The 55,363-nt window shown below is 44.6% G+C and carries 65 protein-coding genes and 1 pseudogene (1 of these 66 cut by a window edge); 49 read left to right on the top strand and 17 right to left on the bottom strand.

Translation table 11 applies throughout. The annotated features are described in order from the left end of the window. The 27 genes from rplC to rplQ all read left to right on the top strand — a co-directional run. A protein-coding gene (rplC, locus tag L4D05_RS23240) for a 50S ribosomal protein L3 (RefSeq protein WP_265677357.1) crosses the window boundary here: on the top strand, positions 1 to 601 show its 3' portion. 29 nt of this gene lie to the left of the window's left edge; 601 of the gene's 630 nt are visible here — the last part of the coding sequence; the start codon falls outside the window, past its left edge; the stop codon is at positions 599 to 601. Positions 602 to 617: 16 nt separating this feature from the next. After that, positions 618 to 1,220, top strand: a complete 603-nt coding sequence (gene rplD, locus L4D05_RS23235; RefSeq protein ID WP_265677358.1) for a 50S ribosomal protein L4 — start codon at positions 618 to 620, stop codon at positions 1,218 to 1,220. Further along, positions 1,217 to 1,519: a 50S ribosomal protein L23 gene (gene rplW / locus L4D05_RS23230; protein ID WP_031495626.1), complete on the top strand. Its 303-nt coding sequence runs from the start codon at positions 1,217 to 1,219 to the stop codon at positions 1,517 to 1,519. The genes rplD and rplW overlap by 4 nt, the downstream gene beginning before the upstream one ends. Positions 1,520 to 1,534: 15 nt before the next feature. Further along, a complete protein-coding gene (rplB, locus tag L4D05_RS23225; RefSeq protein ID WP_102471341.1) occupies positions 1,535 to 2,359 on the top strand; it encodes a 50S ribosomal protein L2 in 825 nt (274 codons plus the stop codon). Between the two features lie 19 nt (positions 2,360 to 2,378). Further along, on the top strand, positions 2,379 to 2,657 hold the full coding sequence (gene rpsS, locus L4D05_RS23220; RefSeq protein WP_102471340.1) for a 30S ribosomal protein S19: 279 nt from the start codon (positions 2,379 to 2,381) through the stop codon (positions 2,655 to 2,657). A 9-nt stretch (positions 2,658 to 2,666) separates the two neighbouring features. After that, entirely contained in the window at positions 2,667 to 2,999 is a 333-nt protein-coding gene (gene rplV / locus L4D05_RS23215; RefSeq protein ID WP_102471339.1) for a 50S ribosomal protein L22, read from the top strand. A gap of 17 nt (positions 3,000 to 3,016) precedes the next feature. Then, complete coding sequence (rpsC, locus tag L4D05_RS23210; protein WP_265677359.1) at positions 3,017 to 3,715, top strand: 30S ribosomal protein S3; 699 nt, start codon at positions 3,017 to 3,019, stop codon at positions 3,713 to 3,715. A gap of 11 nt (positions 3,716 to 3,726) precedes the next feature. After that, positions 3,727 to 4,137 (top strand): 50S ribosomal protein L16, encoded by a 411-nt coding sequence (gene rplP / locus L4D05_RS23205; RefSeq protein ID WP_265677360.1) that lies wholly within the window; start codon positions 3,727 to 3,729, stop codon positions 4,135 to 4,137. After that, entirely contained in the window at positions 4,137 to 4,328 is a 192-nt protein-coding gene (gene rpmC, locus L4D05_RS23200) for a 50S ribosomal protein L29 (RefSeq protein WP_102471336.1), read from the top strand. Before rplP ends, rpmC begins: the two co-directional genes overlap by 1 nt. Further along, entirely contained in the window at positions 4,328 to 4,582 is a 255-nt protein-coding gene (gene rpsQ / locus L4D05_RS23195) for a 30S ribosomal protein S17 (RefSeq protein ID WP_265677362.1), read from the top strand. Before rpmC ends, rpsQ begins: the two co-directional genes overlap by 1 nt. A 160-nt stretch (positions 4,583 to 4,742) precedes the next feature. Then, on the top strand, positions 4,743 to 5,114 hold the full coding sequence (gene rplN / locus L4D05_RS23190) for a 50S ribosomal protein L14 (protein WP_017036074.1): 372 nt from the start codon (positions 4,743 to 4,745) through the stop codon (positions 5,112 to 5,114). Positions 5,115 to 5,125: 11 nt separating this feature from the next. Next, on the top strand, positions 5,126 to 5,443 hold the full coding sequence (gene rplX, locus L4D05_RS23185; RefSeq protein ID WP_006075571.1) for a 50S ribosomal protein L24: 318 nt from the start codon (positions 5,126 to 5,128) through the stop codon (positions 5,441 to 5,443). 24 nt (positions 5,444 to 5,467) lie between these two features. Further along, complete coding sequence (gene rplE / locus L4D05_RS23180; RefSeq protein ID WP_250619391.1) at positions 5,468 to 6,007, top strand: 50S ribosomal protein L5; 540 nt, start codon at positions 5,468 to 5,470, stop codon at positions 6,005 to 6,007. A 17-nt stretch (positions 6,008 to 6,024) separates the two neighbouring features. After that, positions 6,025 to 6,330, top strand: a complete 306-nt coding sequence (rpsN, locus tag L4D05_RS23175) for a 30S ribosomal protein S14 (protein WP_265677363.1) — start codon at positions 6,025 to 6,027, stop codon at positions 6,328 to 6,330. A 29-nt stretch (positions 6,331 to 6,359) separates the two neighbouring features. Continuing rightward, a complete protein-coding gene (rpsH, locus tag L4D05_RS23170) occupies positions 6,360 to 6,752 on the top strand; it encodes a 30S ribosomal protein S8 (RefSeq protein ID WP_265677364.1) in 393 nt (130 codons plus the stop codon). Positions 6,753 to 6,764: 12 nt separating this feature from the next. After that, the gene (gene rplF, locus L4D05_RS23165) at positions 6,765 to 7,298 is read left to right on the top strand and encodes a 50S ribosomal protein L6 (RefSeq protein WP_265677365.1); all 534 of its coding nucleotides are present in this window, start codon (positions 6,765 to 6,767) and stop codon (positions 7,296 to 7,298) included. A gap of 9 nt (positions 7,299 to 7,307) precedes the next feature. Beyond that, complete coding sequence (gene rplR, locus L4D05_RS23160) at positions 7,308 to 7,661, top strand: 50S ribosomal protein L18 (protein WP_250619389.1); 354 nt, start codon at positions 7,308 to 7,310, stop codon at positions 7,659 to 7,661. A gap of 14 nt (positions 7,662 to 7,675) precedes the next feature. Then, a complete protein-coding gene (gene rpsE, locus L4D05_RS23155) occupies positions 7,676 to 8,176 on the top strand; it encodes a 30S ribosomal protein S5 (protein WP_265677366.1) in 501 nt (166 codons plus the stop codon). 5 nt (positions 8,177 to 8,181) lie between these two features. Beyond that, a complete protein-coding gene (gene rpmD, locus L4D05_RS23150) occupies positions 8,182 to 8,361 on the top strand; it encodes a 50S ribosomal protein L30 (protein WP_102471327.1) in 180 nt (59 codons plus the stop codon). 5 nt (positions 8,362 to 8,366) lie between these two features. Continuing rightward, positions 8,367 to 8,801 carry a 50S ribosomal protein L15 gene (gene rplO, locus L4D05_RS23145; RefSeq protein ID WP_102471326.1) on the top strand — a complete coding sequence of 145 codons (435 nt, stop codon included), beginning with the start codon at positions 8,367 to 8,369 and terminating at the stop codon, positions 8,799 to 8,801. A gap of 20 nt (positions 8,802 to 8,821) precedes the next feature. Then, complete coding sequence (secY, locus tag L4D05_RS23140) at positions 8,822 to 10,156, top strand: preprotein translocase subunit SecY (RefSeq protein WP_250619388.1); 1,335 nt, start codon at positions 8,822 to 8,824, stop codon at positions 10,154 to 10,156. A 27-nt stretch (positions 10,157 to 10,183) separates the two neighbouring features. Continuing rightward, positions 10,184 to 10,297 (top strand): 50S ribosomal protein L36, encoded by a 114-nt coding sequence (gene rpmJ, locus L4D05_RS23135; RefSeq protein ID WP_000868186.1) that lies wholly within the window; start codon positions 10,184 to 10,186, stop codon positions 10,295 to 10,297. Between the two features lie 148 nt (positions 10,298 to 10,445). After that, positions 10,446 to 10,802, top strand: coding sequence for a 30S ribosomal protein S13 (gene rpsM / locus L4D05_RS23130; RefSeq protein WP_102471324.1), 357 nt, complete (start codon positions 10,446 to 10,448; stop codon positions 10,800 to 10,802). An 18-nt stretch (positions 10,803 to 10,820) separates the two neighbouring features. Beyond that, a complete protein-coding gene (rpsK, locus tag L4D05_RS23125; protein ID WP_001118870.1) occupies positions 10,821 to 11,210 on the top strand; it encodes a 30S ribosomal protein S11 in 390 nt (129 codons plus the stop codon). 35 nt (positions 11,211 to 11,245) lie between these two features. Further along, positions 11,246 to 11,866, top strand: a complete 621-nt coding sequence (gene rpsD / locus L4D05_RS23120) for a 30S ribosomal protein S4 (RefSeq protein WP_265677369.1) — start codon at positions 11,246 to 11,248, stop codon at positions 11,864 to 11,866. Between the two features lie 24 nt (positions 11,867 to 11,890). Beyond that, entirely contained in the window at positions 11,891 to 12,883 is a 993-nt protein-coding gene (locus tag L4D05_RS23115; protein ID WP_102471322.1) for a DNA-directed RNA polymerase subunit alpha, read from the top strand. Positions 12,884 to 12,909: 26 nt separating this feature from the next. After that, the gene (gene rplQ / locus L4D05_RS23110) at positions 12,910 to 13,296 is read left to right on the top strand and encodes a 50S ribosomal protein L17 (protein WP_031493230.1); all 387 of its coding nucleotides are present in this window, start codon (positions 12,910 to 12,912) and stop codon (positions 13,294 to 13,296) included. Between the two features lie 123 nt (positions 13,297 to 13,419). Here rplQ and L4D05_RS23105 read toward each other — a convergent pair whose 3' ends face one another. Further along, positions 13,420 to 13,890 (bottom strand): DUF2780 domain-containing protein, encoded by a 471-nt coding sequence (locus L4D05_RS23105; protein WP_428795398.1) that lies wholly within the window; start codon positions 13,888 to 13,890, stop codon positions 13,420 to 13,422. A 90-nt stretch (positions 13,891 to 13,980) separates the two neighbouring features. Beyond that, a complete protein-coding gene (gene bamJ, locus L4D05_RS23100; protein ID WP_428754802.1) occupies positions 13,981 to 14,604 on the bottom strand; it encodes a BamJ family beta-barrel-assembly machinery protein in 624 nt (207 codons plus the stop codon). A gap of 212 nt (positions 14,605 to 14,816) precedes the next feature. Here bamJ and L4D05_RS23095 point away from each other — a divergent pair, with 212 nt between their 5' ends. Further along, positions 14,817 to 15,413 (top strand): OapA family protein, encoded by a 597-nt coding sequence (locus L4D05_RS23095; protein ID WP_428795397.1) that lies wholly within the window; start codon positions 14,817 to 14,819, stop codon positions 15,411 to 15,413. 16 nt (positions 15,414 to 15,429) lie between these two features. Here the strand turns inward: L4D05_RS23095 and L4D05_RS23090 are convergent, their stop codons facing one another. Next, positions 15,430 to 15,882: a GNAT family N-acetyltransferase gene (locus L4D05_RS23090; protein ID WP_428795396.1), complete on the bottom strand. Its 453-nt coding sequence runs from the start codon at positions 15,880 to 15,882 to the stop codon at positions 15,430 to 15,432. A 95-nt stretch (positions 15,883 to 15,977) separates the two neighbouring features. Continuing rightward, positions 15,978 to 17,939 (bottom strand): 2',3'-cyclic-nucleotide 2'-phosphodiesterase, encoded by a 1,962-nt coding sequence (gene cpdB, locus L4D05_RS23085; protein WP_428795395.1) that lies wholly within the window; start codon positions 17,937 to 17,939, stop codon positions 15,978 to 15,980. A 313-nt stretch (positions 17,940 to 18,252) separates the two neighbouring features. Here cpdB and cobA point away from each other — a divergent pair, with 313 nt between their 5' ends. The 5 genes and pseudogenes from cobA (at position 18,253) to cysC (ending at position 23,983) form a co-directional block, all read left to right on the top strand. Beyond that, entirely contained in the window at positions 18,253 to 19,113 is an 861-nt protein-coding gene (cobA, locus tag L4D05_RS23080) for a uroporphyrinogen-III C-methyltransferase (RefSeq protein WP_428754798.1), read from the top strand. A gap of 39 nt (positions 19,114 to 19,152) precedes the next feature. Beyond that, a pseudogene (gene cysD, locus L4D05_RS23075) lies at positions 19,153 to 20,079 on the top strand (sulfate adenylyltransferase subunit CysD); the annotation flags it as partial. Positions 20,080 to 20,097: 18 nt separating this feature from the next. Beyond that, the gene (gene cysN, locus L4D05_RS23070; protein ID WP_428754797.1) at positions 20,098 to 21,510 is read left to right on the top strand and encodes a sulfate adenylyltransferase subunit CysN; all 1,413 of its coding nucleotides are present in this window, start codon (positions 20,098 to 20,100) and stop codon (positions 21,508 to 21,510) included. Between the two features lie 100 nt (positions 21,511 to 21,610). Continuing rightward, entirely contained in the window at positions 21,611 to 23,335 is a 1,725-nt protein-coding gene (locus tag L4D05_RS23065; RefSeq protein ID WP_428795394.1) for an SLC13 family permease, read from the top strand. Positions 23,336 to 23,365: 30 nt separating this feature from the next. Beyond that, positions 23,366 to 23,983 (top strand): adenylyl-sulfate kinase, encoded by a 618-nt coding sequence (cysC, locus tag L4D05_RS23060; protein ID WP_428754795.1) that lies wholly within the window; start codon positions 23,366 to 23,368, stop codon positions 23,981 to 23,983. Between the two features lie 145 nt (positions 23,984 to 24,128). On the opposite strand, the gene L4D05_RS23055 is transcribed toward cysC, so the two are convergent. The 7 genes from L4D05_RS23055 to L4D05_RS23025 form a co-directional block, all read right to left on the bottom strand. Next, positions 24,129 to 25,034 (bottom strand): TIGR03899 family protein, encoded by a 906-nt coding sequence (locus tag L4D05_RS23055; protein WP_428754794.1) that lies wholly within the window; start codon positions 25,032 to 25,034, stop codon positions 24,129 to 24,131. A 362-nt stretch (positions 25,035 to 25,396) separates the two neighbouring features. Continuing rightward, positions 25,397 to 25,918 (bottom strand): DUF3299 domain-containing protein, encoded by a 522-nt coding sequence (locus L4D05_RS23050; protein ID WP_428754793.1) that lies wholly within the window; start codon positions 25,916 to 25,918, stop codon positions 25,397 to 25,399. A 10-nt stretch (positions 25,919 to 25,928) separates the two neighbouring features. Continuing rightward, entirely contained in the window at positions 25,929 to 27,188 is a 1,260-nt protein-coding gene (locus tag L4D05_RS23045) for an ABC transporter permease (RefSeq protein WP_428754792.1), read from the bottom strand. Continuing rightward, entirely contained in the window at positions 27,185 to 27,874 is a 690-nt protein-coding gene (locus L4D05_RS23040) for an ABC transporter ATP-binding protein (RefSeq protein WP_428795393.1), read from the bottom strand. The genes L4D05_RS23045 and L4D05_RS23040 overlap by 4 nt, the downstream gene beginning before the upstream one ends. A 63-nt stretch (positions 27,875 to 27,937) precedes the next feature. Next, the gene (gene zrgA / locus L4D05_RS23035) at positions 27,938 to 28,624 is read right to left on the bottom strand and encodes a zinc uptake protein ZrgA (RefSeq protein WP_428795392.1); all 687 of its coding nucleotides are present in this window, start codon (positions 28,622 to 28,624) and stop codon (positions 27,938 to 27,940) included. A gap of 48 nt (positions 28,625 to 28,672) precedes the next feature. After that, positions 28,673 to 28,966: a DUF2607 family protein gene (locus L4D05_RS23030; RefSeq protein ID WP_428754789.1), complete on the bottom strand. Its 294-nt coding sequence runs from the start codon at positions 28,964 to 28,966 to the stop codon at positions 28,673 to 28,675. Positions 28,967 to 29,108: 142 nt separating this feature from the next. Next, entirely contained in the window at positions 29,109 to 29,660 is a 552-nt protein-coding gene (locus tag L4D05_RS23025) for a YtfJ family protein (protein ID WP_428795391.1), read from the bottom strand. 279 nt (positions 29,661 to 29,939) lie between these two features. Here L4D05_RS23025 and L4D05_RS23020 point away from each other — a divergent pair, with 279 nt between their 5' ends. Then, positions 29,940 to 30,140: a DUF1107 family protein gene (locus L4D05_RS23020; RefSeq protein WP_250619368.1), complete on the top strand. Its 201-nt coding sequence runs from the start codon at positions 29,940 to 29,942 to the stop codon at positions 30,138 to 30,140. An 81-nt stretch (positions 30,141 to 30,221) separates the two neighbouring features. Here L4D05_RS23020 and msrA read toward each other — a convergent pair whose 3' ends face one another. Next, complete coding sequence (msrA, locus tag L4D05_RS23015; RefSeq protein ID WP_428754787.1) at positions 30,222 to 30,842, bottom strand: peptide-methionine (S)-S-oxide reductase MsrA; 621 nt, start codon at positions 30,840 to 30,842, stop codon at positions 30,222 to 30,224. Between the two features lie 167 nt (positions 30,843 to 31,009). Here msrA and tamA point away from each other — a divergent pair, with 167 nt between their 5' ends. The 3 genes from tamA (at position 31,010) to L4D05_RS23000 (ending at position 36,978) form a co-directional block, all read left to right on the top strand. After that, positions 31,010 to 32,725: an autotransporter assembly complex protein TamA gene (gene tamA, locus L4D05_RS23010; protein ID WP_428795390.1), complete on the top strand. Its 1,716-nt coding sequence runs from the start codon at positions 31,010 to 31,012 to the stop codon at positions 32,723 to 32,725. After that, positions 32,725 to 36,543 (top strand): autotransporter assembly complex protein TamB, encoded by a 3,819-nt coding sequence (gene tamB, locus L4D05_RS23005; RefSeq protein WP_428795403.1) that lies wholly within the window; start codon positions 32,725 to 32,727, stop codon positions 36,541 to 36,543. Before tamA ends, tamB begins: the two co-directional genes overlap by 1 nt. An 84-nt stretch (positions 36,544 to 36,627) precedes the next feature. Beyond that, positions 36,628 to 36,978, top strand: a complete 351-nt coding sequence (locus tag L4D05_RS23000; RefSeq protein ID WP_428795389.1) for a DUF2799 domain-containing protein — start codon at positions 36,628 to 36,630, stop codon at positions 36,976 to 36,978. A gap of 66 nt (positions 36,979 to 37,044) precedes the next feature. Here the strand turns inward: L4D05_RS23000 and ppa are convergent, their stop codons facing one another. Further along, positions 37,045 to 37,575: an inorganic diphosphatase gene (ppa, locus tag L4D05_RS22995; RefSeq protein WP_428795388.1), complete on the bottom strand. Its 531-nt coding sequence runs from the start codon at positions 37,573 to 37,575 to the stop codon at positions 37,045 to 37,047. A gap of 149 nt (positions 37,576 to 37,724) precedes the next feature. Then, positions 37,725 to 38,738, bottom strand: a complete 1,014-nt coding sequence (fbp, locus tag L4D05_RS22990; protein WP_265677661.1) for a class 1 fructose-bisphosphatase — start codon at positions 38,736 to 38,738, stop codon at positions 37,725 to 37,727. A 257-nt stretch (positions 38,739 to 38,995) separates the two neighbouring features. Between fbp and mpl the strand changes: the two genes are divergently transcribed. The 5 genes from mpl (at position 38,996) to thiQ (ending at position 44,513) form a co-directional block, all read left to right on the top strand. Further along, positions 38,996 to 40,345, top strand: coding sequence for a UDP-N-acetylmuramate:L-alanyl-gamma-D-glutamyl-meso-diaminopimelate ligase (gene mpl, locus L4D05_RS22985; RefSeq protein WP_428795402.1), 1,350 nt, complete (start codon positions 38,996 to 38,998; stop codon positions 40,343 to 40,345). Beyond that, a complete protein-coding gene (locus L4D05_RS22980; protein ID WP_428795387.1) occupies positions 40,345 to 40,965 on the top strand; it encodes a flavin prenyltransferase UbiX in 621 nt (206 codons plus the stop codon). Before mpl ends, L4D05_RS22980 begins: the two co-directional genes overlap by 1 nt. A gap of 174 nt (positions 40,966 to 41,139) precedes the next feature. Further along, complete coding sequence (gene thiB, locus L4D05_RS22975; RefSeq protein ID WP_428795401.1) at positions 41,140 to 42,108, top strand: thiamine ABC transporter substrate binding subunit; 969 nt, start codon at positions 41,140 to 41,142, stop codon at positions 42,106 to 42,108. A 96-nt stretch (positions 42,109 to 42,204) separates the two neighbouring features. After that, positions 42,205 to 43,800, top strand: a complete 1,596-nt coding sequence (thiP, locus tag L4D05_RS22970) for a thiamine/thiamine pyrophosphate ABC transporter permease (protein ID WP_428795386.1) — start codon at positions 42,205 to 42,207, stop codon at positions 43,798 to 43,800. Between the two features lie 5 nt (positions 43,801 to 43,805). After that, positions 43,806 to 44,513, top strand: a complete 708-nt coding sequence (thiQ, locus tag L4D05_RS22965; protein WP_428795400.1) for a thiamine ABC transporter ATP-binding protein — start codon at positions 43,806 to 43,808, stop codon at positions 44,511 to 44,513. Positions 44,514 to 44,591: 78 nt separating this feature from the next. Here thiQ and yjgA read toward each other — a convergent pair whose 3' ends face one another. Then, positions 44,592 to 45,152 carry a ribosome biogenesis factor YjgA gene (gene yjgA, locus L4D05_RS22960; protein ID WP_265677656.1) on the bottom strand — a complete coding sequence of 187 codons (561 nt, stop codon included), beginning with the start codon at positions 45,150 to 45,152 and terminating at the stop codon, positions 44,592 to 44,594. 118 nt (positions 45,153 to 45,270) lie between these two features. On the opposite strand from yjgA, the gene pmbA reads away from it, so the two are divergent. Beyond that, positions 45,271 to 46,614, top strand: a complete 1,344-nt coding sequence (pmbA, locus tag L4D05_RS22955; RefSeq protein ID WP_428754805.1) for a metalloprotease PmbA — start codon at positions 45,271 to 45,273, stop codon at positions 46,612 to 46,614. Between the two features lie 140 nt (positions 46,615 to 46,754). On the opposite strand, the gene L4D05_RS22950 is transcribed toward pmbA, so the two are convergent. Continuing rightward, positions 46,755 to 47,216, bottom strand: a complete 462-nt coding sequence (locus tag L4D05_RS22950) for a chemotaxis protein CheX (RefSeq protein WP_250619358.1) — start codon at positions 47,214 to 47,216, stop codon at positions 46,755 to 46,757. A 12-nt stretch (positions 47,217 to 47,228) separates the two neighbouring features. After that, positions 47,229 to 47,678: a zinc uptake transcriptional repressor Zur gene (zur, locus tag L4D05_RS22945; protein ID WP_428754783.1), complete on the bottom strand. Its 450-nt coding sequence runs from the start codon at positions 47,676 to 47,678 to the stop codon at positions 47,229 to 47,231. Between the two features lie 910 nt (positions 47,679 to 48,588). Between zur and dusA the strand changes: the two genes are divergently transcribed. From dusA to L4D05_RS22915, 6 genes are all read left to right on the top strand, one after another. Continuing rightward, positions 48,589 to 49,590: a tRNA dihydrouridine(20/20a) synthase DusA gene (gene dusA / locus L4D05_RS22940; RefSeq protein ID WP_428795399.1), complete on the top strand. Its 1,002-nt coding sequence runs from the start codon at positions 48,589 to 48,591 to the stop codon at positions 49,588 to 49,590. Between the two features lie 176 nt (positions 49,591 to 49,766). Next, positions 49,767 to 49,976: an envelope stress response protein PspG gene (locus tag L4D05_RS22935; protein WP_428754782.1), complete on the top strand. Its 210-nt coding sequence runs from the start codon at positions 49,767 to 49,769 to the stop codon at positions 49,974 to 49,976. Between the two features lie 99 nt (positions 49,977 to 50,075). Beyond that, positions 50,076 to 50,306, top strand: coding sequence for a thymidylate kinase (locus L4D05_RS22930; protein ID WP_428754781.1), 231 nt, complete (start codon positions 50,076 to 50,078; stop codon positions 50,304 to 50,306). A 97-nt stretch (positions 50,307 to 50,403) separates the two neighbouring features. After that, positions 50,404 to 52,257, top strand: coding sequence for an assimilatory sulfite reductase (NADPH) flavoprotein subunit (locus L4D05_RS22925; protein ID WP_428795385.1), 1,854 nt, complete (start codon positions 50,404 to 50,406; stop codon positions 52,255 to 52,257). Further along, on the top strand, positions 52,257 to 53,972 hold the full coding sequence (gene cysI / locus L4D05_RS22920; RefSeq protein ID WP_428795384.1) for an assimilatory sulfite reductase (NADPH) hemoprotein subunit: 1,716 nt from the start codon (positions 52,257 to 52,259) through the stop codon (positions 53,970 to 53,972). The genes L4D05_RS22925 and cysI overlap by 1 nt, the downstream gene beginning before the upstream one ends. Beyond that, complete coding sequence (locus L4D05_RS22915) at positions 53,965 to 54,738, top strand: phosphoadenylyl-sulfate reductase (RefSeq protein WP_428795383.1); 774 nt, start codon at positions 53,965 to 53,967, stop codon at positions 54,736 to 54,738. The genes cysI and L4D05_RS22915 overlap by 8 nt, the downstream gene beginning before the upstream one ends. The last annotated feature ends 625 nt before the right edge of the window (positions 54,739 to 55,363 follow it).

Here is a 55,363-nt window from a genome sequence, read left to right as displayed (position 1 = left end):
TATGACCCGCGTATTTACCGAAGAAGGCGTTTCTATCCCTGTAACAGTTGTTGAGGTTGAAGCGAACCGTGTAACTCAAGTTAAATCACTTGAGACTGACGGTTATGCAGCAATCCAAATCACTGCAGGTGAGAAGAAAGCTAGCCGTGTTTCTAAGCCAGAAGCTGGCCACTTTGCGAAAGCAGGTGTTGAAGCAGGTCGCGGTCTTTGGGAATTCCGTTTGGAAAACGGCGAAGAGTTTGAACTTGGCGCTGAGCTAAATGTAGAACTATTCAACGACGTTAAAAAAGTAGACGTTACTGGTACATCTAAAGGTAAAGGCTTCCAAGGCGCTGTTAAGCGTTGGAACTTCTCTACTCAAGATATGACTCACGGTAACTCCTTGTCTCACCGTGCACCGGGTTCAATTGGTCAATGCCAAACTCCAGGTCGCGTATTTAAAGGCAAGAAAATGGCAGGTCACATGGGTGCTGAGCGTGTAACGACTCAAAACCTAGAGATCGTACGTGTTGACGCTGAGCGCGGTTTGCTCCTTATTAAAGGTGCAGTACCAGGCTCAACAGGCGGCAACGTGATCGTTAAACCAGCTATTAAAGCATAACGTCTAGGAGTAAGTAATGGAATTGATGGTTAAAGGTGCTGATGCACTAACTGTTTCCGAGACTACTTTCGGACGTGACTTCAACGAAGCTCTTGTACACCAAGTAGTTGTTGCTTATGCAGCAGGTGCTCGTCAAGGTACTCGTGCTCAAAAGACTCGTTCTGAAGTATCTGGCGGTGGCGCTAAGCCATGGCGTCAAAAAGGTACTGGCCGCGCGCGTGCTGGTACAATTCGTAGCCCAATCTGGCGTACAGGTGGTGTTACTTTTGCTGCGAAACCACAAGATCACAGCCAAAAAGTAAACAAAAAAATGTACCGCGGTGCTATGAAAAGCATTCTTTCTGAGCTTGTTCGTCAAGAGCGTCTAGTTGTTGTAGACAACTTCTCAGTTGAAGCACCAAAAACAAAAGAGCTAATTGCTAAGCTTAATGAACTTGAGCTTTCGGACGTTCTTATTGTGACTAGCGAAGTAGATGAGAATCTATTCTTAGCTGCTCGTAACCTTTACAAAGTTGATGCTCGTGACGTTGCTGCGATTGATCCAGTAAGTCTAATCGGCTTCAACAAGGTTCTAATGACTGCTGACGCAGTTAAGCAAGTTGAGGAGATGCTAGCATGATCACTGAAGAGCGTATCCTAAAAGTTCTACGTGCTCCGCACATTTCTGAGAAAGCAACTATGGCTGCAGAGAAAGCGAACACTATCGTTTTCAAAGTAGCAAAAGATGCAACGAAGAAAGAGATCAAAGCAGCTGTTGAAAAGCTATTTGAAGTTGAAGTTAAGTCTGTAAATACTCTTATTCTTAAGGGTAAGACTAAACGCCAAGGTCTACGCCAAGGTCGCCGCAGCGACGTTAAGAAAGCGTATGTTACTTTGGCTGAAGGTCAAGACCTTGACTTTGTTGGCGGCGCGGAATAACAGGAGTAGTTAAGAATGGCTATTGTTAAATGTAAGCCGACTTCCCCTGGTCGTCGTCACGTTGTTAAAGTTGTTAACACTGACCTGCACAAGGGTAAGCCATACGCACCACTTCTAGAGAAAAACTCTAAGAACGGTGGTCGTAACAACAACGGTCGTATCACAGTACGTCACATCGGTGGTGGTCACAAACATCACTACCGTTTGATTGACTTCAAACGTACTAAAGATGGCATCCCAGCGAAAGTTGAGCGCCTAGAATACGATCCAAACCGTAGCGCAAACATTGCTCTAGTTCTGTACGCAGACGGTGAGCGCCGCTACATTATCGCACCAAAGGGCATCCAAGCGGGTGACTCTATCCAGTCAGGTGTTGATGCGCCAATCAAAGCAGGTAACACTCTGCCGATGCGTAACATCCCTGTAGGTTCTACAGTTCACTGTGTTGAGCTGAAGCCTGGTAAAGGTGCACAAATTGCTCGTTCTGCAGGTGCATACGCACAACTTATCGCTCGCGATGGTGCATATGTAACTCTACGCCTACGTTCAGGTGAAATGCGCAAAGTATTATCAGAAGGCCGTGCTACGCTCGGTGAAGTTGGTAATGCAGAGCACATGCTACGTGAACTAGGTAAAGCTGGTGCTAGCCGCTGGCGCGGTGTTCGTCCAACCGTTCGCGGTGTGGTAATGAACCCGGTAGACCACCCACACGGTGGTGGTGAAGGTCGTACTTCTGGTGGCCGTCATCCAGTATCTCCTTGGGGTCAGCCTACTAAAGGCTTTAAGACTCGTAAGAACAAGCGCACTGACAAGTACATCGTACGTCGTCGTAATAAATAATCTATAAAGAGGAATCGCCATGCCACGTTCTCTCAAGAAAGGTCCTTTTATTGACCTACACTTGCTGAAGAAGGTAGAGAAAGCGGTGGAAAGCGGAGACAAAAAGCCTGTTAAGACTTGGTCCCGTCGCTCAATGATCATACCTACTATGATCGGTTTGACCATCGCTGTCCATAATGGTCGTCAGCACGTACCAGTTTTCGTTACCGAAGAAATGATCGGTCACAAACTGGGTGAATTTGCACCAACTCGCACTTATCGCGGCCATGCTGCAGATAAGAAAGCTAAGAAGAAATAGGAGTAGATGATGGAAGCTATCGCTAAACATAACTTTGCTCGTATTTCTCCACAGAAAGCTCGCTTAGTTGCAGACCAAATCCGCGGTAAAAACGTGGATCAAGCGCTAGAACTACTTACTTTCAGCAACAAAAAAGCTGCTGAATTGATCAAGAAAGTTCTAGAATCAGCAATCGCGAATGCGGAACATAACGAAGGTGCAGATATCGACGATCTTAATGTCGCTAAAATCTTCGTAGATGAAGGCCCTATCATGAAGCGTATTATGCCTCGTGCTAAAGGCCGTGCCGACCGTATCTTGAAGCGTTCAAGCCACATCACTGTTGTTGTAGCAGATCGCTAAAAGCTAGGAGATAAGCAATGGGTCAGAAAGTACATCCAAATGGTATTCGTCTTGGCATCGTTAAGCCTTGGAATGCTACATGGTTTGCTAATACCAAAGATTTCGCTGACAACCTAGACGGCGACTTCAAGGTACGTCAGTTTCTTACTAAGGAACTAGCAAAAGCGTCTCTATCACGCATCGTTATCGAGCGTCCAGCGAAGAGCATCCGTGTGACTATTCACACTGCTCGTCCTGGTGTTGTTATCGGTAAGAAAGGTGAAGACGTTGAGAAGCTACGCACAGCTGTAGCTAAAATCGCAGGTGTACCAGCGCAAATTAACATCGCTGAAGTACGTAAGCCTGAGCTAGACGGCAAGTTAGTTGCTGATAGCATCGCGTCTCAACTAGAGCGTCGTGTTATGTTCCGTCGTGCTATGAAGCGCGCGGTTCAGAATGCTATGCGTCTAGGCGCTAAAGGTATCAAAGTGGAAGTAAGCGGTCGTCTAGGCGGCGCTGAAATTGCACGTTCTGAGTGGTATCGTGAAGGTCGTGTACCTCTACATACTCTACGTGCTGACATTGATTACGCAACTTCTTCGGCTCACACCCAATACGGTGTGATCGGCATTAAAGTTTGGATCTTCAAAGGTGAGATTCTAGGCGGAATGCCAGCTGCTAACGCAGTAGAGCCGAAAGGCGATAAGCCTAAGAAGCAGCGTAAAGGCCGTAAGTAAGGAGTCGACAGATGCTACAACCTAAACGTACTAAGTTCCGTAAGGTTCAGACTGGTCGTAACCGTGGTCTAGCTAAAGGTACTGATGTAAGCTTCGGCGAATTCGGTCTTAAAGCTGTTGGCCGTGGTCGTTTGACTGCTCGTCAAATCGAAGCGGCACGTCGTGCGATGACACGTCACGTGAAGCGTCAAGGTCAAATCTGGATCCGTGTGTTCCCAGATAAGCCAATCACAGAAAAACCACTTGAAGTTCGTCAAGGTAAGGGTAAAGGTAACGTTGAGTACTGGGTAGCCCAAATCCAACCTGGAAAGGTTATGTACGAAATGGACGGTGTACCTGAAGAGTTGGCACGTGAAGCGTTCCGCCTAGCGGCTCGCAAACTGCCGTTCAAAACTACATTTGTAACTAAGCAGGTGATGTGATGAAAGCACAAGATCTACGCGAAAAAAGCGTTGAAGAGCTTAACGCCGAGCTATTGAATTTGCTACGTGAACAGTTTAACTTGCGCATGCAAGGTGCAACTGGTCAACTTCAGCAAACTCATACTCTTAAAGCTGTACGCCGTGATATCGCACGTGTGAAAACTGTTTTGACTGAGAAGGCAGGCGCATAATGAGCGACAAAATTCGTACCCAACTAGGTCGTGTAATTAGCAACAAGGCTGATAAGTCTATTGTTGTTGCAATCGAACGCATGGTTAAACACCCAATTTACGGTAAATTCGTAAAGCGTACGACTAAACTACACGCACATGACGAAAACAACGAGTGTGGCATTGGCGACACTGTTGAAGTTCGTGAATGTCGTCCACTGTCTAAGATGAAGTCTTGGACATTGGTAAACATCGTAGAAAAAGCGAAATCTTAATTAAGAATTCTGCTTAAAAATCAAGCGGCTCCGATTTAATTTGGGGGCCGCTTATTTTTTGTCTACCCAATCTCAAAAAAGGGTGGTATAGTTCGCATCCCTTTAAAGAGGCAGCCCGACCCGAGAGGGTCTAGTTTTTAATATTTAGCGGAGCACTAACATGATCCAAATGCAAAGTACACTCGACGCTGCGGATAACTCCGGCGCTCGTAGAGTAATGTGTATTAAGGTTCTGGGTGGCTCTCACCGCCGTTATGCACACATCGGTGATGTCATCAAGGTTACTGTGAAAGAAGCAATTCCTCGCGGTAAAGTAAAAAAAGGTGATGTCCTGAAGGCGGTGGTAGTTCGCACCCGTAAAGGCGTACGTCGTCCAGATGGCTCTGTCATTCGCTTCGACCGCAACGCTTGTGTATTGTTGAACGACACTACTGAGCAACCAGTCGGCACACGTATCTTTGGTCCAGTGACTCGTGAACTTCGTAATGCGAAATTCATGAAGATTGTTTCACTAGCACCAGAAGTTCTGTAAGGAGCGGCAACATGGCAGCTAAAATCCGTCGTAACGACGAAGTAATCGTTCTTGCTGGTAAAGATAAAGGCAAGAAAGGTAAAGTAACTAAGGTTCTAGCGACCGGTAAAGTTATCGTTGAAGGCATTAACCTTGTTAAGAAGCACCAAAAGCCGGTTCCGGCTCTAGGTCAACAAGGTGGCATCGTTGAACAAGAAGCAGCTATTGATGCTTCTAACGTTGCAGTTTTCAACGCGGCTACTGGTAAAGCAGACCGCATCGGTTTCCGTATCGAAGATGGCAAGAAAGTTCGTTTCTTCAAATCTAACGGCGAAACTGTTTCTAACTAATTAGAAGTAATTTGGAGTTCTACTATGGCGAAACTGCATGATTACTACAAGTCGTCTGTAGTTGCTGAACTGACCAAAGAGTTCAGCTACTCAAGCGTCATGCAAGTCCCTAGGATTGAGAAAATCACCCTAAACATGGGCGTTGGTGAAGCAATCAACGATAAGAAACTGCTAGAAAACGCAGCAGCTGATATGGCAACGATCTCTGGTCAAAAGCCACTTATCACTAAAGCGCGTAAATCTGTTGCAGGTTTCAAAATTCGTGAAGGCTACCCAATTGGTTGTAAAGTAACCTTGCGTGGCGAACGTATGTGGGAATTTTTAGAGCGTTTAATCTCTATCGCACTTCCACGTGTACGTGACTTCCGTGGCGTTAGCGCTAAGTCTTTTGACGGACGCGGTAACTACAGCATGGGCGTTCGCGAGCAAATCATCTTCCCGGAAATCGACTACGATAAAGTAGACCGTGTTCGTGGCCTAGACATCACTATTACGACGTCTGCTGCAAACGATGAGGAAGGCCGAGCTCTGCTGGCTGCCTTTAACTTCCCATTCCGTAAGTAAGGTGAAGGGTTACTGTTATGGCTAAACAATCAATGAAAGCGCGCGAAGTAAAACGCGCGAAGCTAGTAGCTAAGTTCGCAGAAAAGCGTTCTGCGCTAAAAGCTATCATTAGCGATGTTAACGCATCAGAAGAAGATCGTTGGAATGCGGTTCTTAAACTGCAATCTCTTCCACGTGATTCAAGTGCATCACGTCAGCGCAACCGTTGCAACCAAACTGGTCGTCCACACGGTTTCCTACGTAAGTTCGGTCTCAGCCGTATTAAAGTTCGCGAAGCTTGCATGAAAGGCGAGATTCCTGGACTTCGTAAGGCTAGCTGGTAATTGCCACTTAATCATTTGGAGTAAATCATATGAGCATGCAAGATCCGATTTCGGATATGCTGACCCGTATTCGTAACGGTCAGGCAGCAAATAAAGTTGCTGTTAAAATGCCTTCTTCAAAGCTTAAAGTTGCAATTGCTGCTTTGCTAAAAGCTGAAGGTTATATTACAGATTTCGCTGTTGAAGGCGAAACAAAACCTGAGCTAGAAGTTACACTTAAGTACTTCCAAGCTAAACCTGTAATCGAGCAAATCAAACGTGTATCTCGTCCTGGTCTTCGTGTTTACAAGAAGAACAACGAGCTACCATCTGTAATGGGTGGTTTGGGTATTGCTGTCGTATCTACTTCCAAGGGTCTGATGTCAGACCGTGCTGCTCGTAAAGCATGCCTTGGCGGTGAAATCATCTGTTACGTAGCTTAATAGGAGTAGACTATGTCTCGTGTTGCTAAAGCACCTGTCGCTATTCCAGCTGGCGTAGAGGTGAAACTAAACGGCCAAGAAGTTACTGTAAAAGGTAGCAAAGGTGAACTTACTCGCGTTCTTAACAGCGCAGTAGTTGTTGCACAGGAAGAGAACAACCTAACTTTCGGACCGAAAGAAGGTGTTGCTAACGCTTGGGCACAAGCAGGTACTGCTCGTGCACTAGTTAACAACATGGTTGTTGGTGTTACCGAAGGCTTTACTAAGAAACTTACTCTTAAGGGTGTTGGTTACCGTGCTGCTATTAAAGGCAACGCTGTAGGCCTAACTCTAGGTTTCTCTCACCCAGTTGAGCACGAGTTGCCAGCGGGTATTAAAGCCGAGTGTCCTAGCCAAACTGAGATCATCATTACTGGTTGCGATAAGCAATTAGTAGGTCAAGTTGCAGCTGACATTCGTTCTTACCGTGAGCCTGAGCCTTATAAAGGTAAAGGTGTTCGTTACGCAGATGAAAATGTGCGTACCAAAGAAGCTAAGAAAAAGTAAGGTAACACTATGGATAAGAAAGCATCTCGCATCCGTCGTGCTACACGTGCGCGTCGTAAGATTGCAGAACTGGGTGCAACTCGCCTAGTTGTACACCGTACTCCACGTCATGTGTACGCTCAGGTTATCGCATCAAACGGCTCTGAGGTCATCGCTTCCGCTTCTACTGTAGAAAAAGCGATCCGTGAGCAAGTTAAGAACACTGGTAACATCGAAGCAGCTCAAGCAATTGGTAAAGCAATTGCAGAACGCGCTCTTGAAAAAGGCGTTTCTACAGTTGCATTCGATCGCTCTGGTTTCCAATACCACGGTCGAGTAGCGGCGCTAGCAGAATCTGCTCGCGAAGCTGGTCTGAAATTCTAAGGTAGGGTTGGACGATGGCAAAAGAACAACAACAAGCTAGTGATTTGCAAGAAAAGCTAATCGCTGTTAACCGTGTTTCTAAGACGGTTAAGGGTGGTCGAATCATGAGCTTCACTGCACTAACAGTAGTTGGTGACGGTAACGGTCGTGTAGGTTTCGGTTACGGTAAAGCCCGTGAAGTACCTGCTGCGATTCAAAAAGCAATGGAAAAAGCACGTCGTAACATGGTTACGATTTCGCTTAACGAAGGCACTCTTCACCACGCGGTGAAAGGTCGTCATTCGGGCTCTAAGATCTACATGCAGCCAGCTGCAGAAGGTACTGGTATCATCGCCGGCGGTGCGATGCGTGCAGTACTTGAAGTTGTAGGTGTTCACAACGTATTAGCGAAAGCTTACGGTTCAACTAACCCAATCAACGTTGTTCGCGCAACGATTGCTGGTCTAGTAGACGTTAAGTCACCAGAAATGGTAGCTGCTAAGCGTGGTCTAACTGTTGAATCGATTTCGGAGTAAGAACCATGGCTAATACTATTAAAGTGACTCAAACTAAGAGTTCAATCGGTCGTCTACCTAAGCACAAAGCGTGTCTTAAAGGTTTAGGCCTTCGTAAAATCAACCATACAGTAGAACTTGAAGATACTCCGTGTGTACGCGGTATGATCAACAAGGTTTACTACATGGTTAAAGTTGAGGAGTAATCAGAATGCGTTTGAATACTCTATCACCGGCTGCGGGTTCTAAGCCTTCTAAGAAGCGCGTAGGCCGTGGTATCGGTTCTGGCCTTGGTAAAACAGCAGGTCGTGGTCATAAAGGCCAAAAATCACGCTCTGGCGGCAGTGTTCGTCCAGGCTTTGAAGGCGGTCAAATGCCTTTGAAACAGCGTCTACCTAAATTCGGTTTCACTTCTCGTAAGAGCCTAGTGTCTGCTGAAGTTCGTCTAGCTGAGCTAGCGAAAGTAACAGGTGACGTTGTTGATCTAAACAGTCTTAAAGCGGCTAACGTTATCACTAAGAACATCGAATTTGTAAAAGTTGTTCTTTCAGGTGAACTAACGAAAGCTGTGACTGTTAAAGGTCTACGCGTGACTAAAGGTGCTAAAGCTGCAATCGAAGCTGCAGGCGGTAAAATCGAGGAATAATCTCGAGGGATGAGGTACAGATGGCTAAGAAACCAGGACAAGATTTTAACAGTGCAAAAAGTGGCTTAAACGAGCTCAAGTCGCGCCTTTTATTCGTACTTGGTGCGTTACTCGTGTTTCGTGCTGGCTCTTTTGTGCCGATTCCTGGTATTGACGCGGCTGTACTTGCCGATTTGTTCGAACAGCAAAAAGGTACCATCGTAGAAATGTTTAACATGTTCTCCGGTGGTGCTCTAGAGCGTGCATCTATTTTAGCACTGGGCATCATGCCGTATATTTCGGCATCTATTGTTGTCCAGTTGCTAACTGTAGTTCATCCAGCGTTAGCCGAACTCAAAAAAGAGGGTGAGGCAGGGCGTCGTAAGATTAGCCAATATACGCGTTATGGTACGCTTGTACTTGCAACTTTCCAGGCAATAGGTATTGCAACTGGCCTTCCAAACATGGTCAATAATCTGGTTGTTATCAACCAAACCATGTTTACGCTAATTGCGACCGTAAGTTTAGTAACCGGTACCATGTTCTTAATGTGGTTAGGTGAACAAATTACAGAGCGTGGAATCGGGAATGGTATTTCTATTCTCATCTTTGCAGGTATTGTTGCTGGGTTGCCTTCGGCAATCGGTCAAACAATCGAGCAAGCGCGTCAAGGTGAACTGCACGTTCTTCTTTTGTTGTTTATTGCTGTATTAGCTTTTGCAGTTATTTACTTTGTAGTGTTCATGGAGCGTGGTCAACGTCGAATCGTCGTTAACTATGCGAAAAGACAGCAAGGCCGTAAGGTATTTGCAGCTCAAAGTACTCACTTGCCGTTGAAAATCAACATGGCAGGTGTAATTCCGGCAATCTTTGCATCAAGTATTATCCTGTTCCCTGGAACATTGGCTCAGTGGTTTGGTCAAAATGGTGAGAGCAGCGCATTCGGTTGGTTAACTGATGTGTCTTTGGCTCTTAGCCCTGGTCAACCATTGTATGTAATGCTTTATGCTGCAGCGATAATTTTCTTCTGTTTCTTCTATACGGCGTTGGTTTTCAACCCAAGAGAAACAGCAGATAATTTGAAGAAGTCTGGTGCATTCGTACCCGGTATCCGCCCAGGAGAGCAGACAGCGAAGTATATCGATAAAGTAATGACTAGATTAACCCTAGCGGGTGCGCTATACATTACCTTTATATGTCTGATTCCCGAGTTCATGATGGTCGCTTGGAACGTACGTTTCTATTTTGGCGGCACATCACTACTAATCGTAGTGGTAGTTATCATGGATTTCATGGCACAGGTACAGACTCATCTGATGTCTCAACAGTATGATTCTGTGTTGAAAAAAGCAAATCTGAAGGGCTCCGGCCGTTAATTCAGATTTCATTTACGGAGTTTAGCAATGAAAGTTCGTGCTTCCGTTAAAAAAATCTGCCGTAACTGTAAAGTCATTAAGCGCAACGGTGTTGTGCGAGTGATCTGCAGTGAGCCAAAGCACAAACAGCGCCAAGGCTAATTAAGCAGAAGTTTTTACTTGAAATATGAGGTATGGTCGAGTATATTCCTCGACCTACCTTTTGCGTGCAAAAGAAGTAGTATCCCGCAACGTATCCTAGACGGGCTTTGTTGCGGATAATTCTTTTCGATACACTATGGAGTGAATAATGGCCCGTATAGCAGGCATTAACATTCCTGATCAAAAGCATGCTGTAATCGCATTAACTGCGATTTATGGCATCGGTAAGACTCGCTCTCAAGCTATTCTAGCTGAAGTGGGTATTGCTGAAGATGTTAAGATCAGTGAACTAAATGAAGAACAGATCGATCAACTGCGTGATGGTGTTGCAAAATACACTGTAGAAGGTGATCTACGTCGTGAAGTATCAATGAACATCAAGCGTCTTATGGACCTTGGCTGTTACCGTGGTCTTCGTCATCGTCGCAGTCTACCACTACGTGGACAGCGTACTAAAACCAACGCTCGCACCCGCAAGGGTCCGCGTAAGCCGATCAAGAAATAGTCGGGAAGGTAGAGTACAATGGCTAAACAACCAACACGCGCTCGTAAGCGCGTACGCAAGCAAGTTGCTGATGGCGTAGCGCACATTCATGCTTCTTTCAATAATACAATCGTAACCATTACTGACCGTCAAGGTAACGCTCTTGCTTGGGCTACTGCAGGTGGTTCAGGTTTCCGTGGCTCTCGTAAATCCACTCCGTTTGCTGCACAGGTTGCTGCTGAACGTTGTGCTGAAATGGCGAAAGAATACGGTCTAAAGAACTTGGAAGTTATGGTTAAGGGTCCAGGTCCAGGTCGCGAATCTACTGTTCGTGCACTGAACGCTGCTGGTTTCCGCATCACAAACATTGTTGATGCTACACCAATCCCTCATAACGGTTGTCGTCCACCTAAGAAACGTCGCGTATAAACGTATAACGTTTCTGGGATAATTGGAGAAGAATCATGGCAAGATATTTGGGTCCTAAGCTGAAGCTTAGCCGTCGCGAAGGTACTGACTTATTCCTTAAGTCTGGTGTACGTGCGATCGATACCAAGTGTAAAATTGATAACGCACCAGGTGTACACGGCGCTCGTCGCGGTCGTCTATCTGAATATGGCGTTCAGCTTCGTGAGAAGCAAAAAGTTCGTCGTATCTACGGCGTTCTAGAAAAACAATTCCGTAACTATTACAAAGAAGCTGCTCGCCTTAAGGGCAACACGGGTGAAAACCTACTTCAGCTTCTTGAAGGTCGTCTTGACAACGTAGTTTACCGCATGGGCTTTGGCGCAACTCGCGCAGAAGCACGTCAACTAGTTAGCCACAAAGCTATCGTAGTTAACGGTAAAGTTGTAAACGTTCCTTCTTTCAAAGTTTCGGCTAACGACGTTGTTACTATCCGCGAGAAAGCTAAACAGCAAGCTCGTATTAAGGCTGCTCTAGAAGTTGCTGAACAACGTGAAAAACCAACTTGGATTGAAGTAGATGCTGGTAAGATGGAAGGTACATTCAAGCGTATGCCTGAGCGTTCTGACCTATCTGCTGACATTAACGAACACTTGATCGTCGAGCTTTACTCTAAGTAAGGTTTAAACAAAAGAGAGGACACAATGCAGGGTTCTGTAACAGAATTTCTTAAGCCACGTCTTGTTGATATTGAACAGATCAGCACGACACACGCAAAAGTAACTCTTGAGCCATTAGAGCGTGGTTTCGGTCACACTCTAGGTAATGCACTTCGTCGCATTCTATTATCTTCTATGCCAGGTTGTGCTGTAACAGAAGTTGAAATAGAAGGCGTTCTGCACGAGTACAGCACTAAAGAAGGCGTTCAAGAAGATATCCTTGAGATATTGCTTAACTTGAAAGGTCTAGCTGTTCGCGTTGCCGAAGGCAAAGATGAAGTATTCATTACGCTGAATAAATCAGGCTCAGGCCCTGTTGTTGCAGGTGACATCACCCATGATGGTGATGTAGAGATCGCTAACCCAGAACACGTTATTTGTCACCTAACGGATGACAACGCTGAGATCGCTATGCGTATCAAAGTTGAACGTGGTCGTGGTTACGTTCCAGCTTCAGCTCGTATCCATACTGAAGAAGATGAGCGTCCAATCGGTCGTCTACTTGTAGATGCTACATATAGCCCAGTCGATAAAATCGCCTATGCTGTTGAAGCAGCTCGTGTAGAACAACGTACTGACTTAGACAAGCTTGTCATCGACATGGAAACGAACGGTACTCTTGAACCTGAGGAAGCTATCCGTCGCGCAGCTACTATTTTAGCTGAGCAATTGGATGCATTCGTAGATCTTCGCGATGTACGTGTTCCTGAGGAGAAAGAAGAGAAGCCGGAGTTCGATCCTATTCTACTGCGTCCTGTAGACGATCTTGAACTAACAGTTCGCTCTGCTAACTGTCTGAAAGCAGAAGCGATTCACTACATCGGTGATCTTGTACAGCGTACTGAGGTTGAGCTACTTAAAACGCCTAACCTTGGTAAAAAATCTCTTACTGAGATTAAAGACGTACTTGCATCACGTGGTCTTTCTCTGGGCATGCGCCTAGAAAACTGGCCACCAGCGTCTATCGCTGAAGATTAATCGATACTAGTTAGAAGGATTAGGTCATGCGCCATCGTAAGAGTGGTCGTCAACTCAACCGCAACAGCAGTCATCGCAAAGCGATGTTCAGCAATATGGCTAGCTCTCTTGTACGTCATGAAGTAATCAAGACTACATTGCCTAAAGCAAAAGAGCTACGTCGCGTAGTTGAGCCTTTGATTACACTAGCTAAGACTGACAGTGTTGCTAACCGTCGTCTAGCATTTGCACGTACTCGTGATAACGAAGTAGTTGCGAAACTATTCAACGAACTAGGTCCACGTTTTGCTGCCCGTCAAGGCGGTTATACACGTATCCTAAAAGCTGGCTTCCGTGCTGGTGATAAAGCTCCAATGGCTTACATTGAGCTTGTAGATCGCCCAGAAGCATCTGAAGAAGCTGCTGCTGAGTAATCAGTAGGTTCGTAAGAACTGAAAAGCCGAGCATTTATGCTCGGCTTTTTTGTATCTGCATTTTAGTGAACTAAGATATTGGAAACTCAGTTCTTAGAGGCGACGTTAGCTTATCGCTATCAATTATTGCCAAAGGCTCGTTAGCGAACTGAGCAGTTCGGAACTCGCGCCCTGTTTTCCTAAGTATTCCAATACGACAGGCGCAAATTGCGAAATCATACTTGGGTCGAGCCCAACGGATGAGAAGGCACTTTTAACACCCTCCATACTTTCCACCGATTTTAGTAATCCACTACTATCCAAAGATGACAGACCCGGAATGAGTGAGTGGAGCTCGGTTACGCCACTAGTTCCCAGTTGACTCTGAGCTAAAGAGAGTAGCGCTCCTGCGCCAGCAGAGGCTTGCTCGGGGGACACTGATAAATTATTTGTTAGGTCATTGATCATCGCGGAGTCTTTAAATTGGCTCAATGAATTAGCACTACTCAGCAGACTATTCGCTGAGTCTGAGTCAATCTTGGGTAAATCGAATTCGGCCATTACTGGTAAGGTCAAAAGAGAAAATGATAATGCGAAGGGAAGAGTGTTGTTCATAATACGATCCATTTAAATGTGCTCGATCGTAAGTGTAGACAAAAAAAAAGCAGTGACGAATCACTGCTTGGTATATTTTTTCTTTGAAGATTAGCCTAGGATTTCTAGAAGCTCTACTTCAAATACAAGTGCTGCAAATGGTGGGATTGCTGCGCCAGCGCCGCGCTCACCGTATGCAAGATCTTGCGGGATACAAAGTTTCCACTTAGAACCAACAGGCATTAGTTGAAGTGCTTCAACCCAACCTTTAATTACGCCAGTTACTGGGAACTCAGCTGGCTGGCCACGTGATACAGAGCTGTCAAAAACAGTACCGTCAGTTAGCTCGCCGTGATAGTGAACACGTACAGTGTTGTCTGAAGTTGGAATTTCACCAGTACCTTCAGTGATGATTTCGTATTGTAGACCAGATTCAAGAACAGTCACTTCTGGACGAAGTGCGTTGTCTGCTAGGAATACTTCACCGTCTGCTGCAGCTGCTTTAGCCGCTTCTTGACGCGCAGATTCCGCACGTGTGTGCAGATCTTGTAATGCGTTGTTGATCTCATCAATTTCGATTTCTGGCATATCACCAGTAAGCGCTGTTGCAATACCTTTAGCGATCGCATCAACGTTAAGACCTTCTAGGCCGCTTCCAGCAAGTTGTTGGCCCATTTGTAGACCAATACCGTAGCTTGCTTTTTGTTCTACAGTTTCTAATTTCACGTCAGACATGACGGTCTCTCTTTACTTATCGAATGAAGCCGAAAGGATACCAGTTCTGAAATAAAACCGGAATGGTCTTAAGAAGTTTTACTATTTAATTTGAGGAAGTTGTAAAACTTGTGACATTAGACTGCTATAAATAGGTTTTCCTACGATTTTTCTATACTCTGATCGTGGGTTTTCTTAAACTGGAGCCGTTGTGTAGCAGGAGACGGATAGGAATGAATCGTCGTCAAAGGAAAAAGCAGAAAAGCGATCCCTTACAATCGTTTAAGACCTTATGGGCAAACATCGACTTTTCAAAGATAAAAATGACCATTCAATCAGAAGGGTTAAGAGCTAAGGAAAAGTCCCGTACGTTTTGGCTGGGCTTACCTCGGTTGCATCGTCGTTTATTGAGTGTCATCGCCCCTGTCGTAATTGTATTATTGCTTTGGCCTTCAAGTGAGGGCGATGTGTCACAACCAAGTCCAACTAATCAACGTGTGACGGTGAGCGTTAATACTCAATCATTGAGTGAACAAAGCGGTGTTGTCCAAGCTGAAGAGGCGGTTGAGACGCAATGGCATGAATATACGGTAAAGAAAGGCGATACGTTGGCGCAAGTTTTTCGCAAGAATCAACTGCCGATGGCTGATCTGAATTCGCTGGCTCGTGTTGAAGGCAGTGACAAACCGTTAAGCCGAATTAAACAGGGGCAGCTTATTCGCTTCAAGTACAGCCCAGAGGGGCAGCTCGATATCTTGCAGATCGAAAAAGGCGAGCAATCTGTTATGTTTTTCCGTCTATCAGACGGCGGTTTTGGACGTAGTAAGTAGCGTAATCAGGCTGACGCTATCGCGTCAGTCTCATGTCTATATGTGGGATATCGTCTTCGAGATATTGCTCTGAACAAGCACAAAATCCATGCTTTCCATAATAGGCTTGAAGATGATACTGAGCACCAATTGTGATATTTTCATTTGGCCATAGTCGGTCACATTCTTTGATTGCCTGATCAATGAGATCATGTCCTAGCCCATTTCCTCGATGGTTTTCTTTAGTCGCAACACGCCCAATGCTAACCTCATTGTAGCTGGCCCCCTTAGGTAACAGTCTCGCGCAGGCGATAAGTTCATCCCCATGATAGCCAAGTAGTTGGTGTACGCCTTCTTGGTGATCTTTATCATCGAGCTCTGGATAGGGGCAAGTTTGCTCAACAACGAACACATCAACTCGCAATTTTAGTAGTCGATACAACTCTAGTGTACTTAATTCATTAAATGTCTTTGTTTTCCAAGTTAGCATTCACTTATCACCTATAGTTGTTCAGCGTTTAGAGTAAACCGGATGAATTAAAAAAGCCACGCGTCAGCGTGGCTTAATACTCATGAGCAGGCGAATTATTTTTGTAGGTCTATACGATAGACAGCAAAGCCAACGTCATCCGTCGCGACTTTCTCCATTGGATATTGACCTTTGTCTTTAATAAATTGTGCCGCCTTGTCAGAAGGTGATGTCTCAAAACGAACATCAACTTTTACTTTTGATGTAATCGGCGCAAACGTCCAGTTGTTATCAGCGCTAGGTGTCACTTCCCCTTTTTCTTTACTGATCTTAGAGATGTAATTTGCCACGATAGTGCGGTTTTCATCTGGAGAATCAAAGGCGATAAACTCACTGCCTGTTCCCGGGAACTTGTTACTGTATGCGCGATAGTTGTTGGTCGCGACAATGAAGGTTTGATCCATATCGATAGGTTTACCTTGGTAGGTCAGACCGACAATACGCTCACTGTCTTCATTCAGTGGCTTGCAGTTGCCATCGTAACGAGCTGGTTGGGTTACGTCGATTTGATAGTTTACCCCATCCATAACATCAAAGTTATATGTACGGAAGCCATCCCAATCAATGAGAGACTGTGGTTGGTCAGTGGTAATATCAATTTGTTTAAATTGCCCAGCAGAACACTCTAGCCATTCTTTTACTTCTTTACCTGACATTTTTAATGCCACAAGCGTGTTTGGATAGAGATACAGGTCGGCAGCATTTCGGAAAGTCAGTTGGCCTGACTCAACTTCAGTAAAGTTAGCTGGGTCATTTTTTCGACCGCCCGCTTTAAATGGCGCTGCAGCAGAAAGGACTGGGAGACCATCCAAGTCAGGGTCGCCTTGGATCATGGTTTCTACATAGTCTTTTTGTGCCAAGTTAACGATTTGTACGGTAGGGTCATCTTGTACTAATGCCAGGAAGCTGTACATGACATCATTTGCTTTACCAATTGGCTGGTTGACGAAGTCACGGGTAGCATCATGGTCATCTTTGATCGCCGCTACTATCCCTTTATCGGCGTCAACCATGGCTTTCTTATTGTTCGCATCATAGATAGGACGAGCTTCAGTTTGTGCATTAGTGACTTTCCAGCTGTCGCCCTCCTTCTCTAACATTAAGTCCATGACACCGACATGGCTGCCCCAGCGGCCTGGCATGACGGCAGCGACGCCATTGATAGTGCCTTTTTGGTTATCGACACCTTGAATGTTGTCAAAGCCCTTACCTGGAAATACCGAATGAGAGTGCCCAAATGCAATCGCGTCGATACCTTCAACTTCAGAGAGGTAATACGTTGAGTTTTCTGCGCCAGTTTTGTAAGGATCGCTGGATACACCAGAGTGAGGGATGGCAATAACAATATCGGCGCCCTCTTTCTTCATTTGAGGTACTAACTCTTCAGCGGTCGCTTTAATATCTTTTGCAAACACTTTACCTTCGAGATTTTTCTTATCCCACACCATGATTTGCGGTGGAACAAACCCGATATACCCTATCTTAACTTCTTGAGCTTTTCCGTCACTGTCTTTGAAGGTATGGGTTTTGATGAGGTAAGGCTTGAAGTAGTGTTCCCCTGTCTTTTTATCAAACACATTAGCGCTGACGTAAGGGAAGTTAGCTCCCTTTAGCGTTGCCGCTAGAAAGTCGAGTCCGTAGTTAAACTCATGGTTACCAATATTACCCACATCATAATTAAGCTGGTTCATAGCCTTATAGACAGGGTGAACATCGCCGTCCTTGACCCCTTTAGCAGCCATGTAATCACCCATTGGACTCCCTTGGATAAGGTCGCCATTATCAACTAAAACGCTGTTGGTGACTTCTTTACGTGCTTCTTTAACCAAAGTGGCAGTTCGAGCTAAGCCGATCTTTTGTGAAGGCTTGTCTTTGTAGTAGTCATAATCCATCACATTCGTATGAATGTCGGTTGTCTCGATTATTCTAAGCTTAATTTCATCAGCCATGACTGGGCCTGCTATTGCAAGCATACCGCTAAGAACGGCGATCGAAATCGGTTTCACTGCCACTTTCATCTTCATATCCTTTTTATGGAAATTTGTTTCAAAACATGCAGATTGTATCAATTTGATGTGAAATTTATTTTTCATACATAGGTAAAGTGTGATCTGAATTGATTGTTATTGTGATATTTGGCTTGTAAGTCTCATATGCACATTGTGCTGTTAACAATAGCTGCTGTTAGCTAGCCTTGCGTTGTTCCGTGTAACAAAAGTCTGCAAATAAATCCTATAGTGGTTTTTGGAATAAAAAATGAAATTTTAGAATTTCCGGTAATATAGCCAGTTGGTCATAATGCCATCATCAGAGACGCGATGGACGGCCACAATGGAACAGCCTTTTAACCCAATAACGGAATTGAAAACGACACCTCAGTTGGTGACGAGTTCGGTAAAGCCTAAGTTACCGACGTCGATACTTCAGTCTGGTGAAGTTGCGTTGGTCGGTGCTGGCCCTGGCGACCCTGAGTTATTGACGCTCAAGGCTCTTAATTATTTGCAGCAGGCAGATGTCGTTTTATATGACTATCTCGTGTCTGACGAAATAATGGCATTGGTGCCAGAAAGCACGGTGTTGGTGTGCGTTGGTAAACGAGCCGGCCACCACAGCGTACCTCAGGAAAAGACTAACCAGCTACTTCTCGAGTTTGCTCAAAGCGGTCACAAAGTGGTTCGAATTAAAGGAGGTGACTCTTTTATGTTTGGACGAGGGGGCGAAGAACTTCAAGTGTTGGCGCAAGCGGGTATTTCGTTTCAAGTTATTCCGGGTATCACCGCAGCTGCTGGTGCAACGGCGTATGCCGGCATTCCTCTTACCCACCGCGATTACGCTCAATCTGCTTTGTTTGTTACTGGGCACTTAAAGCCAAACAGTGATGATATGGATTGGTCGACACTCGCACGTCCTAAACAAACACTTGTGATTTATATGGGATTGATGAAATCCGACTATATTCAGCAGCAATTGGTTCTCCATGGAAGAAGCCCGAACGTACCCATTGCCATCATTGAACGTGGTACTCAACAGACGCAAAAAGTGTTTGTGGGTCAACTGAAGGATCTTACGGATCTGGCGAGAGATGCTCAAGCTCCATCATTGATCGTAGTAGGCGAGGTCGTTGAATTAGCGAAAGATCTTGCTTGGTTTGGTGAGGCATCGACTCAAGTACTCAAAGTTAAGAGTGCATAGGAATTCAGTCTGGTAGAGGTTTAATGGCCTTTACTCGAAAAAAAGGAAGCACAACAAATGGATCAAGAAAGACTCACTCACCTCAAACAACTCGAAGCGGAGAGTATTCACATTATTCGTGAAGTCGCTGCCGAATTCGATAATCCGGTCATGATGTATTCGATCGGTAAAGACTCTTCAGTCATGTTGCATCTGGCTAGAAAAGCATTTTACCCAGGGAAAATACCTTTTCCTTTATTGCATGTCGATACCGATTGGAAATTCAAAGAGATGATTGAATTTCGTGATCGTACGGCGAAAAACTATGGCTTTGAGCTTTTGGTACATAAGAACCCTGAAGGCCTTGCGATGGGGATAAATCCATTTGTGCATGGTTCCTCAAAACACACGGATATCATGAAAACTCAAGGGCTCAAACAAGCGCTGAATCACTATGGCTTTGATGCGGCTTTTGGTGGGGCGCGTCGTGATGAAGAAAAATCCAGAGCCAAAGAGCGCGTTTACTCTTTCCGCGACAAAAATCACACCTGGGATCCAAAGAACCAACGCCCTGAATTATGGAAAACCTATAACGGGCAAATCAACAAGGGTGAGAGTATCCGAGTATTCCCTCTCTCAAATTGGACAGAACTGGATATCTGGCAATACATCTATTTAGAAGGCATTGATATTGTACCGCTTTACTTGGCCGCTGAGCGACCAGTCGTGGAGCGCGATGGCATGTTAATCATGGTTGATGATGATCGAATGGACATTCAACCAGACGAAAAAGTAGAGAATAAAAGCGTACGTTTTAGAACACTTGGTTGCTACCCACTCACTGGTGCAGTGGAATCAGAGGCGGCGACGCTGACGGAAATTATTGAAGAAATGCTGGTTGCGACATCCAGTGAAAGACAAGGCCGTGCGATCGACCATGATCAGTCTGGATCAATGGAGCTTAAAAAACGTCAGGGATATTTCTAAGGATCGAAGGGACACATTATGAATAGCGCAGTAGAAGCACAACTTGCCGAGCTAGGCATTGAGGGATACCTCAATCAGCATCAACACAAATCCTTACTTCGATTTCTGACCTGTGGTTCAGTTGATGATGGTAAGAGTACGTTAATTGGGCGCTTGCTCCATGATTCTAAGCAAATTTATGAAGATCAACTAGCTGCGGTTCACTCAGATAGCCAACGCGTAGGGACGACAGGGGATAAGCCTGATCTTGCGCTGTTAGTTGACGGTCTGCAAGCTGAGCGCGAACAAGGTATTACCATCGATGTAGCTTATCGTTATTTTTCAACTCAAAAGCGAAAGTTCATCATTGCCGATACTCCAGGGCATGAACAATATACTCGTAACATGGCTACTGGCGCATCGACCTGTGATTTAGCGGTGATTTTGGTGGATGCACGTAAAGGCATGTTAGATCAAACTCGACGCCATTCCTTTATCGCCAGTCTACTGGGTTTAAAGCACTTTGTGGTTGCTGTAAACAAAATGGACTTAGTTGACTTTTCCCAGCAACGATTTGAATCCATTCGTGATGATTATTTGGCATTTTCAGAGAAGCTAGGTAAAGGCATTGATATTCAAATTATTCCTTTGTCTGCGCTTGACGGCGACAACGTGGTTGAGCCCAGCGAAAACATGCCTTGGTATCAAGGAAAGCCGCTTTTAGAGTTGCTTGAGAATGTCGATATCGATCAAGACAAACGCTATGGGGAATTCCGTTTCCCGGTGCAATATGTCAGCCGCCCAAACCTAGACTTTCGTGGTTTTGCGGGGACGGTTGGCTCGGGCGAAGTTCGAGTTGGCGATGAAATTAAGTCATTACCATCGGGAAAAACATCCACCATCGAGAGTATTGTCACCTTTGATGGAAACTTAGATGTAGCCTTTGCAGGACAAGCGGTCACGCTAACATTGAGCGATGAAATTGATATTAGTCGAGGTGATCTGATTGTTAAGCAAGACGCAAAAGTCACGTCTTCAAACCGATTACTTGCCGACGTGGTTTGGATGACGGATGACGCGCTCGCGGCGGGAAAAACGTACGACATCAAGATTGCTGGTAAGAAAACCCAAGGTCAATTAGAGACAGTGCGTCACCAGTACGACATTAACACGCTCGCATCATTTGATACCGAAACCTTACCCCTCAACGGAATTGGTTTATGTGAGTGGTCACTCACTGAGTCAGTAGCCATTGATAACTATGATGCGGTTCAAGATACCGGAGGCTTTATTATCATTGACCGCCTGACCAATGTGACGGTCGGAGCTGGTTTAGTACGTGATGCTTTAGCAGAGCAAGAGCGCTCGCCTAAGGAACGTATGGGGGCGTTTGAAAGTGAGTTGAAAGCGTTAATCATGAAGCACTTCCCTGAGTGGGATGCAAAAATTTAACGTGTAGCCCTAGTGGTGAGTGACTGTTTACTCGGTCGATGATCTCGTCAGCCTAATGATAGATTAATCGACCGTGTAGCTGCTATCGAGGATAAGGATTATGTGGGAACAGGGAGTCGTCTTAGCGCTATTGATGTCAATCATTAGCTGCTTGGTAGCAACTCAAATTAAACCTAGCCTTATTTTTGCTGGCGCAGCGTTTATTGCTTTCATTAGTGGCATGACAGAATTGAGTGTTATCGCCACGAACTTCACGAACTCATCGTTATTGACGTTAGTACTGCTGATAATGTCTTCTGCTGCTTTAGAGAAGACACGTTTGATTAGCTGGGTAAGCCGTTCTATTGCAACCGGAAGACTCGGGTCGGTGGTCGCCAAACTGGGGATTTCTACGGCCCTGTTGTCGTCGTTTACCAATAATACCGCTGTCGTGGTATCGCTTATTGGGGCGATTAAACGTAACCAACGCCATGCGCCTTCTAAATTACTCATTCCTTTGTCTTATGCGGCTATCTTGGGGGGAACACTAACGCTCATAGGTACCTCAACCAACCTGATCATTAATAGCTTTGTTGAAGATGTAGGATTACCGAGTCTTGATTTTTTTGCACCAACTTGGATTGGTTTGAGTGTCTTAGTTGGTGGCGTCATTATTTTGATTCCACTGAGTTATCTGTTACCAAACTATGATGATGATAATCAAGATGAACTGCCTTACTTTTTGGAAGCTAGGGTTGAACCTGGCTCACCACTTGTGGGTGGCAGTATTGCTGAGAATAACTTACGTGCATTAAGAAAATTGTTTTTAGCCGAAGTAGTGCGTGATGGTGATACGTTGGCTTCCGTTGGTCCCGATTTTGTATTGAAGGCAAAAGACAGGCTATTGTTTTGTGGTGATGTAGAGAGCGTCAATACGTTGCAAGAAATCAATGGCTTGACGTTTTTTGGACAGCACCATTTAAATGGTCAAAACCTTCTTGAAGTCGTAGTGAGCTCCTCGGCTACGTTTTGTAATAAGACGCTGAAATCGAGTCATTTTCGTGACAAGTTTGATGCAGTAGTTGTGGCCATTCGTCGTGGACATGAACGTTTGGAAGGTGGATTAGGGAACATTGTTTTGCAAGCCGGCGATACATTGGTTTTAGCACCTGGAAAACGTTTTGACGATGAAAGGCGTAAGTACCGTAAAGAGTTTGTCTTGGTGAATGACTTAGACTCGAGTGCTCGGCTAGATATTTCGAAGTCGAGTTATGTGCTGTTGGGCTTTGTTACCGTTATTGCGTTAGCACTTACTAACATTTTGCCGATCATTAAAGGGCTTGCGCTATATCTTATCGCGATTCTTGCTTTTGGCATCGTGAATATTGGTGAGCTAAGACGACGCTTTCCAACGGACATCGTCGTGATTGTTGGCTCGGCGCTATCTATTGCTCAATTGATGATCTCAACGGGCCTATCTGTACGGATGGGCGAGATGTTTATGGAGTTGTTTAACGGTTGGGGTGTCTTCGGGGCTTTGGTGGCGACTTATTTTGTGACCTTAATTCTTACGGAGCTGATTACCAATAACGCCGCAGCGGCTCTCGCTTTTCCTATTGGCTACAGCATGGCAGTGGGCTACGGCGTTGATCCGATGCCGTTTATTATGGCGGTGTTATTTGGCGCTAGTGCAAGCTTCATTTCACCGTATGGTTATCAAACTAACTTGTTGGTGTATAGCGTTGGTAATTACCAACTTAAAGATTATCTGCGAATAGGCATCCCTATTTCTATCGTGTATTCGGTACTGGTATTAGCGCTTATTCCGTACTTCTTTCCATTTTAATATTGATGAGAGTGACAATTAAGGATTTATATGTCGGACATTACTTTAGATAAAGATGAGAACGTGATCTGGCATCAGCATTACGTCACCAAATTGCAGCGTTCAGAATTAAAGCAGCAAAAGCCCGTTGTATTATGGTTTACCGGACTTTCTGGTGCTGGAAAGTCCACGGTTGCGGGTGCATTAGAAACGGAGTTACTTCGTTTGGGTCACCATACTTACTTACTGGATGGGGATAATGTTAGACACGGTTTGTGTCGAGATCTTGGCTTTTCGCAACAAGACAGACGTGAAAATATTCGCCGTGTTGGTGAGTTAGCAAAACTGATGGCGGATGCTGGATTGATTGTACTCTCTGCCTTTATCTCTCCTCATAGAGAAGAGCGGGCGTTAGTGAAATCACTGCTTCCAGAGGGGGAGTTTTTAGAAGTGTTTGTGGATGCGAGTCTAGCGGTATGTGAATCTAGGGATCCTAAAGGCTTGTATAAGAAAGCACGAGCAGGTGAGATCGCTAACTTCACTGGCATTGATTCTGAATATGAACAACCTATTGACCCAGATATTCATCTTCAAGCGAGCGAGAAAAGTGTCGCAACGTTGGTGGAAGACTGCTTAGCGGTACTTAAAGAAAAAGGGATCATTGGTTAATCCCACCCGGTTACTATTCAGGCAATGATTTCATTCCATGTGATGACTTTGCGTAAACTGGCAAGGCTAGGTGGGTAAGGAATAGGGGGCACACTCTATTCCTTTGTATTCCTTTGTATCCCATGTTAGTGATGACTGACTATCATTAGACCTGGTGGTGAAAAGATGACGTTACTTCACCCGCGACAGTAAATTTTCTGTTGAGCAAATTCACCAGTTTCTCTTGGTAATGAGTATTACCGCGATGCCCTAACAGCTGGCATAATTCATTCCCTGTTGGAGTAAAGCGATAGTAGGTTAGCCGAATCCCTTTCAGCTTAGATTGCAGCAGAAACTCGCTTCCTTGGTAGTTGAGCTTCAATGCTGGCTCTTGCGCAATTTCCCCTGACTCCAGTTCTGTACCTAACAAAATTCCCAACTCTATGAGCAGTAATAGGCTTGAATATGGCAGGTTAAACTCACCTAGACTTAGTTCATCGAAGCTCTCTCTTTTTGAAAAGCTAAAGAGTCCTGCATGATGTTTGATCCCTAATAGTAGCTTTCGGCTACTGTCTGCACCAAAGCTGCAAGCAAGAGAGGCGGCTCGTTGCAGTGTTTGAGCTTCTTTTGGTGTCATGTCCCTAAGCGTTTTTAGTGCTTTCATTGAGGTGGATCCGGGATTAGTGACTTCTCTTTTGAGCACTTGCGCCCAGAGCTTTTGCATGGACGTATTATGAATATCCTGAGCCATATCAAAAAAGCGCAATAGCCAATCAAAATCGGGTTCGCTGGATACTTCGCTGTTACATGCTTGAAGTGACAACTTGACGATTTGCTCCAGGTTTTTTTGTCGTTGCTCTTTGCGCTGTTTGTCTCGTTGTATTGCTCGTTCAAAAACACTTTTGCTGGGGGACTCTTCACCGATGAGAGCGTCAAGCAAGTGGTTTTGAGCAATGGCTCGGATACGACTCGCACTGTCACGCATATGAGAACTCTTTTTCTGAGTTTGCTCATTACGCGCGGATGTCGCCTCAATGATTGGAGATGGACTGCTGGTCGTTACATTGCTCATAGTCATACACTTGGCAGGTTGAATGAGAGTTTGGGATGAAAGATAAATTTAACGAGGTTTTGCCAATATGACTAGCGCTATTTGTGTGAGCTATTTTCCGATTTAACAATTAGAGCAGGTATGTTGTAAAAATACCTAGGCTAAATGATAAAATTTTGTTAAATTTATTGGGTAAGTAAGGGGGGCGTTATGCGGCACTCAGGAGAACCTAAACTCAAGAAACATATCTCGACGGTATTGTTACTAGGCGTCTATATCGGCGTGCTAGCGTATCTTTCAACCTATATCAGTTAAATACTATACGCTAGCAAATCATCCATTTTCGTCACGCAGTTTTTTGTTGCGTATTTGTTATGTGCATTCTAGTTATCATCGTAATCTTCAATATGGAGACCTTCAATTAAGTAACCTGTCTCGGCAAGTTCAGAATTGATGGTCTCTGTCTTCAGTGTCCCTACAACATAAATGACATCCCATAGACGATGCACTGGTGCGCCTTGTTTAAATTTCACATAAACGATTTGGTTTGGCGGTGGTGGTGGGACGTGTATGCAAGCACCAAAATAGGGCACCAACAAAAATTCAGTCACCGTATCTTCATCGCCTTCTAGTGGCACGACAAAGCCTGGTATTTTTACTGTGCTGCCATCAAGCTCTTGACGAACGGTGCCAACTTTTGACTGTTCCATTTGTCCACCAGAGTGATTGGTTATAGGCATACCGACGGCATCAAACTGATTTCGCTCCGCTTCGGGGATTAAATCAATCCAATCAAGCTTAAGCACTTCGCTATCGGTACTTTCGCTACCTTGAGCTAGTGCGGGAGGTAGACATAAGCCCATAGTCAGCATAATGACACAGCTTATGCGAGTGAATATTGTCATAAAAATCTCGTCATACTCGGATGGTCATGCCATCGCTTAAAGATTGTTGATAGGCGCGTAAGGCAGGGAAGAATCCAATAAGGATCCCAGCCAGTTGCACAAAACCAAGTAGCAGCCATTCATGTTGGCTAACGCCTGATAAGGTTATACTAATTCCATATTGTGACGCAATGATGGGACTCGCGATAGCAAGTAGGCCATAAGTGCCTGCAACCCCCACGATTATACCGACAGTCGTTAAAGCCGTTGCTTCACTGACCAACAATGCAAAAACATGTCTCGGTCTTGCTCCCATTGCCCGTAGAATTGCCATTTCACGCCGACGTTCTTGCAGGCTTGTTAATAAGCTAGATAACATTCCCATCAAACCAGCAACCACAACAAAAATAGAGACCATTAACAGAGCTTGCTCTGCCACGCTCATTAAACCCCATAATTCATGTAAGGCGATACCAGGCATGATGGCGCTTAATGGCTCTTGTTTGTAGGTGTTGATTTGTCTTTGTAGTGCAAATGTTTGGATTTTACTGTTTAGCCCAACCAACATTGCAGTAATTTGTTTAGGTTGGAAGTCCAGATTTTCTAATTGCTTTTTACTCGGGGCATTACCCAAGTTAGCACCGGTTTCCCACCCTACGTGTATAGCTTCAATAGCACCAAGTGAGACATGTACGGTTTTGTCGACAGGGGTTCCGGTCGGGGCTAATACACCGACGACCTTAAAGGGGAGGTTGTCGTGGCGGCTGAAACTCACATCGCTGATACCATGAGCAATAATGATTTCGCTGCCAATTTTATACCCTAATGATTTTGCCACGTCTGAGCCGAGAACCGTTTCAAATACACTATCAAAAGCACGACCTTGGCTAAAGGTCAAAGCCTGCTTTTTACCGTACTGATAGTGCTCGAAATAACTGTGATTGGTGCCCATGACTCTAAAGCCTTTATGCGAATCTCCAAGAGAGATGGGAATCGCCCATTTGACGGCTTTGTGCTGACTAAATTCTTCAAAGCTCTTCCAATCAATATTGTTAGTGGCATTACCAATGCGAAATACCGAGTAGAGCAATAAGTTGATTTGGCCTGACCGTCCTCCGACGATTAAATCGGTGCCAGAAATAGTATTAGCAAAACTACTTTTCGCTTGAGTACGAATACGTTCGACGCCCATTAATAAGATAACGGAAATCGCCACAGTGAGTACGGTGAGTATGGCGGTGGTTTTGCGATTGAGCACGCTTTTCCAAGCCAGCTTTAGGGTGATACTCATGATGACCTCGCCTGATTTAAAACAGTCAAATTAGCACTGCGACTAAACAGCGGCTCTAAACTTGGATCGTGGCTAACGAATACCATGGTTGAGTTTACTTGGTTTGCTTGCTCCATTAGCAGTGTAATGAAGGCTTCGCGATTATCATGGTCGAGTGCGGATGTCGGCTCATCTGCAATGAGAATTTCTGGTTGTCCGATCAAAGCGCGCGCAGCCGCCACCCTTTGCTGTTGACCGATACTTAGCTCAACCACAGGCTTCATCCATAGCTGTGAGTCAAGGTGCAACTGTTGTAGTAAGTGCTTAGCCTCGTTTTGGAGTGTGCCTGAAACTTTATTACGTCGATGTTGAGAAAACTCACAAGGGAGTGTGACATTATCAATAACCGACAGGTAAGGGATCAGGTTAAATTGTTGGAAAATATAACCAATATGGTCTGCTCGAAAACGGTCTCTGTGTCGTGATGGCAACTGGGTCAAGGATTGCCCTAGTGCTTTAACCTCACCAGAGTCGGCAGTAATAATACCGGTCAGTAGGCTCAATAGTGTCGACTTTCCGCTGCCACTTGGCCCTTTTAAAAATAAATGCTCACCTTGCTCGATGATGAGCTCTGGGATATCGATGGTGGGCGGCTGGTTTTTTTGCCAGCAAAAAGAAACATTGCTGAGCTCAATTACGCTCGTCATAAAGACCTCACTAAATATGCCCCAAGCGAAAGCTCAGGGCAGCAGTTAATCGAGTCGAATTCGTTAAAATTGAATCGTGGTTGACGTTGAGTTGAGCTCACTAGCAGATTGAGCGTTATCGGTTAATAGGTTGACTGATACTTTCTCGGTTGATGGGAAGTGAGTAAACCATTGGGTTTCAATTTTTGAGAGGTCAGATAGGTTTGAACAGCTAAATTGGTATTGCACGGTAAATTCGCCGTGTCCATCATGTTGGTCGTGGTCGTGGTCGTGGTCGTGGTCGTGGTCGTGGTCGTCATGACCATCATGCTCTGCGTGCTTTTCATGGCCGTGATCGTCGTGACCGTCATGCTCCGCATGTTTCTCATGCTCATGATCGCCGTGGTCATGATGACCTTTATGAGCGCTGTGATCTTCATGGTCGTCGTGCCCACCTAACCCGTGTTCAACATGAGTATCAACGAGTGTACAGCCTAGTGAGCTTGGTAGGGTAAAGATCTTGTCCGCTTGTGCCAGTAAGGCTTCAGCGTTAGCAAGTGCCTTCTTTTCAGCCTCACTCTTAGCACTATGCTCAAATCCAACAACATCGGCGCCTGGTGCTGTAATTTCGAATAATAAGTCTTGGCCATCTTGAGCAATGTTCATCGCTACTTGTCCATGGACATGAGCGTCATGTTGACGAAACTCGTCATTTGCGACAGCAATAGGGGCAGCGATGATAGAGGCGAGTAAAGTCATACGTAGTTTCATGGTGATTCCTAATAAATAAAATGTGTAATAAAAATAAGAGTGTATGAGTTAACTGGGCATTGGAGGGGAGCGAGCAGAAACAGATAAAGGCGGTCGGTTGGCAACTTCATTAAACGATGGCTGAATGGTATCGGGAGCCAATGTTGGAAGTGGAATTGCTAAGCCTGAGGTCGGAATGGAGTGTGAGCCTTTGCCATAAAGGGCGCACTGGTGATGCTGGTGATCGCTATGTTGCTCGTAGTGATGTTCGATGGAAATAAAATTAATAGAGAGTAGAAGCAAAGCCAATGCGAGAGCATGATACAAGGGTGTACCTGATGTAACGGCATAGGTTCGTAACACGACATGAACTCTTCTATTTGAAATTAATTGTTATAGTATAACAACTAAATATTTTTTCCAGATGAATGGTGAGGTTTCGGTCTATTTAGCTGGGAGAAGGCAAGGGAGAGAGGTGCTCCCTTGCGGTGGTATGCGTAACTTATTATAGGTTTTGTTTGATTAGCTCTAGAACGGAGTTGACTTCATCGTCACTTAATATCCCTTCTTTCACGAATAGCACTTTCCCTGATTTATCTTGCACAATAATAGCGGAGCTTTCGGCTTCTAATTGCCATGCACTTGCCACTAAACCATGCTCATCAAGGACCATGGATGACCAAGGAAATTCTTTTTTGCTGTCCTCTGCTGATGATTTTACGAATGATCCCGTTCCCCACATCGCATCATCTTGATTGATCACCGTTGTCGTTTGATAGCTGTCTTCTGGGAATTTTTCATCAGTAATGGCTGCCATGAGTGGGGCGTTCATTTTTTTCGAGCTGCTACGTCCTGCAATGGCCTGAATAACCCGTACTTTTCCTAGCATTTGCGCACTCTTCCAAGCGCTATAATTAATGGTGTCGCCTTCTAGTAAAAGCTCACCATGAGCATCGACAGAGACAGAACGCGCGGCTGAGCCTACTTGTACATTGGTCGCTAACGCGAGTGTTGGTAAGCAGAGTAGCGTTAAAGAGAGGAGAGACTTTAGTTTCATTGTGATATTTCCATATTATTATTTGATGATCGCGATAACCATAGGTGAACCTTAGGTTAAGTACAACTTGTAGATGTTGATTTGACCAAGACATGTACTCAGCTTGATAAAATCATCATAAGCATAACAGTGATTTATAACTTGTTGCAAAGATGTTAATTTCAATTTGTCTAATGCGAAAGTTCAGGTATACTTGTCAATAGACGCAAAAGATATTGCGAGGCACAGCAAAGAACTGTGTAAGACAAGATTTACTCAAACGGATATTGAGGTCAGATTATGCTAAAAAAATTTACGGTTTATCGTCCGAAACAGATCGCAAAGTTTGTAAAAACTTTATTTAAAGGGCAATTCTTTATTGCTGGTCTTGGATTGTTCATGTTCGATAATGGCAAGGTTTTACTTCCGGGGATGGAAGACCGCCGTAAACTGGATGCCTTTAAAGAGATTAACGGTGAGATTGCTGCCTTAGCGATATAAGCAGTCTAAACCAAACGTTAAAAAATGCCTCAGACTTGTCTGGGGCATTTTTTTTACGCTAATCTAGCATGCAGCATATTTTTATTGAGGAGGGAAGCAAACGCCCGTTCCGCCTATACCACAATAGCCGTTGGGATTTTTTGCCAAGTATTGCTGGTGGTAGACTTCAGCAAAATAGTAATGGTCTGAGAGGCGAATCTCAGTTTGAATTTCGCCTTTATCCCCTAGCGCCTGTTGAAACTGTTGTTTAGTGGTTTGCGCCAATACTAGCTGCTTGTCATCATTGCAATAGATGGCGGATCGATACTGCGTACCGACATCATTACCTTGACGCATTCCTTGCGTCGGGTCGTGTTTTTCCCAAAAAACTTTGAGAAGGTCGGTGAGCGTAGTGAGCGTGGTGTCATAGACAATACGTACGACCTCTGTGTGACCAGTCATGCCTGAACACACCTCTTCGTAGGTTGGGTTAGGCGTATAGCCTCCCGCGTAACCTACAGAGGTGCTCGTGACACCAGGGAGTTGCCAAAAAACACGCTCAGCCCCCCAAAAGCACCCTAAGCCAACTATAATACTTTCTTCATGCTCCGCTAAAGGAGCGGTGACATCATTGTGGTAAATAAAGTGTGGTTCCATGATGGCGATGGCATGTTCTCTGCCAGGAAGTGCTTCGGCTTCTGAAACCATGTCTGTTTTTCTCATGGGGATTCCTTTTTTAGTTGACGAACGGCAGTGTAGATGGCGAAATATTGTATGAAAAATGATACTTTTCTATGGGTATGAGTTGTTAAATACAGACTTACAAATTGAACAGCGTTATCATTTAACGTAATAATAAAAATAGCGAACTTCAGTCTCGACAATAAAGCATGATAAAGAGAGTTTTTCCACCGCTAATGTTCATGATCGCTTCAATGTCACTCATGGCAGCTGAAGATATCGAGTTGAACATCAATGGATTGAGCGGCCCGTTAAAAGATAATGTGGATGCATACGTATCTGCGATTTCCCCGAGCGAATACTCTACGTCGCTGCGTTTTCAATCTCGTATTACCAAAGAAATTAACTCAGCGTTGAATGCGTTAGGTTACTACCATGCTGAGATTCAGTTCTCGATCAATGACCAGCAAGATGAATTAACGGTGGCAGTAACGCCAGGGCAACCGATGCGAATTAAACTGGTGGATGTTGAACTCACCGGAGAGGCGAAAGAAGACGCCGACTTTTTGCGTTTGATTCGAGTGACGCCAGTCAAAGAAGGGCGGATACTCAATCAGGGTGAATATGACACGTTAAAGTCGAGTCTTCGCAATTTAGCCTTGCAAAAAGGCTACTTTGACGGCGCGTACACATTGAGTCGCCTCGAAGTTGTGCCAGAGCTCAATCAAGCATTCATTCGGTTACATTTTGATAGCGGCATTCGTTATAAATTTGGGTCTTCCACGATCACAGGTAGCCAGATAGATATTGACCGTGTGCAATCACTACAGCCATACAAAAGTGGTGATTACTATCAGGTTGGAAAGGTGGGGGAATATAACCAAGGTTTGTCGAACACCGAGTGGTTTTCGTCGGTGTTTGTTGAGCCCGACTTGGAGCAGGTTGGCAAGGGTCGAGAGTTGCCGATGAAGGTGTCACTAGCGCCGCAGGTAAAAAATCAATTTGAAACGGGTTTAGGTTATTCGACCGATGTCGGAGCAAAAGTTAAATTTAAATGGAAAAAGCCATGGATTAACTCTCGTGGTCACAGCTTTAATACCAGTCTTGATTTATCCATTCCTGAACAACAGGTCACTGCCGCGTATAAAATTCCATTAGATGATGTGTTGCGAGATTATTACGTGATTCAGTATGGTCTGAAAAACGTCAATCGTTCGGATAAAAAGACTCTAGAGTCTAACTTAGGTTTTGAACGACACTGGGTACTCGATGGTGGTTGGCACCGTACCGCTTACATCCGCTATTTAGTCGAAGATTATGAGCGTAATTTAGAAGGCGATGTTGGCCAGTTTGTTTTACCGGGGCTTTCTTATTCACGCGTTGTGTCTCGTGGTGGCGTATTGCCAATGAGTGGTAATAAACAAACCATTATGTTCGAGGTGGGTGATAAGCGGGCGTTATCAGAAACCTCGGTGTTTAGAATGCGAGGAACCTCAACATGGATCAGCAGTATTGGCGAAAACCATCGCGGCATATTTAAGGTTGATGTGGGTGCCAATATTGCCGATGACCCTTCGAAACTGTCGCCATCTTTGCGTTTCTACGCGGGTGGTGACAACAGTGTTAGGGGTTATGACTATGAGAGTATTTCCCCTGTTGATACTGGTGGAACCAAGACCGGTGGTCAATATTTAGCAACCAGCACGCTTGAGTATCAATACCGTATATACAATAACTGGTGGGCGGCAACGTTCTTTGATGTGGGTGATGCCTTTGATGACACGCCAGTTTGGAAGCGTGGTGCGGGTGTCGGGATCCGTTGGGTATCGCCTGTTGGGCCTATTAAATTCGATTTTGCCAAGGGACTCGATCAAAAGCCTGAGGCAGAATGGCGAGTTCACTTTAGTTTAGGGCCAGAGTTATGATGTTAAAAGTTTGGCGAGTAACAAAGTGGCTGTCTGTGACGTTCATATTGATTGTGACACTATTGCTGGCCACCCTTGCTTTTGCACTGTTTACCAATACTGGGTTAACGGCCATTTTATGGGGAGCAAGCCAAGCGCTACCTGAGCTTAAAGTGGAGTCAACTAAAGGGGCGTTATTCCCTCGTTTTACTTTAAACAACGTGACGTTTAAAGATGAATCTCTATTTATCGACTTAGCGGCGGATTCACTGACGCTGGCGGTTGATCTAAATTGTCTCAGCGACCCTCGAGTGTGTGTGAATGAGCTGTCGGTTCATGGGTTAGACTTTTCCATGCCTGAAATTGCACCGAGTGAGCCTTCTCCCGAACCCTCAGAGCCGATTACCAGTATATCGACGCCAATTCCAATCGCGATCGGTAAGGTGAATCTTGCCGATATTAAACTGGATATTTTGGGCACAAAAGTGAGTTGGGACAGCTTTACGACATCGCTTTCTATGACCGGTTCGAAATTATCTATAGGTAAAACCCTGCTTGCGACCCCTAGTGTTACTTTACCTCCGGTAGAAGATGTACCAAAGGTCGCGGCTAAGAAAAATACCGCGATGGCGAATACCGCTGCAGCTGCTGAGACCTCGACAGCCGTTAAGAATCCTGCAACGGCAGAGCCTGCGCGCGCAATTGAGTTGCCAGAAGTCCTCATTCCTTTATTTGTCCATATTACTCGCCTTGATATTCGAGACTTTACCTTACACCAAGAAGAGCCGATTGTTGTCCATCACCTTGGGTTGCAAGGCTTCGCGGGTAAACATGATGTTCATGTCGAAAGTCTTGAATTAGCCATGCCGCAGGTTGATGCTTCTTTGTCTGGCAACGTTGCGCTAATAAAAGACTACCCCCTTGACATCACTTTGGATGCCCAATTAAAAGAAACAGATCTTACTGGACAAAAACTGGCGCTTACCGCTAAGGGCAGTGTTGGTGACTTGCACCTGGATAGTCATTTTTCAGGGGTTATTGACGCCGCCTTATCTGGGAATATTCAGCCATTAGCGCCTACGTTACCGTTTGATGTTGTTTTGTCGGATGGCAAGGCTGCGTGGCCTTTGAAAGGTGAGAGTGAGTATCAGGTTATTGTTGACCAGCTTAAAGCCAAAGGGTCGCTGGACAGCTACGAAGTGGTGTTAAAAACACAGGCATCGGGCAAGCCAATTCCAGATGTTGCGGTTGAATTACAAGGTAAAGGCGATCTTAAACAGATTAATCTTGAAACGTTGACGATCAATTCTCTCGGTGGCTCCATTCAAGGTTCGGTTATGGCGAATTGGGAAGCGCCTGTCAATTGGAAGGCGGACATGATGCTGTCGCATATTCAGCCAGGGCTGCAATGGCCAGAAGCCGAAGGAGACATTAGTGGCCAAATCGTGACTTCAGGTGCGTTGACCGACGCTGGTGGCTGGCAAGTACAAGTACCTAAACTCGACATCGTCGGTATTTTGCGAGATTACCCATTATTGGTAAAAGGGCAAGTAGAGGCTGCGGACAAGTCAGGATCAGGAGAGCTGAGTGTCAATACGGATGGCTTGTCGTTAGCGCATGGCCCAAACAATATGAGCGCGAAAGGCAGCTTGCGTAAAAATTGGGATATGAATGTCGCCATCGATTTTCCTGATCTAGCCAAGACTGTCCCTGAGCTACAAGGTTTGTTGGTCGGCACCATTGCCCTAAAAGGTAAGATGCAAGAGCCTGATGTTCGTTTAGATCTGCAGGTCAAGAAGGCTAAATGGCAGCAAGAGGCGAGTATCGACACGTTATCGCTTTCCGGTGAAGCGAAACCATTGCCTATAGATCAGGCCAAAGCCGATATTCGTTTGCAGGCCTCGGGAATTCAATATCAAGAACACAAAGTTGATTCACTCGATGTCAGTTTACAAGGCACGCAGGCAAAACATGAACTGGACTTAGATCTGGTTTCAACGTTGCTCTCCGCTCAGTTAAGTGTTGTCGGTGAACTCATTGATAAGCCGAGTTTGATATGGACAGGTGAGTTAGCAAGCGCTCACTTTGAAACGGAGCAAGGGCCGTTACACCTGCAAAACCCGATTCAAGTGAAAGTTGATGTAGACAAACAAAGTGCTGACGTCAGCGCCCACTGTTGGAAGCAGTCAGAGTCGCGTGTGTGTTTAGAAAAGGATATTCAAGCCGGCACGTCGGGTGAAGCGTTGGTCACGTTGAAGAACTTCAATTTTGAACAGATTAAAGCTTATGTTCCTGAGCAAACCCGCCTAGAAGGCTCGGCCAGCGCCACTATATGGGCGAAATGGGCACCAGAGGTCTCGCCTGAAGTGAAAGTAGACGTTAGGTTACCAAAAGGGCAGGTGACCCAGGAGCTAGAAATCCCGCTCGTGGTTGGGTGGGAGTCGATAGAACTCAAAGCTAACTTGGCCAATGATCAATTGGATGCATCTTGGTTACTTGATGTCACCGATAATGGCGATCTATCAGGTAAGGTGACGCTTCCCAACGTGTTGGAAGAGGACAAACAAATTGAAGGCGAGCTAAATCTCTCCACGTTTGACCTTGATTTTTTACAGCCCATCATTGGTGAATTTAACAAGCTGCAAGCCAACTTATCATCTTCAATTCAGATAAAAGGTGATGCCTTACACCCACAACTATATGGCGATCTTAAGGTAGATGACTTATCACTTAAAGGTGATATTTCTCCGATACAGGTGGAGTCTGGTGGACTCGTGCTTAATCTCAATGGCTATGATGGCAAGCTTGATGCAAAAATTCAGACCACCGATGGCGAACTGTTGATTAACGGCGACGGGAATTGGCAAGATCTACAAGATTGGCGAACAAAACTGCGAGTCTTTGCTGAAGAATTAAAGGTCGATGTGCCACCAATGGTCAAAGTGAAAGTGGTGCCTGATATGACCATTGAGGCCACACCAAAGCTGGCTAAAGTCACAGGTAGCATTGGTTTACCATGGGGACGCATTGTAGTCGAAGAGCTGCCACCAAGTGCGGTAGCGGTGTCGAGTGATCAGGTGATACTCAATGCTGATTTAACACCGCAAGACGATTCAATACCAGTACCTTTCAATATTGAAACTGACGTTTCAATCTCTATTGGTAATGATTTCACCGTCTCTGCTTTTGGTCTTAAAGGTGGTTTGCGCGGCAAGCTTCATGTCTCCCAAAAAGATAAAGGGCCATTTATCCAAGGGGAAGTGAACATTGTGGATGGTTCTTATAATTCGTTTGGGCAGGACTTACTCATCGATGAAGGTAAGATCCTGATGACCGGACCTGTGGACCAACCTTACGTCAATATTAAAGCCATCCGAAACCCAGACACTACCGCTGATGATGTGACAGCTGGTGTGAAAGTAACGGGGTTGGCAACGCAGCCGAAAATCGAGATATTCTCAGACCCAACGATGCCACAGGCGAATGCTTTATCTTATCTACTTCGTGGTCAAGACATCGATGGTGAGACCGGAGGCAATGCGCTGACAACGACGCTTATAGGTTTAAGTTTGGCAAAAAGCGGCAAGGTGGTCGGTGAAATTGGTCAAGCGTTTGGGGTTCAAGACCTACAATTAGATACCGCTGGTACGGGGGATGACTCTCAAGTTACCGTTAGTGGCTATGTATTACCGGGCTTGCAGGTAAAGTATGGCGTCGGCATCTTTAACTCACTGGGTGAGTTCACTATCCGTTATCGCATTATTGAAGATTTTTATGTTGAGGCGGTGTCGGGGCTCTATAGCTCTGTGGTCTTCTTATATCAATTTGAAGTTGATTGATGGCCGTTTAACTCGAGAGATGCTGCTACAGTTAATAAGTTATAAGACCGATTAACTAAGCTGAAAGTTTGCGTGAGGTTAGCCATGAAAAATTATAGCGTGCTGATTTTAGGGCTACTGATGGTAGGGTGTGTTCAATTACAGCCACCAACAGGTGATGATAACCAAGCATGGCAAGAGTTTGGCCAAGCTTGGGCCATGAAAGGCTACGTTATCAAAGATCGTAGTGAGTTGGAGCAGGATACGCCCTCTTTGAGTCTTGCTCAATATAAGCAATATCAAATGGGGTATGCGTTAGGAAAGGAGACGTATTGCCAGCAGGACCCATTTGTTCTTGGATTGAACGGTAAAATCTACTATGGAATTTGTCAGGACATCAGCCGTACTTTTTTAGAAGAATACTGGCGTGGAAAGCAGTCACGAGCTAAACGGTAGCCTAGCGTCAAAAGATAATAAGCCGATAGAGGGGAAAACGCTCATAGAGAGCGTTTTTTATGGCTATTATTTTTTTTGTGCTCGGTCATAGGAGCTGATGATTTCCTCTCGAGCGGCGTGAATATCAGCCCACCCTTCTACTTTTACCCATTTTCCTGGTTCTAGTTCTTTATAGCGCTCAAAAAACTGGGTGATTTGGGCTTTAAGTAGCTCTGGAATATCATTTACATCTTGGATGTGTTCGTACTCTTTTGATATTTTACTGTGCGGAACGGCAAAAATTTTAGCATCTTCGCCAGACTCATCCGTCATCTTTAAAACACCCACTGGGCGACAGCGGATGACTGAACCCGGGATAAGCGGATAAGGTGTTGGGACGAGAACATCAACAGGGTCGCCATCGAGGGAAAGGGTGTCATTGACGTAACCATAGTTGCACGGGTAGAACATGGGGGCGGACATGAATCGGTCGACGAACACGGCACCAGAATCTTTATCCACTTCGTATTTTATCGGATCGGCGTTAGCTGGGATCTCAATGACGACATAAATATCATCAGGTAGTGACTTACCGGCAGGTACGTGGTTTAAGCTCATTTGGATCTTCCTTCTTGATTCTAAATCCCTATAGATATTAAGGATAGGCGTTATCATTCAAATGGGTTAAATAAAGTATATACGCTGAAAATTAAAACAAAAAGTGCCTCACTGAGAGGCACTTCTAAATTGTTTAATTTGTAGAAAAATTATTGCTCTGGGTATTCTTCTAAGAAAGATTCAACTTTTTCTACCATACGTTTTGAGCCTACAAAGAAAGGCACTCGCTGGTGAAGTTCTGTTGGCTTAATATCCATAATACGCTGATTACCATCAGAGGCTGTTCCGCCAGCTTGTTCCATAATGAAGGCCATTGGGTTGCACTCATACAGCAAACGAAGCTTTCCGCTCGGGTGGCTTTGCGTACTCGGGTACAGATAAATACCGCCTTTTAACAGGTTGCGGTGGAAATCTGACACCAAAGAACCGATATAGCGCGAGGTATATGGTCGGTTTTCACTTGGCTCATTTTCTTGGCAGTACTTGATGTATTTTTTCACGCCCATAGGGAAGCGGATGTAGTTACCTTCGTTAATGGAGTAGATCGAACCATCTTCAGGAATCATCATGTTTTCATGGGATAGACAGAAGGTACCGATAGAGGGATCGTAGGTGAAACCGTTGACGCCTTTACCTGTGGTATAAACCAGCATCGTTGAAGAACCATAGACAACATAACCAGCAGCGACTTGTTTATTTCCTGGCTGTAAAAAATCTTCTTGGGTTGGAGGCGTACCAATTGGTGAGACTCGACGGTAGATGGAGAAGATAGTGCCGACAGATACGTTTACATCGATGTTAGAAGAACCATCAAGAGGATCCATTAGCACGACGTATTTTGCGTTCTTATTCAGTTCTTTATTAAAGGCTACAGCTTCATCTTCTTCTTCACTGGCAACACCACAAACTTGGTCACGAGCTTCAAGTGCCGCTTTAAATTTATCATTAGCATAAAGATCCAGCTTTTGCTGTGCTTCACCTTGTACGTTCTCAGTACCTACTGCACCGGTGATATCGACAAGGCCTGCTTTATTAATTTCTCGGTTTACAATTTTTGCGGCAAGTCGAATTGAAGAGATAAGGGATGATAAATCACCACTGGCATGGGGGAAGTCGTTTTGTTTCTCAACAATAAATTCGCCTAGGGTGCGCATTTCAGACATGGTCTTTCCTTTAATCTGCTAACTATTATCTTGGGGGAGAAGTGTGAGTGAACGAGTTGGGGGTATTCATCTACACACATGGAATATTGTAGGGGGCAGAACTTTTTAATGGTAATGAAGTAACCTTACAAATGGGGTGTTTGTATGATGGAAGTCACAAAATGCCGCGTAACTGTTAACTTCCTCGCTTTTATCGCGTGGTTTGGGTATATATAGCGAAAGCAAAAAGAAGCACTGTGAACAATAGAGAACCCAACATGCATATTCATATTCTTGGTATCTGTGGCACCTTTATGGGTGGCGCTGCCGTTCTAGCTCAACAGTTAGGCCATCGAGTCACTGGTAGTGATGCTAACGTTTACCCCCCTATGAGCACACTTCTTGAGTCTCAGGGAATTGAAATTATTGAGGGCTTCGACCCTAGTCAGTTGGATCCTGCGCCAGATTTAGTTGTGATCGGTAATGCAATGAGTCGCGGTAACCCTTGTGTTGAGTATGTATTGAATCGAAATCTCAAATACACCTCGGGTCCTCAATGGTTACAAGAGTTCTTGCTTCACGACCGCTGGGTTATTGCTGTGTCTGGAACTCATGGTAAAACCACCACGTCGAGTATGTTAAGTTGGATTTTAGAGGAGTGTGGCTATCAGCCAGGCTTTTTAGTCGGAGGCGTTCTGGGCAATTTTGGTCAGTCGGCGAGGCTAGGTGAGTCGATGTTTTTTGTTGTCGAGGCTGATGAGTACGACAGCGCCTTCTTTGACAAGCGATCCAAGTTCGTTCATTACCATCCACGAACCCTCATCATGAACAATCTTGAGTTTGACCATGCGGATATCTTTGATGATCTTGAAGCGATAAAACGGCAGTTCCATCACTTGGTACGCACGGTGCCGGGGAATGGTCGAATCTTAGCTCCGGCAGGTGATAGCGCAATTCAAGATGTGCTAGGACGAGGTTGTTGGAGTGAGGTCGAGCATACCGGAGCTTCAGCCGACTGGAATGCGGTGAAACAACATAAAGATGGGTCTCATTTTGATGTTTACTTACATGGCGACAAAGTGGGGGAAGTGAAGTGGGATTTGGTCGGTGACCATAACGTGGATAATGCACTGATGGCTATTGCTGGCGCAAGGCATGTCGGCGTGACGCCTGAGCTTGCCTGTGCTGCATTAACTAAGTTTATTAATACCAAGCGTCGCCTTGAATTCAAAGGCGAAGTGAATCAGATTGAAATTTATGATGATTTTGCACATCACCCCACGGCAATACAGCTCACCCTTGAAGGGTTGAGGAATAAGGTGGGTGAAAAGCGTATTTTAGCGGTATTAGAGCCTCGCTCTGCCACGATGAAGCGTGGTGTTCATAAAGATAAACTTGCCGATTCTCTTCAGCATGCCGATGAGGTGTTTTTACTGCAACCGGATAACATTGACTGGTCTGTCAACGATATCGCCGCTAGCTGTTCTCAGCCGGTAGTAATTAGAAATAGTGTGGATGAGTTAGTCGCAGCGATTCAATCTAAAGCTCAAGCTGGTGACCAAATTCTAGTAATGAGTAACGGTGGGTTTGGTGGTATTCATCAGAAACTATTAGAGAGATTGGCTTAATGAACGCAACCAACAAGGCTATCACGCTCGCGTTTACCGGTGCTTCTGGTGCACCTTATGGAATGAGGTTGCTGGAATGTCTTTTAGCGGCGGATTATACCGTGCACTTATTGATTTCTTCAGCGGCGCGAGTGGTCTTAGCAACAGAGCATGATATCAAATTACCTAGTGGTCCTGATGCAGCTCATAAGCAGCTGGTGGCGCGCCTTAATTGCGAACCAGATAAGCTTGTGGTGTGTGGCAAGGAGGATTGGTTTTCCCCTGTTGCATCGGGCTCTGCAGCGCCTAAGCAAATGATCATTTGCCCATGCTCTGCTGGCAGTGTGGCTGCCATTGCTCACGGTATGTCTGACAACCTTATTGAGCGTGCTGCTGATGTAGTATTGAAAGAGCGTGGGCAGTTGTTGTTGGTCGTGCGTGAAACGCCGTTCTCGACATTGCATTTGGAGAATATGCATAAACTGTCCACCATGGGTGTAACGATTATGCCAGCAGCGCCTGGCTTTTATCATCAACCTAAGAGCATTGATGATTTGGTTGATTTTATTGTCGCGCGAGTACTCGATCACATGGGCATTGAGCAAGCTTTGGTACCGCGTTGGGGCTATGATCAGAGATAAAGGAATAGGGATGGTGAATGTGTGATGCAGCGGTTACAATTCATCATCAATGTTGTTATGAAGATTTTGCTACTGAAACGTTGCTACTGATACTTCGGTGCAAAGACTGTTTGGATGATAAAACAATAACTAAGGATAGAATTAGTGAACTACACCCGTTTATCTAAAGTAGCCATTGCTACTTCCCTTCTGGCGCTCGCACAAGTGGCAAGTGCTTCGAAATTAACGGTTTATACCTATGACTCTTTTGCGTCAGACTGGGGGCCAGGGCCTGCGATTAAAAAAGCGTTCGAAGCTCAATGTGATTGTGAGTTGCAATTGGTGGCTTTGGATGATGGTGTGTCGATCCTGAATCGTTTACGCCTTGAAGGTGCTTTCTCAAAAGCGGATGTGGTGTTAGGTCTTGATAATAATTTAATGAGCGAAGCTAAAGCGTCAGGTCTACTCGCGAACCACAAGGTTGATACCGATAATTTAGTATTGCCCAATGGCTGGAGTGACGACGTGTTTGTCCCCTTCGATTACGGGTACTTTGCGTTTGTGTACAACAAAGACAAAGTAAAAACGCCACCTACCAGTCTTAAAGCGCTGATTGAAGATCGTGATGATCTTAGTGTGATTTACCAAGATCCAAGAACCTCGACGCCTGGGCAAGGTTTACTGTTATGGATGAAGTCTGTGTATGGCGATGACGCCAGTGCCGCGTGGCAGCAGTTAGCGAAAAAAACCGTTACCGTGACAAAAGGATGGTCTGAAGCGTATTCCATGTTTTTAGAAGGCGAGGCCGATTTGGTATTATCGTACACCACATCGCCAGCTTATCACCTAATCGCTGAGCAAGATGCTCGATTCGCTGCCGCTGACTTCGTGGAAGGGCACTATACCCAAGTCGAGGTCGCCGCGAAGGTTGCCAATACCAAAAACGACAAATTAGCCGATGAGTTTATGCAGTTTGTCGTGTCTGATGATTTTCAGTCTCAAATTCCAACAGGCAACTGGATGTATCCCGTTGTGGATCGTGAGCTACCTACAGGGTTTGATGCACTTACTGTACCGAGTAAATCGCTGACCTTTACGCCAGATGAAGTCGCAAAAAACCGTAAAGCTTGGATTCGTGAGTGGCAGTCTGCGCTTATCCAATAGTCTTGGTGATTCAGTGATAGACTAAAGCCAAACTGGTTGAGTTAAACACTTTTATATAGCGGCCTATATTACTGGGCCGCTTTTTTCGAGGTCTATGTGATACGTACACCAAAAACAGGCATTGTCATTGTCATCATCATCGCCAGTTATGTGGTGGCATCGCTTTGGACGTTGTTATCTTATTCATCACTTGCCAATTTCAGTGATTTAATTACGGATAGCTACTATCTTCATGTCGCCAAATTTAGCCTCTATCAAGCCACTCTTTCTACTGGCTTGAGTGTCGGCTTAGCTTTGCCGGTGGCGCATGCGCTGTCACGTCGTCGATTTTTCGGCCGAAACTTTTTGCTTAAAGTGTTTGGAACAACCCTTGTTTTACCTGTGCTAGTAGGCGTGTTTGGTATTCTTGCTGTGTACGGAAATCAGGGGGTCGTCGCTCAGGCCTTAGGGCTATTCAATACCAAACTGCCTTTTTCCATATACGGACTAAATGGCATTTTGATCGCCCATGTGTTTTTTAATTTGCCGTTTGCAACACGCTTGCTATTGATGACGATTGAAAGTGTTCCTAGTGAGCAGCGTAAACTGGCAAAACATCTGGGAATGGGAAGTTGGCATTGCTTTAAGTTTGTTGAGTGGCCAAGGCTTAAGCAGCATTTACCTCATGTTGTAGGACTCGTTTTCATGCTTTGTTTTACCAGTTTCGCGACGGTCATGGCATTGGGAGGAGGGCCGAAAGCGACGACTATTGAGCTGGCTATTTATCAAGCCATTAAGTTCGACTTTGACTTGCAGGTTGGGGCGGTATTAGCGATATGGCAAATGGGCATTTGCTCCGTATTGGTCTTGCTTGTAGGACGCTTTAGTAAAGTATTGGAGGGGGCGAGCACTTTTTGTCATGCCGTGCCGATTCAATCATCAGATACGTGGAATAAGCGGCTTTGGGATGCTTTTTGGATCATCGCAAGTCTATTGCTTGTCATACCGCCTTTATTGATGGTGGTCCTTAGTGGATTGAATCACAAAGCCTATACGGTATTAACGGATGCTATATTTTGGCAGTCGCTATTTTCGTCTTTGCAAGTGGCGATGTTCTCCGCGGTGATTGCTTTGATTGTGGGCGTCTTGATAGTGAGTTCCACGCGAATGTTGCGGCTGAAAGAGCGCTCCCGCCTTGCCGATAAAATTGAATTGGTTGGTACAGTGATACTGGTGACTCCTGCACTAGTACTGAGCACGGCAACATTCTTGATGTTGCGTGGTATGACGGATGTATTTAGTTTAGCCGTGGTGATTGTTGTCATGGTTAACGCGTTAATGGCTCTGCCGTTTGTGATTAAAACGCTCAGCCAGCCCATGCTTCAACTAGCAACCCAGTATCATCTACTTTGGCAGAGTCTTGGTATCTTAGGGGTTGCGCGATTCTTTAGTATGGAGTGGCGAGCGTTAAGAGCGCCATTGCTGCATGCTTTTTCAATGAGTTTTATCCTCTCGTTAGGGGATTTAACCGTGATTGCATTGTTTGGTAGTCAAGATTTTAAAACGCTTCCCTTGTATCTTTATCAACTATTGGGAAGTTATCAAATGCAGGCCGCCGCGGTGGTTTCATTGGTGTTATTTACGATAAGTATTGGGATGTTCTCACTGACCGATCGCCTAGTAGTGAAAAATAGACATCGGGAGTCGCAATAAACATGATGCTGGAATTAAAGCAAACAAGATATCGCTATCATCAAGAATGGTTTGAGTTCACCTTAGGGGTCAAACAAGGTGAAATATTGTCATTAATTGGGCCAAGTGGTGCAGGTAAATCAACATTACTGGCAATGGTGTCTGGCTTTTGTGCCCCGGAATCGGGTGAGATCCTTATCGGAGGGCAGTCAATGTTGTCATTGGAACCTCATCAGCGACCGCTGGCGATGCTATTTCAAGATAATAACCTTTTTGAGCATCTTACCGTTCAAGACAATATTGTTCTTGGTATTCACCCTTCGCTTAAACTGACGCCTGAAGTCCTAAAGAAAGTAAAGGAAGCAGCAAGCAAGGTGGGGCTACAAGACTACTTATCTCGCTTACCTTCAGAGTTATCTGGCGGGCAGAAGCAACGGGTAGCCTTAGCTCGCTGTTTTGTTCAATCTCGGCCATTGTGGCTATTAGATGAACCGTTTTCTGCGCTCGATCCACTGTTGAGGAAAGAGATGCTGTCGGTGGTAAAAAATCTGGCTGAGGACAATGCTATTACGGTTGTCATGGTGACGCATCACTTGAATGACGCAAAGGCAATTGCTCATCGTTTTGCTTATCTTTCTAAGGGGAGTATTTCGATGGTGGGTAACATTGAGGCATTGAACAGTCATCATGACCATGCTGAGTTAGCCAAATTTGTTCTTGCGGCGCAGCATTAAAATCGACGATGTGGCGCGGTGGTAAAAAGAGTGAAGAAAACAGTGAAAGCGAGTTCGCTCCCACTGTTTAAATTGACTCTAGCTGTTTTGGTCTTGTTCTTGTGCTAGCGCTTCTTCTTTTGCTTCTTCTTCCGCTTTTAGCATTTGGAAAATTTCACGAAACGCTTTAGCTGGCTTAGAGGCTGATTTCTCTTTCTTCGCTTGACGAGCAAGTTGGCGCAAGCGTTGGCGGTCGAGATCTGGATACGAGTCTAAGGCTTCTGCAATAGCTGAATCGCCTTCTTCTACAATCTTGTCCCTTAGCTCTTCCAACTTATGCAATGCTGCTGTTTGTTGAGAGTGCTTATTGCGGATTTTATCCAGTGCTGCTTGAATAGGCTCTGGATCAACATTACGCATGACTTTGCCAATGTATTGTAACTGACGACGGCGAGCTTCGTTTTTAAAACGTTGCGCGTCTTTGATTGCATCTCTTAGGTCATCGCTAAGCGGGAATTTTGCCAACACGGAAGGTTTTAACCCTACAAGCTCTTCGCCTAGTTTTTGTAACGCTTCCATGTCGTTTTTCATTTCGGTTCGACTCACCCAAATGATTTCTTCTTCTTCTTCCCACGGTGCTTTCTGATTTTTGCGAGCCATGTTTTCTGCCTATATCACTATCTCGTTACGAATATTGCCTATTTTAGCAAGAAATCTGGGGAGAAAGCGAAAAGCTTGTTATTCTAGGCAAAGATAATTGATAAAAGTTAGATGGATTATGGACGTAAGAGAGCAAGTCGCTCAGCAGCAAGCTGAGCTGGAAGCCGCGGTAGCAAAAGCTTTGGACATGGCATCTGTGAGTGCCGACGCCGCGGAAGTCGCCATTACAAAAAGTACCGGACTAAGCGTCTCAACACGTATGTGCGAAGTTGAAAACGTTGAGTTTAACAGTGATGGTGCTCTTGGCATCACTGTATACCGAGGTCAGCGCAAAGGTAGTGCCTCGACATCAGATTTGAGTGAAAAAGCCATTGCGCAGACCGTTGCCGCAGCGCTGGATATTGCACAATATACGTCAGAAGATCCGTTTGCAGGACCTGCACCGAAAGAGTTGATGGTCTCCAACATTCCAGACCTTGATCTTTTCCATCCTGATGAACCGAATCCTGATGTTGCAGCACAGCGAGCCATTGAAGCAGAAAAAGCGGCATTATCTTACAGTGATAAGATTAAGCAAAGCGACGGCGCGAGTTATGACAGTCATTACGGTGTTAAAGTCTATGGTAATAGTCACGGTTTGCTTGCTGGCTATGCGTCTAGCCGCCACAGTATCAGCTGTAGTGTTATCGGTCAGGGTAAAAATGGTGATATGGAGCGTGATTATAGCTACACGCTTGCCCGTCACATCGATGACCTCTGGTCCCCTGAACGAGTTGGTAAAGAAGCGGCATCCAAAACCATTCAAAGATTAGACCCTCAGAAAATAAAAACGGGTAAGTACCCTGTATTGTTTGCCAATGATGTGGCAACGGGATTGATGGGCCACCTCGTCATGGCGATTAGTGGTGGAAATCTCTACCGAAAATCCTCATTTTTACTTGATAAACTGGGTGAAACTATTCTGCCAGAGTGGTTTCAAGTCGAAGAAAAGCCACATGTACTTCGCGGTTTAGCATCTAGCCCATTTGATAGTGAAGGGGTGTTTACTCAAGACCTAGAAATTATTAAAGATGGGAAACTGGCGACGTATTTATTAACCAGTTATGCGGCGCGCAAAATGAATATGACGCCAACCGGTCATGCTGGTGGTATTCATAACTGGTACGTAAAAAATACCGGGCAAAACTTTGATGCCATGCTTAAAACCCTCGGCACTGGTTTGCTAGTAACTGAAGTCATGGGGCAGGGAGTCAATACCGTCACGGGTGATTATTCACGCGGAGCCGCTGGATTCTGGGTTGAAAATGGCGAGATCCAATACCCGGTATCTGAAATTACCGTTGCTTCTAATTTGGAAACGATGTTTAAAAATATCGTTGCTGTTGGTAGTGACGTTGAAACTCGCTCGCAGATTCAAACTGGTTCAATCTTGATTGAGTCAATGAAAGTCGCGGGAGATTAAGCGGATAATCGCTTACACGGTTAACGAGCTTAACAACGAGAAATGCCAGTCACATCTAAGGACTGGCATTTTTTATGAGTGAGCAACATCGAGGTGTGTTCGACAAGCTTCTTCGAAAAATGGCTCTTCGAAATTAATCGTTATTCGAAACAAATTTCAATAAATGCGTTACCCCATTCTGAGGTAAATGGCATGATGATGATGGCTCCATCACACTTGTGTCGAATGGTATGCCCCTTTCCCGAAACGACCACAGGGGTCGCCATGTCAAAATCGAAGCCTTTCTCTGCTAGGATACGCTTTGCACCACCAGTGACCATGTTGGTGATTTCACCGACCATATCGGTCACTTCTTCATTTAAGCCATGAGGGCGCTCACCCAACATTTTTTGCATGATCTCCAGTGCCAACCCTTCTTCAAAGGTAATTGACATTGAGCCGCGAGATTGCGTTCCTACCATTCCAATAAGACCGGACACGTCTCCACGTGCAACCTCATCTTTTTTAATTCTGGGTTTTAATGGCTTTATCTCCATTGAAGCCATTGTTTTTAGCACATTCATGAGTGAGGCTAAAAACGGGTTTACAAATTCAGCGCGCATAACTTCTTCTATCTAAGTGTGATCTTCCAATGACGAACACGTCTGACAAGTACCATGAGATTCTATAACGTGGTTGGAATATTGAAAGCCATATTTATCAACGTTGCTATTCAACAAGGCTATCAGATTATCATCTTGTAGTTCAACGACATTGCCGCATTTGTCACAAATCAGAAGATGAGAAAAATGCTTATGTTCGCCAAATGAACAGCATGAGACAAAGCTGTTTGTCGATTCAACGCGATGGATAAACCCTTGCTCCAATAAAAAATCAAGAGCGCGATATACGGTTGGCGGTTTGGCTTTAGGTTCACTGGCCTTTAATTGCTCCAGTAGTTCATAAGCACTTGATGCCTTTTTATTTTCACAAATTAGAACAAAGACACTGCGACGTTGTGGCGTTAAGCGAACACCACGAGCAGCACAAATATCTTCGACTTGTTGGATTAACTGTTGATTCACATGACCACCTACCTAAGCGATATCCCTACATCTTATACTATTTCCCTACGCAGATCGTTATTGTCGTGTGGGGAACGGCAGATAGATTCATGGATTGCGATGCTTCTGTCACATAGATTACTGGTCAACTTCGAGGTGAGATCAAAAGTCATACTCTTAGTCGGCTAATACTGAAAAGATATTTAACGATGTATGTACAGCTCTATAAGTAAAAGGATCATCATAGGCCAAATACTCCTATTACTAAGTGTATAGGCTGTTTTCTTTGAGGTTAATTCTTGGGTTTTGTGTTTTTATTTATATTTTTCATGATGTTATGTTTTACTGTTGGGCTTGGGAGTGCAGGCTGGTTTTATTGAGTAGTGGTGAGCGAAGAGTCGTTGTACAGGTTGGGGAGTAAAAAGAACATGGTAACCCTTCCTTGTATTAGGCAAGGAAGGGTTAGATATAAAGAGGGGGGATGAAGTTATCACCACAAAGGTAAATCAGCTTGAAAGAGAAAAAGACAACCCAGGTTTAGAGTAGTGCTATGGCTGGGTCTTAATTACCAGCTATTAAACATGTCGATGACATAGCGTTTGGTACACGCAGTACTATTCTGTAAATCAGTAAAATCCTTACTAGTCATAAATTTATCAAGGGGTAGTGTCTAGGTGGAGGGTTTCAAGCGGGTTGACATCAGCTCTTTCTTTTTGAAAGTTCTTAATTCTCTGTGTATTATTGCCTGCTTTTTCTTCACGATGATGGTTGCCTTGTAGCGGAATTCCCCGTTTTGTCGCGACCGTTTTTTCATTGATAGAGAAAGCATTCCGTTGTCCTCCTATCTTACGGGGACTATGGGACTAATTTAGGCAAAGTACCCATGATATTCAAAGCGGATTTGAGTGGTTAAAACTTAGGTAAAACAATGATGAAGCCAGACAACACAAGCGATTTCCATTCAAGCCGTCTTTCAATTGCACCCATGCTCGATTGGACGGATAGGCATTGTCGTTATTTCCATCGTTTGCTTTCTTCGCAAGCCTTGCTGTATACCGAGATGATCACAACAGGTGCCATTATCCATGGTAAAGGGGATTTCTTAACTTACAGCGAAGAAGAGCATCCAGTCGCGTTGCAGTTAGGTGGCTCAAATCCAATCGACTTAGCGACTTGTGCCAAGCTTGCCCAAGAGCGTGGTTATGATGAAATTAACCTCAATGTTGGTTGTCCGTCGGATAGGGTACAGAACGGCCGTTTTGGTGCTTGCCTTATGGGAGAGCCTGAACTGGTTGCGGAATGTATTGCTGCAATGAAAGCGGTTGTGTCGATTCCTGTTACGGTAAAGACACGTATTGGCATTGACGATCAGGATTCTTATGAGTTTCTGACGCGCTTTGTTTCTATCGTTTCAGAGCAAGGTGGTTGTCAAGACTTTACTATTCACGCTCGTAAGGCATGGTTGAGTGGTTTGAGCCCAAAAGAGAACCGAGAGATCCCACCGCTCGATTATCCTCGAGCTTACCAGATTAAGAAAGACTTCCCACATTTACAGATCGGTGTGAATGGCGGCGTTAAAACACTGGACGAATCTTTGGAGCATTTGGCACACCTTGATGGAGTGATGATTGGTAGAGAAGCGTATCAAAACCCTTATCTACTTGCGGAAGTAGATCAAAAGGTTTTTGGTTTAGACAAGCCTGTGAAAAAGCGCAGTCAGGTTGTAGAAGATATGTACCCTTACATCGAGAAGCAGCTTGCTAATGGCTCTAATCTAGGCCATATCAGCCGACATATGATTGGTTTATTCCAAGCAATGCCAGGTGGCAGACAGTGGCGTCGTTATATTAGTGAAAATGCCCATAAAAAAGGTGCAGGTGTGGAAGTGATTCAAACAGCACTGACTAAAATTCCAAAAGAACTCGACGTTTAAATTTACCAATATGGTGGTAGAAAATACCAACTCCAGCTGGCCTTGACGCTAGTTGGAGTTTTTTTGTTTTGTAAGTTCAACTAAATCAGGCGCTTAAAAAGTTGGAACGATTTGTGCAGTTAGTTTGTACAATAGTTTGTGTGTTTCGTTGTTTAGTTGGAGCCTGAGGAGGCGATATGTTTGAGCTGATTTTTCTTATGGTATTTTTTGGAATGTTAGTCATGACTGGTGTTACCTTTGTGACGGTCACGTTAGCCATTGTAGCTTCTTTTGCTGTTATGTTTGTGCTGGGGATGATGGGAGTGGTTATTCAGTTGCTTCCTTGGATTGTTGCTTTTGTCATTGCTTTATGGGTTTATCATCGCTTTGTTGCACGTGAAGGTTAACATGTTCGCAACAACTAAACAGGCGAATGTGCCGCTACTTGCTATAGTTATACTAATCAACCTACGTAGATAGGCGAGCGGTATACTTAGGGAGTAATTATGACCATAACTGAATTGAAGCATCTTTATCATCAGGACTTGTTAGCCGAAGCGATTATCGAGCCTTCCGAGCTTGATGGTGGGTGGGTAGTGGAATTTCGCCACAAACAGGGTGGCTTCCTTATGTTAACCGACATTCATGGAGCTGAGTGTCAGTACCTTGATCTTGATAAAGCCTCAAAATCGGCTCTCGCTGTAGGCTTTTCTCAGGTACGTATTGAAGCTAAGTAACCCGCCTTAAAACTATTCCTTTCTTCCAAAAAGTTATAAAACATTCATATCTATTCTTTCTTGTTATTAAAATGGTTGGTTAATCTATCGTCACGCAATGATTAGGGATGTCGTGACTATGTCATCAAATGGAAATACACAACAACAATTACCGGGTTTAGCTGCTCCTATTAATGATCAGCAGTTATCTCAACTACAGCAAGCATCAACCGCTTTATCTTCTAACCAATTAGCCTGGGTAAGTGGGTACTTTTGGGGATTAAGCCAATCTCAAAACTCAGCACAATTGACCCCTGTCGCCAGTGCCGTGACTTCTGCCGTTGCTGCTGCCCCCGCGGGTAAGCTGACTATTATTTATGCCTCTCAAACTGGTAATGCTAAAGGTGTGGCGGAAGCGCTTGAGCAAGAAGCTTCTGCTCACGGTATTTCCGCACAGTTGTTCGATGCAAGTGACTATAAAGGCAAAAACTTAGCGAAAGAAACCCACGTTATTTTTGTTGCGTCGACGAATGGTGAAGGCGAAGCACCAGACAATGCGATTGAATTACATGAGTTTCTGCAGTCTAAAAAAGTCCCTAAACTCACCAATCTAAAATTTGGTGTGATTGGTCTTGGTGACTCAAGCTACGAGTTTTTCTGTCAAACAGGTAAGGATTTTGATGCATTTTTAACGAAACAAGGCGCAACTCCATTCATCGAAAGGTTGGACTGTGATGTTGACTACGACGTTTCAGCAGCAGAATGGCGCCTTAAAGCGCTCGAAGTGATCAAAGATGACTTATCGTCTCAACCTGCGGATGTTGTGACGTTACCTGTCGCAACGGCAGGTGCTGCGTCGTCGTATACCAAGCAGAACCCTTATACAGCGACACTGTTAACAAGCCAAAAAATAACCGGGCGTGATTCAGGTAAAGATGTTCGTCATATTGAAATTGATTTAGAAGACTCTGGGCTGACCTACCAAGCGGGGGATGCACTGGGTGTTTGGTTTGAAAACAGTAGCGAGCTGGTGGATACGATTCTTGCACAGACTAATCTATCTGGCATTGAAAGTGTCGATGTTGATGGTGAAAGTGTCTCATTGCGTACAGCGTTAATTAAGAACTACGAAGTGACAGCGTCAAATCCGCAGCTTATTACCAAATATGCCGAGTTATCAGGCAGTAAAAAATTGCTGAAATTAGTCGAGAATAAAGATCAGTTAAGAGAGTATTCAGCTGAAACTCAAGTGATTGATGTACTCAAAGAGAAGAAAACCAAACTCGATGCCACATCGCTTCTGTCTATACTGCGTCGTCTAACACCACGTTTATACTCGATCGCGTCAAGCCAATTAGAAGTGGATGAAGAAGTTCACCTGACGGTGGCGTTAGTGGAGTATGACAAAGGAGAAGAAACTCGATACGGAGGGGCTTCTTACCACTTAGCTAAAGGGCTAGAGGAAGGTGGTGAGGTTAAAGTGTTTGTTGAACATAACAAGCAATTTAAACTTCCAGACGACAATGATACTCCCATTATTATGGTGGGGCCTGGGACCGGTATCGCACCTTTCCGAAGCTTTATTCAAGAGCGTGAAAATAAAGACGCGAAAGGTAAGAACTGGTTGTTCTTTGGTGACAGGACCTTTACTCAAGATTTCTTATATCAAGTAGAGTGGCAAAAGTACCTTAAGTCTGGCGTATTGGATCGTTTAGATGTTGCGTTTAGTCGTGATCAGCATGAGAAAGTTTATGTGCAACATCGCCTTCTGGAGCAAGGTGAACGAGTTTGGCAATGGCTGCAGGAAGGTGCGCATATCTATGTATGTGGAGATGCGACCCATATGGCAAAAGATGTGAATACGGCCTTGGTTGAAATTGCAAAGCTATATGGCGGCAAAAATTTAGCTGAAGCTGAGGAATATATAAACGAGTTAAGAAAAGCAAAACGTTATCAAAAGGATGTGTACTAATGAGCAAACAAGAAGTCTTAGGCCAAGTGTTGGGCCCATTAGCTGATAACGAGCGCTTGAAGCGAGAGAGTAATCACCTACGAGGCACGATTGAATCGGATTTAACCGATCAAATCACTGGTGGGTTTACAGCTGATAACTTCCAACTAATTCGTTTTCACGGTATGTATCAGCAAGATGACCGTGATATTCGAAATGAACGCACCAAGCAAAAGTTAGAACCTCTACACAACGTAATGTTACGAGCGCGTATGCCTGGCGGGATCATTTCTCCTAAACAATGGTTAGCTATCGACAAGTTTGCTTTAGACCATAGTCTCTACGGCAGTATTCGTTTAACGACTCGTCAAACGTTTCAGTTTCATGGCGTATTGAAGCCTAATATTAAACTGATGCATCAGACGTTGAATAGTATTGGTATTGATTCCATTGCTACGGCTGGCGATGTTAACCGAAATGTGTTGTGTACGACTAACCCGGTTGAATCTGAGCTTCATCAAGAAGCTTATGAGTGGGCAAAAAAAATCAGCGAACATTTATTGCCTAAGACTCGTGCATACGCAGAAATTTGGTTAGATGGTGAAAAGGTCGAAACCACTGAAGAAGAACCCATTCTTGGTAGTAACTATTTACCAAGGAAATTCAAAACAACCGTTGTTATCCCTCCTCAAAATGATGTGGACGTCCACGCAAATGACCTGAACTTTGTCGCCATCGCAGATGCTGGCAAGCTTATTGGCTTTAATGTTCTCGTCGGTGGTGGTTTGGCAATGACGCATGGTGACCTGTCGACATACCCACGACGTGCTGATGACTTTGGTTTTGTCCCACTGGCACATACTTTAGATGTCGCAGCTGCGGTGGTAACGACTCAACGTGATTGGGGCAATCGTTCTAACCGTAAAAATGCGAAAACCAAATATACGTTAGATCGCGTAGGGATAGACGTATTTAAAGCTGAAGTGGAAAAGCGAGCAGGTATCGCTTTCTCTAAAAGTCGACCATATGAATTTACAGAACGTGGTGATCGTATTGGATGGGTTGAAGGAATAGACGGTAAACACCACTTAGCTTTATTCATAGAGAATGGTCGCTTACTTGATTACCCTGGAAAACCTTTAAAGACAGGCGTCGCTGAAATAGCCAAGATTCATAAGGGTGATTTCAGAATGACCGCAAATCAGAATCTGATAGTGGCAGGGGTAAGTAAAACGCAGAAAACCAAGATTGAAAAGATAGCGCGCGCGCATGGCTTGATGGATGATCTAGTGAGCGAGCAGCGTAAAGATTCAATGGCATGTGTGGCATTCCCAACCTGTCCTTTAGCAATGGCGGAAGCAGAGCGTTTTCTTCCATCATTTGTTACTGAGGTTGAAGACCTGTTAGCGAAACATCAAATACCTAAAGAAGAGAGCATTATCTTACGTATTACTGGCTGCCCTAATGGATGTGGACGAGCGATGTTGGCTGAAGTTGGTTTAGTGGGTAAAGCACCTGGTCGCTATAATCTTCATCTCGGTGGTAATAAAGCAGGAACCCGTGTGCCTAAGATGTATAAAGAGAACATTACTGATAAGCAAATCTTGCAGGAGCTGGATAGTTTGATTGGAGAGTGGGCTCAAAAACGTACCAACAAAGAAGCATTTGGTGACTTTGTAATAAGAACTGGCGTGATCGAGGAAGTCAAAGTATCAAAGAGGGATTTCTATGCTTAAATTTGAAGAGGGCTATAAACTAGAAACATTATTGTCTTTGACCAAGACCGAGCAAATCCTCAAGTTGGCCGAACTAAACGGACATTTAGAGTCGTTAAGTGCAGAGCAACGTATCGCCTGGGCATTCGAAAACTTACCTGGACAGCATGTTCTTAGTTCTAGCTTTGGTATGCAAGCAGCGGTGATGCTTCACTTAGTAAGCCAGGTTAGAGATGATGTACCAGTGATACTCACCGATACAGGGTACTTGTTTCCTGAGACATACCAATTTATTGATCAACTTACTCAGCAACTAGACCTGAATGTACACATATATAGTGCAAAACTGAGCCCTAACTGGCAAGAAGCAAGATACGGTAAGTTGTGGGAGCAGGGTATAGAGGGGATTAAGCAGTATAACCTCATTAATAAAGTGGAACCGATGAAGCGTGCGCTTGAAGAGCTCAAGGTTACAACTTGGTTCTCCGGTTTAAGAAGAGAGCAAGCAGAGAGTCGTTCGAGTTTACCCGTGTTAGCTATTCAAAATGGACGCTTTAAATTTCTTCCCATTATTGATTGGTCCAACCAAAATATAGAAGATTATCTTCATTCGCATGAGCTGAGTTACCACCCTCTTAAAGAAGAAGGCTATTTATCTATCGGTGATACGCACACAACTCAAAAGTGGGTGCCTGGCATGAAAGAAGAAGAGACGCGGTTTAATGGTCTAAAGCGAGAATGTGGACTACATGAAGAAGATGATGAGCAAGATGGCTCTGGAATCTAACTATTAAGATGTAAAAAAGAGGGCGAAAGCCCTCTTTTTTTAATAACTCTGTGGATAACCTGTATTTGAGTTGAGGGTAAATTGGGATAAATAAGCCTTTGGGATGATTTTTAATAAATAACCGCTATTTTTGCAATTTATTCAAAAAAACGCTTGCCAATGTGATGCTGATCTCTATAATGCGTCCTCACTGACACGGCAGAGCCCACAAGGGTTCACGGCAATGTTCAGTAAGGCTTCTAGCCAAAAGAGATTTCAGGATTTGTTTTTGAAATAAGTAAAAAATAAATCAATAAAGTGTTTGACACGAAAGAATATCCCGCTAGAATGGCCGCCTCTTCAAACGGAAAGCAAATTGCTTAACCAAGTGAAGAGATGTTCTTTAAAAATTTAGACCTATATCAATCTGTGTGGACACTTGTTGATGATAATCATTATGTTTGCTTCTGCTGCAAAGTAGAAACGAACCACTTCTTCGGAAGTAAAATGGTTTTCAATGAACACGTGACCTAAGGGTAGTAAGCTCGCTTACTGTCACACAGTCAAAATTCATTATCGTTCTGTTGGAACGATAATAGCTTTAAAATTACTTCTTACTTTTTAAGTAAGGGACAGTTTTGAAGTC

Source organism: Vibrio nomapromontoriensis, assembly GCF_050337205.1.
Classification (GTDB): domain Bacteria; phylum Pseudomonadota; class Gammaproteobacteria; order Enterobacterales; family Vibrionaceae; genus Vibrio; species Vibrio nomapromontoriensis.
This window is presented reverse-complemented; position numbering and strand designations above follow the sequence as displayed.

Excerpts from the sequence above, each read along its gene's own strand:
- rplD (WP_265677358.1), top strand. The coding sequence starts at position 618 with ATGGAATTGATGGTTAAAGGTGCTGATGCACTAACTGTTTCCGAGACT.
- rplW (WP_031495626.1), top strand. The coding sequence starts at position 1,217 with ATGATCACTGAAGAGCGTATCCTAAAAGTTCTACGTGCTCCGCACATT.
- rplB (WP_102471341.1), top strand. The coding sequence starts at position 1,535 with ATGGCTATTGTTAAATGTAAGCCGACTTCCCCTGGTCGTCGTCACGTT.
- rpsS (WP_102471340.1), top strand. The coding sequence starts at position 2,379 with ATGCCACGTTCTCTCAAGAAAGGTCCTTTTATTGACCTACACTTGCTG.
- rplV (WP_102471339.1), top strand. The coding sequence starts at position 2,667 with ATGGAAGCTATCGCTAAACATAACTTTGCTCGTATTTCTCCACAGAAA.
- rpsC (WP_265677359.1), top strand. The coding sequence starts at position 3,017 with ATGGGTCAGAAAGTACATCCAAATGGTATTCGTCTTGGCATCGTTAAG.
- rplP (WP_265677360.1), top strand. The coding sequence starts at position 3,727 with ATGCTACAACCTAAACGTACTAAGTTCCGTAAGGTTCAGACTGGTCGT.
- rpmC (WP_102471336.1), top strand. The coding sequence starts at position 4,137 with ATGAAAGCACAAGATCTACGCGAAAAAAGCGTTGAAGAGCTTAACGCC.
- rpsQ (WP_265677362.1), top strand. The coding sequence starts at position 4,328 with ATGAGCGACAAAATTCGTACCCAACTAGGTCGTGTAATTAGCAACAAG.
- rplN (WP_017036074.1), top strand. The coding sequence starts at position 4,743 with ATGATCCAAATGCAAAGTACACTCGACGCTGCGGATAACTCCGGCGCT.
- rplX (WP_006075571.1), top strand. The coding sequence starts at position 5,126 with ATGGCAGCTAAAATCCGTCGTAACGACGAAGTAATCGTTCTTGCTGGT.
- rplE (WP_250619391.1), top strand. The coding sequence starts at position 5,468 with ATGGCGAAACTGCATGATTACTACAAGTCGTCTGTAGTTGCTGAACTG.
- rpsN (WP_265677363.1), top strand. The coding sequence starts at position 6,025 with ATGGCTAAACAATCAATGAAAGCGCGCGAAGTAAAACGCGCGAAGCTA.
- rpsH (WP_265677364.1), top strand. The coding sequence starts at position 6,360 with ATGAGCATGCAAGATCCGATTTCGGATATGCTGACCCGTATTCGTAAC.
- rplF (WP_265677365.1), top strand. The coding sequence starts at position 6,765 with ATGTCTCGTGTTGCTAAAGCACCTGTCGCTATTCCAGCTGGCGTAGAG.
- rplR (WP_250619389.1), top strand. The coding sequence starts at position 7,308 with ATGGATAAGAAAGCATCTCGCATCCGTCGTGCTACACGTGCGCGTCGT.
- rpsE (WP_265677366.1), top strand. The coding sequence starts at position 7,676 with ATGGCAAAAGAACAACAACAAGCTAGTGATTTGCAAGAAAAGCTAATC.
- rpmD (WP_102471327.1), top strand. The coding sequence starts at position 8,182 with ATGGCTAATACTATTAAAGTGACTCAAACTAAGAGTTCAATCGGTCGT.
- rplO (WP_102471326.1), top strand. The coding sequence starts at position 8,367 with ATGCGTTTGAATACTCTATCACCGGCTGCGGGTTCTAAGCCTTCTAAG.
- secY (WP_250619388.1), top strand. The coding sequence starts at position 8,822 with ATGGCTAAGAAACCAGGACAAGATTTTAACAGTGCAAAAAGTGGCTTA.
- rpmJ (WP_000868186.1), top strand. The coding sequence starts at position 10,184 with ATGAAAGTTCGTGCTTCCGTTAAAAAAATCTGCCGTAACTGTAAAGTC.
- rpsM (WP_102471324.1), top strand. The coding sequence starts at position 10,446 with ATGGCCCGTATAGCAGGCATTAACATTCCTGATCAAAAGCATGCTGTA.
- rpsK (WP_001118870.1), top strand. The coding sequence starts at position 10,821 with ATGGCTAAACAACCAACACGCGCTCGTAAGCGCGTACGCAAGCAAGTT.
- rpsD (WP_265677369.1), top strand. The coding sequence starts at position 11,246 with ATGGCAAGATATTTGGGTCCTAAGCTGAAGCTTAGCCGTCGCGAAGGT.
- L4D05_RS23115 (WP_102471322.1), top strand. The coding sequence starts at position 11,891 with ATGCAGGGTTCTGTAACAGAATTTCTTAAGCCACGTCTTGTTGATATT.
- rplQ (WP_031493230.1), top strand. The coding sequence starts at position 12,910 with ATGCGCCATCGTAAGAGTGGTCGTCAACTCAACCGCAACAGCAGTCAT.
- L4D05_RS23105 (WP_428795398.1), bottom strand. The coding sequence starts at position 13,890 with ATGAACAACACTCTTCCCTTCGCATTATCATTTTCTCTTTTGACCTTA.
- bamJ (WP_428754802.1), bottom strand. The coding sequence starts at position 14,604 with ATGTCTGACGTGAAATTAGAAACTGTAGAACAAAAAGCAAGCTACGGT.
- L4D05_RS23095 (WP_428795397.1), top strand. The coding sequence starts at position 14,817 with ATGAATCGTCGTCAAAGGAAAAAGCAGAAAAGCGATCCCTTACAATCG.
- L4D05_RS23090 (WP_428795396.1), bottom strand. The coding sequence starts at position 15,882 with ATGCTAACTTGGAAAACAAAGACATTTAATGAATTAAGTACACTAGAG.
- cpdB (WP_428795395.1), bottom strand. The coding sequence starts at position 17,939 with ATGAAAGTGGCAGTGAAACCGATTTCGATCGCCGTTCTTAGCGGTATG.
- cobA (WP_428754798.1), top strand. The coding sequence starts at position 18,253 with ATGGAACAGCCTTTTAACCCAATAACGGAATTGAAAACGACACCTCAG.
- cysN (WP_428754797.1), top strand. The coding sequence starts at position 20,098 with ATGAATAGCGCAGTAGAAGCACAACTTGCCGAGCTAGGCATTGAGGGA.
- L4D05_RS23065 (WP_428795394.1), top strand. The coding sequence starts at position 21,611 with ATGTGGGAACAGGGAGTCGTCTTAGCGCTATTGATGTCAATCATTAGC.
- cysC (WP_428754795.1), top strand. The coding sequence starts at position 23,366 with ATGTCGGACATTACTTTAGATAAAGATGAGAACGTGATCTGGCATCAG.
- L4D05_RS23055 (WP_428754794.1), bottom strand. The coding sequence starts at position 25,034 with ATGAGCAATGTAACGACCAGCAGTCCATCTCCAATCATTGAGGCGACA.
- L4D05_RS23050 (WP_428754793.1), bottom strand. The coding sequence starts at position 25,918 with ATGACAATATTCACTCGCATAAGCTGTGTCATTATGCTGACTATGGGC.
- L4D05_RS23045 (WP_428754792.1), bottom strand. The coding sequence starts at position 27,188 with ATGAGTATCACCCTAAAGCTGGCTTGGAAAAGCGTGCTCAATCGCAAA.
- L4D05_RS23040 (WP_428795393.1), bottom strand. The coding sequence starts at position 27,874 with ATGACGAGCGTAATTGAGCTCAGCAATGTTTCTTTTTGCTGGCAAAAA.
- zrgA (WP_428795392.1), bottom strand. The coding sequence starts at position 28,624 with ATGAAACTACGTATGACTTTACTCGCCTCTATCATCGCTGCCCCTATT.
- L4D05_RS23025 (WP_428795391.1), bottom strand. The coding sequence starts at position 29,660 with ATGAAACTAAAGTCTCTCCTCTCTTTAACGCTACTCTGCTTACCAACA.
- L4D05_RS23020 (WP_250619368.1), top strand. The coding sequence starts at position 29,940 with ATGCTAAAAAAATTTACGGTTTATCGTCCGAAACAGATCGCAAAGTTT.
- msrA (WP_428754787.1), bottom strand. The coding sequence starts at position 30,842 with ATGAGAAAAACAGACATGGTTTCAGAAGCCGAAGCACTTCCTGGCAGA.
- tamA (WP_428795390.1), top strand. The coding sequence starts at position 31,010 with ATGATAAAGAGAGTTTTTCCACCGCTAATGTTCATGATCGCTTCAATG.
- tamB (WP_428795403.1), top strand. The coding sequence starts at position 32,725 with ATGTTAAAAGTTTGGCGAGTAACAAAGTGGCTGTCTGTGACGTTCATA.
- L4D05_RS23000 (WP_428795389.1), top strand. The coding sequence starts at position 36,628 with ATGAAAAATTATAGCGTGCTGATTTTAGGGCTACTGATGGTAGGGTGT.
- ppa (WP_428795388.1), bottom strand. The coding sequence starts at position 37,575 with ATGAGCTTAAACCACGTACCTGCCGGTAAGTCACTACCTGATGATATT.
- fbp (WP_265677661.1), bottom strand. The coding sequence starts at position 38,738 with ATGTCTGAAATGCGCACCCTAGGCGAATTTATTGTTGAGAAACAAAAC.
- mpl (WP_428795402.1), top strand. The coding sequence starts at position 38,996 with ATGCATATTCATATTCTTGGTATCTGTGGCACCTTTATGGGTGGCGCT.
- L4D05_RS22980 (WP_428795387.1), top strand. The coding sequence starts at position 40,345 with ATGAACGCAACCAACAAGGCTATCACGCTCGCGTTTACCGGTGCTTCT.
- thiQ (WP_428795400.1), top strand. The coding sequence starts at position 43,806 with ATGCTGGAATTAAAGCAAACAAGATATCGCTATCATCAAGAATGGTTT.
- yjgA (WP_265677656.1), bottom strand. The coding sequence starts at position 45,152 with ATGGCTCGCAAAAATCAGAAAGCACCGTGGGAAGAAGAAGAAGAAATC.
- pmbA (WP_428754805.1), top strand. The coding sequence starts at position 45,271 with ATGGACGTAAGAGAGCAAGTCGCTCAGCAGCAAGCTGAGCTGGAAGCC.
- L4D05_RS22950 (WP_250619358.1), bottom strand. The coding sequence starts at position 47,216 with ATGCGCGCTGAATTTGTAAACCCGTTTTTAGCCTCACTCATGAATGTG.
- dusA (WP_428795399.1), top strand. The coding sequence starts at position 48,589 with ATGAAGCCAGACAACACAAGCGATTTCCATTCAAGCCGTCTTTCAATT.
- L4D05_RS22935 (WP_428754782.1), top strand. The coding sequence starts at position 49,767 with ATGTTTGAGCTGATTTTTCTTATGGTATTTTTTGGAATGTTAGTCATG.
- L4D05_RS22930 (WP_428754781.1), top strand. The coding sequence starts at position 50,076 with ATGACCATAACTGAATTGAAGCATCTTTATCATCAGGACTTGTTAGCC.
- L4D05_RS22925 (WP_428795385.1), top strand. The coding sequence starts at position 50,404 with ATGATTAGGGATGTCGTGACTATGTCATCAAATGGAAATACACAACAA.
- cysI (WP_428795384.1), top strand. The coding sequence starts at position 52,257 with ATGAGCAAACAAGAAGTCTTAGGCCAAGTGTTGGGCCCATTAGCTGAT.
- L4D05_RS22915 (WP_428795383.1), top strand. The coding sequence starts at position 53,965 with ATGCTTAAATTTGAAGAGGGCTATAAACTAGAAACATTATTGTCTTTG.